Here is a 57,671-nt window from a genome sequence, read left to right on the forward strand (position 1 = left end):
TTCGTCTATCCGGTCTATTTCTGCCTGCTGCCGCTGTCGCGCATCGAGCAATCGGCGAGTGCCCTGTTCGCGGTCAATCGCTGGAACCTCTTCAGCTTCCATTTTGCCGACCACGGTGCACGCGACGGCTCGCATCCGCTGCCCTGGGTGCGCCAGCTGCTGCAGCGCGAAGGAATCGGGGCCGACGGCGAGGTCTGGCTGCAGTGTTTTCCGCGTGTCCTCGGTTTCGTCTTCAATCCGATCAGCCTGTGGTTCTGTCACGACCGTGCAGGCGATCTGCTGGCCGTGCTTGCCGAGGTGAACAATACCTTTGGTGAGCGCCACAACTACCTGCTCGCGCACGCCGACGGCCGACCGATCCGCGACGGCGAGACGCTCGAGCGGCGCAAGGTGTTCCACGTCTCGCCATTCATGGACGTCGCCGGCTACTACCGCTTCCGCTTTCACTGGCGCGGCGGGCGAGACGGTCGCCCGGCATGGCGCCTGGCGCGCATCGATCATGGTGACGCAGCCGGTGATCTGCTGCACACGTCGATTTCCGGCCAGGCCGAAGCACTGGCCAGCGGCCCGCTGCTGAAAGCCTTTGTCCGCTTTCCCCTGATGACCCTGGCGGTCGTCCTGCGCATTCACTGGCAGGCGCTGAAGTTGTGGGTCAAGCGCGTTCCCTTTTTCAGCAAACCCGAACCTCCACTCGAGGAGACCAGCCGATGAACACGATGGAAAATACCCTCAGCCTCCCCGCGGCGTCTGGCCGCAAGACACTGCCGCGCAGCGCCAGGGCTGTGCTGGCCCTGCTCGAAGGGATAGAGCACGGGCGCCTGGAAGTTCGCCTGCCCGACGGCAGCAGTCCGTGTTTTGGTCAGGCCGCCGCCGGCCAGCGCGCCGCCGTTCTCGAGGTCGCCGAGTGGTCGGTCTTCGACCAGGTGCTCGAACGCGGCGACGTCGGCTTCGCCGAGGCGTGGATCGACGGTGACTGGCAAAGCCCCGATCTCACCGCGCTGCTGACCCTGCTGGCGGAAAATCGCCAGGCGCTTTCGCGCGCCGTCTATGGCCATTGGTGGGGCTTGCTCAGCGCTCGCCTGCGCCACCTGCTGAACGCCAACACGCGCAGCGGCGCGCGCCGCAACATCATGGCGCACTACGACCTGGGCAATGATTTCTATGGCCAGTGGCTGGACCCGACGATGAGCTACTCGAGCGCGCTCTACTCGACCGACGCACCGCGGTCGATGGCCGCTGCGCAGCGCGCCAAGTACCGGCGAATCCTGCATCGGCTCGACGCCCGCCCCGGGCAGCGGGTGCTGGAGATCGGTTGTGGCTGGGGCGCTTTCGCAGAAACCGCGGCACGCGAGGCGGGTCTGCAGGTCGTCGGACTGACGCTGTCGCCGGCCCAGTGCGAGTTCGCTCGCCGGCGGATGCTGCTCGCCGGCGTCGGGCAGCAGGTGCAGATCGAGTTGCGCGACTATCGCGATCTGCTTGGCGGGCAGTGCGACCGGCCGTTCGACCATATCGTCTCGATCGAGATGTTCGAAGCGGTCGGCGAACGCTGGTGGCCGACCTACTTCAAGGCCCTGCAGCAGCTGCTGGCGCCGGGCGGGCGGGCGGTGGTGCAGAGCATCACCATCGCCGACGAGTTGTTCGCGCGTTATCGTCGCGGCACCGATTTCATTCAGCAGCACGTGTTTCCCGGCGGCATGCTCCCCAGCCCTTCGGTGTTCGGCCAGCGGGCAGCGCGTGCCGGCCTGGCAGTTGCCGACGCTTTCGCTTTCGGGCGCGATTATTCGCGCACGCTCGCCGAATGGTCGGCGAACTTCGAGCAGAACTGGCCGGCGATCGAGGCGCAGGGTTTCGACGAACGCTTCCGCCGCCTGTGGCGTTTTTATCTGGCCTACTGCCAGGCCGGTTTCAACAGCGGCGCGACCGACGTCATGCAGTTCGAGCTGGCACACGCGCGATGAAGCGACTGCTGATGGCAGCCGTTCTCTTCGCCGCCAGCGCTTTCGCCCACGCCGTTCCCGACGTCCTGCGCCAGAGCGGGGCCGAGTGGACGCGCTGGGGCAGCGGCGAGATGAGCTGGTTCGGCTTCACCCTCTACCGTGCCACCCTGTGGGTCGCGGCGGCACGGCCGGGCGTCGATCTTCCGGCGAACGTGCCGACGGCCCTGCAGCTCGACTACCGACGCGACATCGCGCGTGACCGCCTGGTGCAGGCCAGCCTCGACGAGATGCGTCGGCTTGGCGCCAGCGACACGCAGTTGCAGCGCTGGGAGGGCGACTTGCGGCGCGTCTTTCCCGACGTCAAGGACGGCGAGAGCATCGTCGGCGTTCATTACCCCGGGCGGGGAGCGTCTTTCTTTCACCGTGGTCGCCCGAACGGCGAAATAGCCGACGCCGATTTCGCGCGCCTGTTCTTCGCCATCTGGCTCGACCCGCGCAGCAGCCAGCCGGGGTTGCGCGCTGCGCTCCTCGAGCGTCCCGCACTGTGAGCCTGGGCATGAACGCAGCGCAAGCGCTGTCCTTGCCGCGCCGGCAGCTCCTCGCCTACGGCGCGCTGGGTCTGCCCCTGGCGATGGCTGCACTGCCGGTCTATGTGCATGTGCCCCGCCTCTACGCCGACGCCGCCGGCATGAGTCTGGGCCTGCTCGGCGGGCTGCTGCTGGCGGCGCGGCTGGTCGATGCGGTCATCGATCCGCTGCTCGGCGGCTGGAGCGACCGGACGGCCAATCGTCAGCGGCTGATCCTGCTCGCCCTGCCGTGTCTCGCACTGGGTATGCTGGCCTTGCTCCACCCGCCCGCCAGCGCCGCTCCACTGTGGCTGTTCGGCTCGATGCTGGTCACCTATTTCGGGTTTTCGCTGGCCAGCGTCGCCTATCAGGCGTGGGGAGCGGAACTCGGCCGCGACGCCGGCGAGCGCACGCGACTGACCGCCAGTCGTGAAGGTTTCGGCCTGCTCGGCGTCGTCCTCGCCGCTGCACTCCCCGGTCTTCTCTCCAATGACCTGGCGCAGGGCCTGTCCGGCCTGGCGCAGATTTTCCCGCTGCTGCTCCTGGTGCTGGCGGTGTGGACGTTGTCGGGTTCACCGCAGGCGCTGGCCCGAACGCCGGCCAGCGGCAGTCTGCTCGGCGACCTGCGCGGCGTCCTGGCAGAGCAGCGCTTTCGCCGCCTGCTGGCGGTATTCGTGGTCAACGGCATCGCTGCCGCCTTGCCGGCGACCCTGGTCCTGTTCTATGTCGCCGATGTGCTGCAGGCGGAAGCCTGGAGTGGCGCTTTCCTGGCCCTGTACTTCGTCAGCGGAGTCGCGTTCCTGCCCCTGTGGGTGACGCTCGCCCGGCGCTACGGCCGCGTGCGCAGCTGGATCGCGTCGATGCTGGTGGCGATTGGCTCCTTCGCCTGGGCCTGGGGTCTGGGCGTTGGTGACGTCGGGCCTTTCGCCGTCGTCTGCCTGCTTTCGGGTGCGGCGCTTGGCGCCGACCTGACCCTGCCGGCTGCCTTGCTCGCCGACATCGCGGAGTACCGTGCGCGGGCTGGCGATGCGAAAGACAGGGCGGGAGGTGGGGAGGTCGTTGCGGTCACCGACGCCAGGCCAGCGCAGGCCGGCGCCTACTTCGGCTGGTGGAATCTGGTCGCCAAGCTCAACCTGGCGCTCGCCGCCGGCCTGGCCTTGCCGCTGCTCGAGTCGGTCGGCTACCGGCCGGGAGTCGCCGCGACGGCGACCGGTCTCGCCGCAGTCTATTGCCTGCTTCCCTTGCTCTTCAAGACGGTCGCAGCACTGCTGGCGTGGCGCTGGCGAAACACTTTGGAGGTCTGCTGATGAAAACCCTGTGGCTGGCGTGTCTTGCCTGCGGCGTTCTTGGTCTTGGCGGCTGCTCCGGCGTTCCCGTCGAGCGCTACCGGGGCGAACAGCCGGTGCTCGATCTGGCCCGGTACTTCAACGGAACGATCGACGGCTGGGGAATGTTCCAGGATCGTTCGGGCGCTGTGATCAAGCGTTTTCATGTGCTCATCGACGCCAGTTGGGAAAAACGTGACGGCGTCGACGTCGGTACCCTCGATGAGCACTTCTCCTGGTCCGACGGCACGACCTCCCGTCGCGTGTGGACCATCACCCGGGTCGACGCGTCGCACTACGTTGGCCGCGCGGACGACGTCGTCGGCGAGGCGCAGGGCGAAGCCGCGGGCAACGCGCTGCGCTGGCGTTACGTGCTGGCGCTGCCGGTCGACGGCCGGGTGTGGAACGTGGACTTCGACGACTGGATGTTCCTGATCGACGACAAGGTGATGCTCAACCGTTCAGAAATGCGCAAGTTCGGCTTCCGGCTCGGCGAAGTGACGCTCGGTTTCAGCAAGCGGTGAAGCGATGAATCCACCCATCGAAGACTGGTCCGGCAAGCGCGTCTGGCTGCTCGGCGCCTCGAGCGGCATCGGCGCGGCGCTCGGCAGGCTGTTGCTGGCGCGTGGCGCCCGCGTCGCCTTCTCGGCACGCAATGCGGCCCGCCTCGCCGAAGTGGCTGGCGATGGCGAGCGGGCGCTGGTCCTGCCCTGCGACGCCGCCGACCACGCCAGCCTGCAGGCCGCCTGGGAGAAGCTGCTGCTGGCGTGGGGAGGCGTCGACGTGGCGCTCTACGTCGCCGGCGATTACCTGCCGATGCGCGCCTGGGACCTCGATGTGGAACGGGCGCGGCAGATGATCGACATCAACTTCGCCGGGGCGGTATCGTTCGCTGCCTGCGTGGTGCCGCAACTGCTGCGCCAGGGGGGTGGCCAGATCGGCTTCGTCGCCAGCGTCGCCGGTTACCGAGGACTGCCGAAGTCCCTGATCTACGGCCCGACCAAGGCGGCGCTGATCAATTTCGCCGAAGCGCTCTACCTCGATCTGCAAGCGAAAGGGATCGGCGTACGGGTGATCAACCCGGGCTTCGTCGCCACCCCGCTCACCGCGAAGAACGATTTCGCGATGCCGGCGCTGTTGACCCCCGAGCAGGCAGCGCAGGAGACGATCGACGGTTTCGCCGGCAGCGCGTTCGAAATCCACTTTCCGAAACGCTTCACGCGCGTGGTCAAGTTGCTCGCTCACCTGCCGTACCGGATCTATTTCCCGCTCCTCCGCCGTTTCGTTGACCGATGAGGAGGCGAGCATGAGCCATACGGAGGCCGTCGACGCGCTGAGCGCGTTCTACGAAGGCCTGAGTGCCGAGAGCGTTGCACGCTTTCCGGAGTTCTACGCCGAAGACGCGGCCTTCAAGGATCCGTTCAACGAGGTGCGTGGCGTGGCGGCGATCCAGCGCATCTTCGCGCACCTGTTCCGGCAGGTCGGCGAAGCGCGCTTCGTCGTGCGCGAGCGGGTGGTCGCCGACAACGGCGCGATGCTGGTCTGGGAAATGCACTTCCGGCTGAACGGCATGCCAGCGCGGGGCCAGGCACAGGTGATCCATGGCGCCTCGCACCTCAGCTTTGACGGCGAAGGCAAGGTCGTCTGGCATCGCGATTACTGGGACGCCGCCGAGGAGCTCTACGCGAAGCTGCCGGCAATCGGCTGGCTGATGCGCTTCCTGCAAAGGAAACTGGCCGCCTGAGGAGGTGGATCGGGGGGGCGGGCCGCAGGAGCCCAGGGCATTCGCTTGCGGATCGTCGCCGAGTGCTTCGGCGACGCTTGCTGGTTCGTCGATTCCCCCCCTCCCCCCCCTGACGAGATCGGCAGACATTTCCAAGTGTCGGAGCTTTTTACAGTGGCGGGTTTTTTGGATCGACTATCTTCCGTCAAGGCAATGTTTTAAAAGGAATAAGATTATTAGGCACGTTTTGTGCTTGGAGTGAGTGCAGTTTCGGGATGGCCGCGCTTTTGCGACACAATGGACAATCTGTATATGGAGAGTGAAATGAAGGGTAAGCGAATCAATAAAGCCGTCGTGGCGGCCGCGGCCATCACGCTCGGCCTGGCCAGCGCCGGCGCCAGCGCCGCTCAGATCTACTGGACCGACTGGATCGGCTCCAACCCCGTGACGTCGGGATTTCAGGGTACCGGGACGATCACCACCGGCACGGCAACGATTGGGGTGACCTATACCAATCCGCAGGGAATCGGCTTCTATGAGACGGGTGGGGGTGGCGATTATTGGATCAACCAATTCAACGGAGCAGGCCCCTCGCCGTACACGAGCTCGGCGGTCGACAATCGTCCGACCGGTTCCGACCTCATCGCCTTGAGTCGGGCAGGCACGCAGACCCTGAGCTTCTCGCAGACCGTCGCCAACCCGGTTTTCGCTTTCGTCAGCCTGAATGGCAATGGTTATGCCTTCGACCAGGATTTCGAGCTTCTCAGTCTTGGCGGCGTTGGTGGCAACGCTTGCGGCTACTGGGGTTGCGGTGGTGCCAGCAAGGTCGTCGTCGACCTCGGCGGGGGAAACTTCGAGTACCAGCTCAACAGCAACAACGTCGGGGGACTTGAACCGCACGGCGCACTGCGCTTCCTTGGCGCATTCGACACGGTAAGCTGGAGAAGCAGTTCGGACGAGTACTGGAACGGTTTTACCGTGGGCGTACAGGGAACGGCCGCCGAGGTTTTCCCTCCCAACGGCGTACCCGAGCCCGGATCGCTGGCCCTTCTCGGCCTCGGCCTGCTGGGCGTGATCGCCGCGGGCAAGCGCAAGCAAGGCTAGCTGGTCAGCCAATCCCGCTCACGACCCCGCCTCGGCGGGGTTTTTCGTGGGCGCCTGGCCCGCACGCCAGCGCAGGTCGGCCAGCGGTCGGAATCCGGGCAGTTCTGTGCCAAGCTGCCGGCAATCGGCAGGCTGATGCGCTTCCGGCAAAGGAAACTGGCCGCCTGAGGAGGTGGGTCGGGGGAGGGCGGGCCGCAGGTGGCCCAGGGCTTTCGCGCGCGCTGCCTGGTGGTCGCCTGGTGGCGGCCTTGCCCCGCGGCAGCGTCTGAAGCACAATCTGCCCGCCGCTGGCAGGCGGCCATTCGCCCAAGCAACCACGAGGTCGCCATGCCCGACACCCGCGACGAACACCAGGACATCCGCGACGCCGTGCGCGACCTGTGCCGGCAGTTCCCGGACGCCTATTTCCGCAAGATCGACGAGCAGCGCGGCTATCCCGAGTCTTTCGTCGCTGCGCTGATCGGCGCCGGCTGGCTGGCGGCGATGATTCCCGAGGAATACGGCGGATCGGGGCTGGGGCTGACCGCGGCGAGCGTGATCATGGAGGAAATCAATCGCAGCGGTGGTAACGCTGCCGCCGTGCATGGCCAGATGTACAACATGGGAACGCTGCTGCGCAGCGGCAGCCCGGCACAGAAGGCGAAGTACCTGCCCGACATCGCCGCCGGCAAGCTGCGCATCCAGTCGATGGCAGTCACCGAGCCGGGCGCCGGCACCGACACGACGCGCATCAAGACCAGCGCGGTGAGGAAGGACGGCCGCTACGTGGTCAACGGCCAGAAGGTGTGGATCTCGCGCGTCCAGCACTCGGACCTGATGGTCCTGCTCGCGCGCACGACGCCGCTCGCCGAGGTGCAGAAGAAATCCGAAGGGATGTCGATCTTCATCGTCGATCTGCGGCAGGCGATAGGCAAGGGCCTCCGCGTGCAGCCGATTGCCAACATGGTCAATCACGAGACCAACGAACTCTTCTTCGACAATCTGGAGATTCCGGAAGAGAACCTGATCGGCGAGGAGGGCAAGGGCTTCAAGTACATCCTCGAAGGGCTCAACGCCGAGCGCGCGCTGATCGCCGCCGAGTGCATCGGCGACGGCTACTGGTTCGTCGATCGCGCCAGCCGCTACGCGAAGGAACGCGTCGTCTTCAACCGGCCGATCGGCCAGAACCAGGGCGTGCAGTTTCCGATCGCCGACGCCTTCATCGAGGTCGAGGCGGCCAACCTGATGCGCTTCAGGGCCTGCGCACTGTTCGACGCGCAGTTGCCCTGCGGCGCCGAGGCGAACATGGCCAAGTACCTGGCGGCCAAGGCGTCGTGGGAGGCAGCCAACGTCTGCCTGCAGACGCACGGCGGCTTCGGCTTCGCCAGCGAGTACGACGTCGAGCGCAAGTTCCGCGAGACGCGCCTCTACCAGGTCGCGCCGATCTCGACCAACCTGATCTTTTCCTACGTCGCCGAGCACCTGCTCGGGTTGCCGCGTTCTTTCTAGAAAGCCTGCCATGCGCCCGCTCGACGGCATCACCGTGGTCACCCTCGAACACGCCATCGCCGCGCCCTTCTGCACCCGCCAGCTGGCCGACCTCGGCGCCCGCGTGATCAAGGTCGAACGGCCGCTTACCGGCGACTTTGCACGCGCCTACGACGAGCGCGTACGCGGCCTGGCGTCGCACTTCGTGTGGACCAACCGCTCGAAGGAGAGCCTAACGCTCGACGTCAAGCACGCCGAGGCGCAGGTCATCCTGGCGCGACTGCTCGAACACGCCGACGTGCTGGTCCAGAATCTGGCGCCCGGCGCTGCGGCGCGCCTGGGCCTGGCGTACGCGGCGCTGCGCGAGAAGCACCCGCGGCTGATCGTCTGCGACATCTCGGGCTACGGCAGCGACGGGCCGTATCGCGACAAGAAGGCCTACGACCTGCTCATTCAGAGCGAGTCGGGCTTTCTCTCGGTCACCGGCCTGCCCGACGCGCCGGCCAAAGCCGGCTGCTCGATCGCCGACATCTCGGCCGGCATGTACGCGCAGAGCAACATCCTCGCCGCGCTGCTGCAGCGTGGGAAAAGCGGGCGTGGCTGCCATGTCGAGGTGTCGATGCTCGAAAGCATGGTCGAGTGGATGAGCTACCCGCTGTACTACGCCTTCGCTGGCGCCACGCCGCCGCCGCGTGCCGGCGCCGCGCACGCGACGATCTTTCCCTACGGCCCGTTTACCGCCGGCGACGGCAAGACGGTGATGCTCGGTCTGCAGAACGAGCGCGAGTGGCAGGTCTTCTGCGCACAGGTGCTCGAACGCCCGGATCTGGCCTGCGATGCGCGCTTCTCTTCCAACTCGCGGCGCACGCAGGCGCGCGACGAACTGCGCACGCTGATCGACGAGCGCTTCGCGCGGCTCAGCTCCGAGCAGCTGATCGCCAGGCTCGACGCGGCGCAGATCGCCAACGCGCGCATGAACGACATGCACGAGGTCTGGGAGCATCCGCAGCTCAAGGCGCGCGGGCGGTGGACCGAGGTCGATACGCCGTCCGGCCCGATTCCCGCGCTGCGGCCACCCGGCCAGGTCGATTCCTTCACGCCGCGCATGGACGCCGTGCCGGCGCTCGGGGAGCACACCGACGCCATCCTGAGCGAACTCGGTTGGGATCGGGCGGCGATCGATCGGCTGCGGGACGCGGGGGCGATCTGAGGGAGCGTCGCGACCAAGCCGTCTGCCGGCGTCGGTCGGCGGCTTGCTGCTCACGGCTTTTTAGCGTGGTTGCTCGAGCCGCCGACATTTTTGTCGGCGCCCGCTCGGTGACGGATGGCCTTGCCCCGTCACGCGTGGCGAACAAGGCTCAGACGCTGGCCAACTCGGCAGACGCAGCGCCGCGGCCGCCATTCGAGGTCTGCATTTTTCTTGCCACGCTGTCAAACCCATCGCCCGTTCCACACGAAACGACATCGAGCCGGCAATCAATGACCGTTAGGTACGCGTAATCGATGCTCCGCCGTCGGCCAGCGAGGCGGTGCCAGTCACGAAGGCCGAATCATCCGACGCCAGATACAATACCGAGCGGGCCAGTTCTTCTGGACTGGCTACGCGCTTCAGGGCGTGCAGGCTGGTGACGAAGGCCTGCGACTCAGCCGTGTTGTTCATGCTGCGGTACATGTCAGTGTCGACCGCACCGGGCAGGATCGCATTGACACGCACCCCTTGCGGACCAAACTCGGCAGCCAACACCTGCGTCAGGCCGATCAGCCCCGACTTGCTTGCAGCGTAGGCGGCAACACCTGGGAAGGCAAAGGTGTGGCCGACGAAGGTGGAGGTGAAGATCACCGAGCCGCCGCCGAATTTGAGCATTAGCGGGATCTGGTGCTTGGCACCCAGAAAGGAACCGGTGAGGTTGATGGCGATGGCCTCATTCCAGCCCGCTTCGGAAACGTCGGTGCTCGGAGCGATTTCGCCCAGTGTGCCGGCGTTGTTGAAGCCGATGTCGAGCCGGCCGTAGCGCTCGACCGCCAGGGCGACGAGCGCCCTGGCATAGTCCTCCGAGCGCACATCGCCAGGCAGTGCGCAGGCTTCGCCGCCGGTCGCGCGGATCTGCGCGACCAACTCGTTTAACTCGCCCGTGCGCCGCGCGCTGACGATGACTTTGGCTCCTTCGGCGGCAAACAGCTTGGCGGTGGCGCGGCCGATGCCCGAACTGGCCCCGGTAATAATGGCAACTTTTCCAGACAAGCGTCCCATGGTGATCTCCTGGTTGGTGCTGGACGGACGGCGTCCGCCTCCGGGCACGTTGGTACCGATTGATTGACCTGCAAGCGGTAGCGAGTTGGTCACCCCATGGCACTCCTGGGCTGGCTCACGTTTGCGGGCTGAGTGAAGTGTGGAACCTAATAGTTGTTCGCGGTAGAGTGCAAATCACGGAACAGCCTTTCGGGAAAGGCGAACAATGTTGAAACTAGACGGCATTTCCAGCTTCGTGGCCATCGCGGAATCCGGCTCGATCAGTGAGGCGGCGAGACGCCTGAATCTGTCGAAATCCGTGGTCAGCGAGCGGCTCGCCGAGCTCGAGCGAATGCTGGGCGCAAGCCTCCTCCATCGAACGACCCGCAAGGTGAGCCTGACCGAGGACGGGACGGCGTTCCTTGAGAAAGCCGCACGCATCATGCGCGCGGTCGAAGAGGCCGTTGCCGACATGGCCGAGCGCCGTGGTACCTTGTCGGGACCCTTGCGCGTTTCCGCTCCGGCCACCTTCGGTCGCATGCATTTGGGACCGGCACTTTATCCTTTTCTTGCCCAGCATCCCAAGCTGGAGCTCACGCTGGACCTGAATGACCGACGGGTGGACGCGGCCGCCGACGGCTATGACGCGGTGGTCAGGCACGGAGCACTGGAGGATTCGCGGCTCGTAGCCTGGCAGCTCGCTCCAAGTCGACGCCTCCTGGTTGCGTCACCCGACTATCTGGCGCGGCACGGCATCCCAAGCACGTTGAACGAGTTGGCGAACCATCGTGGCATCTTCTACATCAATCGGGGAGTGGCCGATTGGACGTTCCAGGACGAGGAAGGTGCACGGGTGGTTCGTGCCACAGTCGCCTTGCGTAGCAATAATGGCGACATGATGCGAGACGCAGCGATCGCCGGCTTGGGCATCGCGCTGCTGCCGACCTTCATCGCCAGCGCCGAGATCCGGTCGGGTGCCTTGCGGGTGATCGACATTGGCCACCAGGCGGCAGCCGAGTACATCTATGTGGCGCACCCCGAGGGCCGGCGTGCGTCGGCCAAGCTGCGGGCATTTGCTGAACGCCTGCGAAACGTCTTCGGCGACCCACCATACTGGGACGCATGGAGCCATCCCGGCGACGCGGTTCCTGTGGCAGCGAAAACCGTAAGTCAGCGTGTCACCACCGCGTCACCGCGTAACTGACCCCACAAAGCGAGAACCCGGGCAGCGCGAGAAGGAAAGTTCTTGTGCGGACACCTGCTCGCCGTCACGCAGGCTGAATGGCTACTGCTGGCCGAGTACATAACGGCCGAAAGCAGCGCTCCCCTGAATCTTCCGTAAACAGTCACTGAACTTCAGCTGCCAACGACCACCGGCACAAGCGGGGTCACACAAGCGAGGTCAGGTCTTTACTTTTTCCCGGATACATACCATCAGTCTTTATCACGACGGCAAGAAGAAGCTGACCCCAGGGCAATCGCATGAATCTTATACAAGACCCAGCAGTTCAGCGCGGAAGGTATCGGACGTGGCGGCGATCAGGCGCTGAACCTTGAGGCCGCCCTTGCGCTTGACCGGGGCGAGGCGGATGAGATTCAAGACAAACTGACGCAGGACAGCCAAATTGTGAGCGGCATGATCGGTGCAAGCGCGCATCTGGTCGTCGCCAAAAGCCACATCCATGCACCAGTGCAGAGTGTTCTCGACACGCCAGTGCATGCGAACGCTGTGATTCATGCGCTGGGCGTCAGGCGCCAAGCTGCTGATATAGGTGCGCCGATCGGTGGAGGTCGCTTTCCCCCGGATCGTTCGCTCGGTGGTGATCACCGCAAACGACTGCAGGTCTGGCCAACGCTCGGGGGCGTGCAAGCAGTCGAGCTGATCGAAGACATAGCAGCGACGCACTTCGATCCGGCCATGATCCTTCTCGACGACTTCGTGAAACTGGTGCGGCGTTTTGCCCGGTGCCGCCTCAAAGGCGCTGAAGAAATCGTCGATCGATTCGGCCAGCTTCGGCTGATTGTCCTTGGCGGCGAGGATGTAGTCCGCTCCGCGGTTGCGAATGGCTTGCGCAATGTTCGGCTGCGTGCCCATGGCATCGATAGTGACGATACAACCCTCCAGGGCCAGCGTCGCCAGCAGTTCAGGGATGGCGGTCTTCTCGTTCGACTTCTCGGCCGTCGCGCGCTGCCCGAGCACCAGACCCGCTTGGGCGGCGAAGGCACTGACCAGGTGCAGGGGTGTTGAGCCCACCCTTCCTGAACGACGACTGGTTTTTCCATCGATGGCCACCACTTCGCCATTTGCCAGCGCGGGCAGTACCTGGCCCACCCAACGCACGAAGGCCGCCCCGAATTGGTCGGGATCAATCGCCGCAAAGACCCGGCCAATGGTGTCGTGCGACGGAATGCCCTGCTCGAGCTTCAGATACTGCCGCAGCCGCTCCAGCTTCTCTTTCGCCCAGGCCTCGATCTCGACAAAGGTATCGGCACCTGACAGGACCGCGCTGACCGACACCACCAGCAATTCGATCAGGTCGTGCTCGACTTTGGTGGCCTGTCTCGGATCCCGCACGCCCACCCAAACGTCGACCAGCCGAACCCTGTTTTCTGCGCTCATGGAAAACTCCAAAAAGACAGAAAACTACACAAATCAAGGGGCTGTGAACAGCCCTTTCGTAACTCCTTGAGCGTAAACGATTATTTCAGAGGGTCAACGACGTTGGCATTCATGCGATTGCCCTGAAGCTGACCCCATGCGTGCGTGTTTTCGGTGCAGAAGCCATCACCGCGCTATGGCCGCAATCGACCCAGAGCGGAAGTCGCCCGATTTGGGAAGGTGACATTCCACGTCTGAAAGGAGGAGTTAAACGTCATCATTGGACCACAAACGTTTCAGCAGAGCGTTGTGCTGTCCAAGATTGAGCCTCGGAAATAGTTTCTGGATCGGTGTAATACTGAAAGTCATAACTCCGCCTCGCCATCCTAGATCGGAAATCTGCATCCCGCACCAGAGCGCGGCAAGATACTTGTCCCGAGTACAGAAGGCAGAGTTCGGACCACCCAGCAAATTGACCGCCACCAGTGTCTCCAATGCTCGGAAGTCAGCAATAGCATTGTGCGCCTGCTCTTCGGAATAGATTCGGCTTGGTTTGATGACGCCTCTTCCGATACGCGGTTCAGTGCCGTCACGAGGTTCGTAAAGGCACGAAAGGGCTGTAATCAAAGGGAAAGATCGTAAGGACAAACCGCATGAGACGGCAAGTTCGCATATTTTCCGTTCGACTCGAGGTAGGACGTTATCTCGATGACGTTCCGCAATCATCGGCGCGACGGATACAAGGAAGCGGACCTCAGCCTCGTATCGAAGAGTGAAGCCCTTCACGATTTCATAAGCGGCACGGTAGTGCTTCTCTTCGTAGTCGATGATTCGAGCTTTGGGTAGGCCTTTTTGCAATACCGCCCGTGCTTCCACAAAGGCCGAGCCGAACTCTTCGTATGAGGGTGATGACCGGCTCTTCCCCTCAATTGCGCACAGGACCGGGTTGACGAAGAAGCTTTGGGAATTCAGAAACTCAAGCCACCACTCGTTTGCTTCAATATCACCTCTTACTTCACCCCGATCAATCGCCCTCAACATACCAGTGACGTTGCGGTCCACTAACAGCATCGGTGCAGAGCAAAATGCCAACGGCAGCCAGCCACCCATCTGGAGCGCATATGCGGTAACTCGGTGGTGGAACGCAATATTGAACTTTACGGATAGTGTGTCGACCATGGCAGATTACTTCTAATGCCAAGCTCAGCAGCCCGAGCACGTCTTGGGCTTCTTGGCGTCAGGTCTTTCCCGTGCCTTGGGCAAAAGCCAAGACCCGACCCCGTCAGCGCGTGATCCGGTCAGCGTGACCCCGTCAGCAGAGGTCTGTTGTTGCTTCCACGGCCTCAACGTCAAGTCGCGCGCGCGGCGCGTGCGGAATGAAGTCCCGTTAAACTGCACGTTCGATTGCCGTGGAAGGCCCAGAAACTGCATAAATAAAATCATAGAGCTGAGCACGGAGATCGTCAGGGTTTTCCCATACGATATGATTATATTGGCGAGTATCAAAGTGGACATTTTGGAGGTCATCTTTTCGTACACACCAGTAGACGGGAATTCCCAGCCCGATTGCGTAACCGGCCTCGAAGTAAACCCCTGGACGCTGACGTGTAACGTCGGCGACGACGAGATGAGAGCGCTTTATTTCAGCCATGATTCGCACGTCGATGCGATCGACCGATGGTTGAGCATCCGTTCGAAATGCACTATAGCGAGCTCGCTCAATCGCCGGTTTGATACCGTCTTTCCAAGCAGACGTAAGTTCAGCGTCGAATGACATCGCGACAAAAGCTTGTGTGCTAATTGAACGCGGGCGATTGAGGTCGTCCAAATAAGTCCAACCAGCTGCTGTCAGTATGTATTCCGGTGAGCCTTCAGCAAACGCCGCCTTCTGTTGGTTCCCTGCCTGCACAAGGCCTCTCGTTATGAGGGCTTTCAGGTGAAACTCTAACTCATTTGGGTTCTCGCCCCAAATCAGCGGAAAGTCTAAGCTTGAGTCAAATGGCACGCTAGAACCTGGATATTTACTCCGCCGGCCAAAAATTTCTAATAATAACGCCTGCTTGTCAATTACTGACAGAATGGGGAAGCTAGAGATAATACTTTCAATGCTGGCTCTCGATATCTCCGGAATTGTGCTGACTTTCTCATTGCGATTACGAATCCAGGCACTCAATTTCGTCGCCACTTGACGCTCGCCCAAGGTGCGCAACACTGTCTGCGTAATTGTAAACTTGCCGCAACGAGGGCACTTCAAACGTAAACGCTCGCCAGAGTCAAAAGTCTCAACGCGCGGGGTGCCGAATGCACAAATTGGGCAAGGATTTTCGGTCTCGGTCGTCATCGCAGGTCTTTCGAAATCGAAGGATTAGTGTTGAGCGACGCACTGAAAGCGCCCTCCGCAGCAGGCATTATGCCGGATGTTTTTCTATTCTGGAGAGTACAAAAACCGAGAAAAGCGGCACTTTGCAGGTTAGGGCGATGCATACGCCCAAGCCGTTTCAATGGCTGCTTCCGGCAGACTTTTCCACCGTCCCTTCCTGGCCGACTCCGGCGCCTGTCATCGCCGAGTCGAGGCCAGTGGTCGCTCTCAGGAATTCCCATCGGCGGCAACCGACCCATTTCGGTCGGCCGCTGAGGCGCGTAGCCGACGTTCACGAGAAGGCAATCCATACAGGCTCAACGTTTGAGTTAGCCTTCGTTGCGCTATGAACGCTCATCGTCAAGCACCTGTGAAACCCCCCACGAGGTAAGCCATCGAATTCCTACGCACGAGATTTCGACGCTGCGAATAGTAGTCAACGACCGCTGGAACTGCGGGCGCAAGCGCTCCTGCGAATGCGGCTATCGCGGTGGGAAGACTCAGGCTTGCGAGGTAGGCCAACGAGATGGTTGGCACTTCCCATTTGGTGACGGTCTTTACGAGATCCCCCTGTGCCAATATGACCTGAGACACCTACCCCTGACAAATTAGAGTAGAAAGGTAGGTTCCCATCATGGCAAACGACACGAAGGATCTGATGAACGGACAAGTCGCACTGGCGATGGATGACGCGTTGGAAGGAGCCCGTAGGGCGACTGGAAACGCGTCATCCATCGCGCCGCCGAACCCCGAGGTGGTGGCGACGGCGCGCCGCCGTCATTTCTCCAGCGCAGACAGGCTGCGCATCCTGGCACTCGCCGACGGCTGCACGAAGGTGGGCGAAATTGGCGCCCTGTTACGCCGGGAGGGCATCTATTCCTCCCTGCTCGCCACCTGGCGCAAAAAGCGCGCGGCGATCGAACAGGCCGCACTCGAACCGCAAAAGCGTGGACGCAAGGCCGACCCGGCGCTGGCCGAAGCACGGCGGCTGGATCAGCTCACGCGTGAGAACGACCGCTTGCGTCGCCAGCTCGCCCAGGCTCACACCATCATTGATGTCCAAAAAAAAGTTTGTATGCTGCTGGGGCAGCTGACGGACGACACGCCGGACGGGAGATCCTGATGCACGCGGTCAATGTCCTGGCGCCCGAGGTTGGGCTGGCACCCGCTTGCGCGGCCTTGCGGATCCCTCGCAGTACGGTCTATCGCGACGACGCGCGCCGGCGGCGCTTGAACGTCCCGCCGGTGACCCCGTCGACTCGACCGGCGCCACCGCTGGCCCTCAGCGATACCGAGCGGCAGGCGCTGCGCGACATGCTGTGCAGCGAGCGCTTTGCCGATTGCGCGCCACCGAGCATCTACGCCACCCTGCTCGACGAGGGCATCTACCTGGGCTCGGTGCGCACCATGTACCGCTTGCTGGCCGCCGATGGTCAAGCACGCGAAAGGCGTAATCAGCTGACTCATCCTGCCTACTTCAAACCCGAACTGCTGGCCACCGGACCGAATCAAGTCTGGAGTTGGGACATCACGAAGCTCAAGGGGCCACTCAAATGGACCTGCTTCCAGCTGTACGTGATCCTCGATATCTTCAGCCGCTATGTCGTCGGCTGGTTGATCGCCCCGCGCGAGAGCGCTGAACTGGCCAGGCAGTTGATCGCCGAGACCGTCGCCAAACAGGGCGTGGAGCCATGCACGCTCACGGTCCATGCCGACCGCGGGACCAGCATGCGATCCAAGCTCGTGGCAGAACTGCTGGTGGACCTCGATGTGGCCAAGTCCCACAGCCGTCCCTACGTCTCCGACGACAATCCCTTCTCGGAGGCGCAGTTCAAAACCCTGAAGTACCGCCCGGACTTCCCCGAGCGCTTCGCCAGCATCGAAGAAGCCCGCGCTCACTGCCAGCGCTTCTTCCAGTGGTACAACGAACAGCATCGCCATTCCGGCATCGGCTTCATGACCCCGACTGCGGTCCACCATGGCCAGGCTGCACAGCTGTTCGAGCAACGGGCCGACACCCTGAACGCCGCCTACGCTGCTCACCCGAGCCGATTCAAGGGCAACTGCCCCCAACCTCCCAGGCTGCCCGTCGCCGCCTGGATCAACCCACCCAAGCAGGAGAACACGCCGACGAAAATAGATGACCCGTGCTCACTAAATTAATGTGCATCGGTGTCTCAAAGTCATTGACACGTTCCGCCCGTGGAAGCGGCTGCAGGCACTGATCGCACGGGGTCCGCGGGTAGAGTAGAGGGCAGGCTAAAACCTGCTCTCTACTCTACCAGTTTGTGTGCGTTTGTGTGTGTGCAAATTCGCGAGCAATGTCAGTTAGTCTTGAGCCGCTCTATTCGCAGCTCTTGAACAATTCCAACGGCGCGACGCCCAGCATTCTCTAAGGCTTCGTAGTAGGTAACGTCTGTAGATTCTTCGTCTAGCAAGCCGCAAGGTAGTACACCGAAAGCGTAGGCAGCGGGAACAAACATGGCGGCGGCTTGAAGGTACGCCCGCGCATGCACGTCCTGGGTTTCGCGGTATGTCGGTACCGCAAGGAAAGCGTCCGGGCCCGTACCATACGGTGTGGTAGAAACTGAATCAAGACACATTGGTAGTCCGTATTTTTCGTACTCTTCAAGAACCAAAGAAGAATCGACAAATGGAATAGTGCGCCATGCGTTGAGAACCTTGACCTTGACATGGTATTCCTCTGACCAGCCGGCGAGGGCACACAGCCGTTGCTGGATCTCCGCAACTCCGGTCAGTATGGGAAATAAACAGTTGAGATCGACCACTCTAATCGTACTTATGTTGTATTTGTCAAGTACTTTAATGAATTGGTCAACGTTGTCGTATCCTTCGAGGTCGGTCACAAGTCCTGTGGGAAGGTCCGGCTGATAAAATTGCAGAGGAACAATAACGTCGCTCGTAAGATTGCGAGACATGCGCCAAGTTAAGCCGAGTCGGGAAGGGTCGTTCGAACTGAGCTGCCGCGCAACTAAGCCTTCAGAGGACGTGTAGATGGTGTCAAATGGCATTATACTGAGCATACCGTTTAGTCCGAAAACGGAACGCATTGCGTCATGCTCAGCAGTGATCCAAATATCGCGCTCTTCCCGCTTGTCCGCCACAAGCATGATTCGAGCATATGGTTGCAGCTTTTCTTGCGGAGAAAACTCCGGATCGTGGTCATACCATTCCTTGCTGCGTCTTTTAACATCGTCGGCGCGTCGCCAGAGTTGATCCAACACGAATCGATCATTCTCTGGCGTTGGCTCGGACGAGTCAGACACTCGTCGGTAGATCATGCCGCTCTTGTGCACATGGGGTGTGTTTGTGCTTTTCGGAACCCAAGCGCAGACTATGGCTCGATTTTCTAGCAGCCCGAGTTCGGAGTCTGGGCCCAGCAGGATCTTCGTATCGAAGTGGGGACTGGGATTTAGCAAATCTGCCGCAGATTTCCGCATTAGCTGAAGCGCGGCGTCAATATCTTCCTTCGGGACGCCAGGAAATGCGCCGGCGACAGGGTTTTCCTTTGACGTTTCCTCTACGCCGACAAAAAGCCAGCCACCATAAGTGTTAGCGAACGCCGACAGCGACTTGGCAACGGCTACTGCTTTTGGCATCTGGCGCTTGTACTCAACATACCACCCTTCGGATGTTTGCTTTAGTGCTGACAAGTCCGCAGTCTGAAGGTCGCAAAGTGCCTTGTTAAATGGGGAGTAGTAGTCCATACAGGAAGGCCTAAAGTGGAAACAACAAGAAGGGGCGGATTCGCCGATTCAGTTTAGCCAGAGATGACGACCAAGCACGATAATTACAGCGGGCAGCATGAAGGCAGGCATTAGTGCGATAGCATACACCCAGAGCGTTTCAGTGGCCGCTTTCGGCTGACTTCTCCACCGTCTCTTCGTGGCCGAAAGCGGCCCGCAACGACGTATGGAAAGGGAGTTAAAGAAATTCGGCGGCCGTTGAACGCTTAGTGCCTCACGATGAACCGCCGTTTGCATAATATTGCGCTATGGCAGGAATCTTGGCGAGACAATTCATATAGTTGTTCAGTTTCGGCGCCACGGTTGCGATCAAGTCGCTTGGAATGTGATCCAGTTTCCCGGAACTGAGCCAACGCAGGATAACGAAGGCTTTGAGGTCGGCAATGGTCAGGCGATTGTCCGAAAGAAACTCTCCGCCGTGGCTGTCAAGTTGATGCTGGAGCCACCGCAAATACTTGGGTAATGCGTCGGTTACCAAGGCGTCGCGAGCGCTTTTCAGGTCGTCGCCTGTTTTTCCAAAAGTTGCCCCAAGTTTCACGTTAATATCTTCCAGCGCACCCATGACTTCGTCACACAACAAGGCCTGAAAATTATCTTCGGGATACAGCCCGGAAAGTTTCCCGACATAACGCGTAATCGCGTCACTTTGCGTGATTTGCACATCATTGACGTGAAGGGTCGGAACCTGATTCAGGGGTGTCGTCTTGCGGACTTCAGAAAAATCGCTCGGCGCAAAGCGATAGTCCTCAAACGGAACTCCGCCGATATGCATGGCCAGCCGGGCAGGCTCTGCCCGTCCGCCGGGGAAGTCGAAATAGGTCAGCTTCAGTTTGTTCATTTGTCGCCTTTCTGAGGTGTCGAGTCTTGGGGAAGCACCGAGGATGGTGCCAAAAGCGGTCCCGCGGGGAAGCGTTCGACCGCCGAAAGCGAAACTTTTCTGCACTTCTCGGCAGCTTTCCCTTCGCGTGTGTACGAGATCTTGTTGCGGCGATTGGGGTCCGCTGCGAAATGAAATCGAGAGGCTCTACGACGCTGAAATGACAGCCTCGATTCTATGCTGAAACCGGGAGCGTCGGCTTTCATGCGTGAATTGCCGCGATCTCGTCATCGCCGGCAGCAGCGGTTCCCTGAATCTTCCGTAGGTCGTCGCTGGAATGCATCTGCCAACGCCCAAGGGTCTCTTGTCAGCACCACTTCCATTCACCGCGCCGGCCGACTGCCGGGTGCAAGCACGGTGCGCGAGCTGCCCAATCTACCAGTAACTCATCCCGCCGCGGTAAAGATGGCGCAGGTCGTCCTGAACGATTTCGCGCGGCGCGTTGGTCAGCAGGCGCTGTTGCGCCCAGGCACCCCGGGTCAGCGCCTCGACGTCGGCTTCGCCATAACCCACCCCGCCGATGCCGTTGGGAATGCCGGTAGCCCTCATCATCTTGATCAGCTGGCCGGCGAGGATTTCGGCCGCGTCTTCGTCGGTGGCCCCCTTTACCTCTGCTCCGAGGCAGTGCGCTCCGTGGATATGGCGTTGCGGGCAGGCGCTCGCCGTGAATCGGAACACCGACGGCGCATTGACGATGACGCTCATGCCGTGCGGCACCATCGGCTCGTCCTGCGGATAACCCGCGGCGCGATAGTCGCGAACCAGCCCGGCCACGGAATAGGCCATGCCATGTGGCAGGTGCACGCCGGAGTTGCCGAAGGCGATTCCGGCCAGCGTGGCAGCATACATCATCCTGTCGCGTGCTTCGGTATCGCTGGCGTCATTCACTGCGCGCTGCAGGTACTGACCGGCAAGTTTCAGCGCCGCTTCGCAACCGACGTCGCTCCAGGGATTGGCGCCCTGGCTCATTGGCCGCAGGGAGGCTGTGGCCGACGCGGCGCGCCGCGTGTAGGGTTTCGCCGTGTAGGACTCCAGCGCGTGCGAGAGCACGTCGAAGCCGCTGGCGGCGACGACGTTCCTGGGCAGGGTGTAGGTGGTCGCGGGATCGATCAGCGCCAACGACGGCCGGAGGCGCTTCGACGCGATGCCGGTTTTCACGTGCTGGGCGAGCAGGTCAAAGATGGTGATGCCGGTGCACTCGGAGCCGGTGCCGCAGGTTGTGGGACAGGCGATATGCGGCTTGAGCGGGCCGGGTATCGGCCGCCCCTTGCCGATGGGGGCATTGACGTAGTCGAGAAAATCGGCCGGGTAGGTGGCGTAGAGGTTGGCGGCCTTGCAGGTGTCGATGACCGATCCGCCCCCCAGCGACAGATAGCCGTCGAACTTGCCTTCGGCGGCGAACCGGGTGGCGGCAAGAAAGGACTGGTCGGTCGGTTCGACCTTGACCTCGTCGTAGATCACCGTGTCGAGGCCCGCTGCCCGCAAGGAGTCGGCGACCTCGATCAGGCACGGCAGTGCGCGGATGCGCGGGTCGGTAAATAGCGCGACCCGGCTCATGCCCAGGCCCTTGGCGTGTTCACCGGCTTCCTTGAGCACGCCGTGGCCGAAGCTGATGCTCGAAATGTCGACCGAGAAGACGCTTTCCGTGCCTTTGCCTGGCAGGTAGTAATTGTGACAACAGGACATGTGCCTACCCTCCTGAAATGTCGCGACCGTTGCGCGCCCGGTTTTTCCGTGGCGCAGGACATGATTCCTGTTTTACCAGGCGCCTGCCGCCAGCTTATCACTGCCATCCGCGCAGGCGTTCATCAGGCGGCAGTCCGCTGTGCCGGAAAGCGAAGTCTCTGGCTCCGGCCTTGTCGAGCGCCCGCCCGAGCAACGCCATCCTGCTGGAACTGCCTGGCGCAGACCCGCTTCCGCTGGGCAGCGGGTCAATCGGGATCAGCAAGCCCCCGCCGCAAGCTCGGTGCCGCGAAATCGATGAATGCGCGCACGTTCGGCGAGAGTAGCCGGGCTTGCGGATAGACGATGTGGGCGGGTGTTTGCGCGGCATGTTGGCTGGCCAGCACCTCGATCAGCGTGCCGGCGCGCAGTTCCTCGCGCACGTGGTAGTCGAAGAACTGTCCCCAGCCGAGTCCCAGCACACAGGCCTGCACGGCGGCATCGATCTGGTTGGTCGTCAGCACGCTGTTCACGGCGACCCTCAGCGTCTTGTCGGGGTCGCGGATCTCCCACTCACCGGGTGACACCAGGCCCGTGAAACTGACGCAGGGCTCGCCGGCCAGATCGCCAGGGGTCCTTGGCGTGCCGCGGCGCGCGAGCAGGGCCGGGCTGCCGACGATCAGGCGGCGGGTGTTCCCGATCGGCACGCCGACCATCGACGAATCGGGCAGTGGCGCCAGCCGGACGGCGAGATCGATCCCTTCCTCGAGCAGATCGGTCAGGCGGTCGAGCAACAACAGCTCGACGTGCATCTGCGGGTGTTGGGCGAGGAAGTCGATGACCAGCGGCGCCACGAACTGGCGGCCGAAGGGCACCGACGCGGTGATCCGCAGATTCCCGCGCGGCTCGATCCGGCGTGCGCTCAGACTCGCCTGCGCTTCGTCGACGGCCGCCAGGATGGCGCGGCAACGCGCGCAGTATTCGCGGCCTTCGTCGGTCAGCGCCATGCGTCGCGTTGTGCGGTTCAGAAGCCTCACCCCGACTTCGCGTTCGAGCGCGGCCAGGGTGCGCACCATCGACGGCTGCGAGACCGCGAGCGCCTCCGCCGCCGCGGTCAGGCTGCCGGAATCGACGATCTTCACAAACGCGCGCAGCGCGGAGAGCAGGTCCATGATGTCGAATATTACTGCGCAAAATGCAGCAATCAAATCCCTTTCTCGCCATTTGTCGGTGCCTGCGAAGCGATCAAGATAGCAATCGTCGCCCCTGCGGCGACACCCGAACCCCAAGCCATCGAGAAGGGAGATTCATCATGGCTCGTGCCTTCAGCGAAATCGCTTTCACCCCCGGCGTGCGCGCCTTCCAGACCCGCATGGGCAGCCGGAAAAACTACGCCCGTCTGGACCATGTTGATTTCCGTGGCGACACGCTTGGCCCGGCCGAGGCCGAATTCATCGCCGCGCGCGATGGCTTCTACCAGGCCAGTGTGGGCGAGAACGGTTGGCCCTACGTACAATTCCGCGGCGGGCCGGCCGGCTTCCTGCGCGTGCTCGACCCGCGCACGATCGGCTACGCCGATTTTCGCGGCAACGTGCAATACATCAGCGCGGGCAACATCGAAGCCGCCGGTCGCGTCGCCCTGATTCTGATGGACTATGCGCAGCGGCGCCGTCTGAAGATATGGGGGCGCGCACGGCTGGTGGACGCGGCTGACGATGCGCCGCTGATCGCGCGCCTGGAGGATGGCAACTATCGCGCGCGTAGCGAGCGTGCGGTGCTGATCAGCGTCGAGGCCTTCGACTGGAACTGCCCGCAGCACATCACGCCGCGCTTCACCGAAGCGGAGATCGGCCAGCGCACGCAAGTGCTGCATGCCGAGATCGCGCGACTGCAGCAAGCGCTCGCGCGCGACGCGAAGCCTACGAGATAGCGGTGCTGCGGCTGCACGCGCAGTGAGGGTTTCCGATCGCTACACCCGACGCCATCAGGCAGCCAGGCTGTCATTGCGAGGAGGCGAAGCCGACGCGGCAATCCAGCTCCATCTTCTGATTCTCTTTCCGCCTCCGCATCGACAACGCAAGGAGCCAAACCTCTGGATTGCCGCGTCGGCTCCGCTTCCTCGCAATGACGTGCCGGCGAGCGGCATGGCGATGACCTTGGCTGCGCCTGAACCAGGCCCGGCTTCAGCGACAGCGACGGTTCTCGTCTTGCCGATGACGCGGGCCTGGAGCGTCGATCCTGTAGAAGGCGTAGTCGTGCGCGATGCCGTTCGACTCGACGCTTGCCTCATGTGACAGCTTGCCGCCTATCTTTTCCATTGCCCGCCGTGAACGCCAGTTGTTCGTGCCGACGTGGAACCAGACGACTTTCGCGAACAGGAAGGCGTGGCCGAGCATCAGTTGCTTCATTTCCCGGTTCGCGCTGCCCCCCCAATGGCTGCGGGCGAGGAAGGTATAGCCGATGGCGACCTCCCTCGTGTCGGGATTCCAGTCGTAGTAGCGCGACGAACCGATCACCGTGCCCGAGGGCTTGTCGATGACCACCAGCGCGCCACCAGACGCCAGGGCGCTGGCAAAAAAGCCCGCAAAGACGGCGCGCTGATAGCGCAAGGGCTCCGGATGCTGCTCCCAGATCAGGGGGTCGGAAGCGGCCGCGTAAAGCGGCTCGAAATCGTCGGCATGCACCGGGCGCAGCGCAATCGTTTCGCCGCTGAGCGTCGGCTGGAGATCGAAGTTCGACGCCGCGTGCGTCCCGGATTCCCCTGCCAGTACGTTTCGCTCCGCATTCGTCGCGTCCATCGGGTGAACCTCCTTGTTGCCCACAAATATGCAAGTCCGAGTTCTGCATCGGCTTTCGCCCAGCCACGACGCCACAGGTGCGCGGCGCGGTGTTGTCACGTCACGGGCGCCCTTCGAACTGTTGCATGAACGACAGGCGCAGACGAGGTTGTCACCGCTATTCGCACCATCTCGTTTCGTTGCTATGAGCTGGTCTACCGAAAGTGAATCGCGCCTTCCACAGTAACAGCAAGCCTGCGGGAGCAGCATTTCCAGGCGATCATCGTCAGCCCAGGGGCCGATGCTAGCGTAGTGCTGCCTTCTTGACGAGACTTCAAGAAAGCTTGAAGGCAGCGGGTAATCCGGCGCCCCTCCCGCACCCACCGTCATTGCGAGGAGGCGCAGCCGACGCGGCAATCCAGTGCCATTCTCTCACTGCCTTTGCGCCGCATCGCCAATGCGCAGCGCCACAACTCTGGATTGCCACGTCGGCTGCGCCTCCTCGCAATGACGCGTCGGCTGATGTCTTCATGTTCGGAAGTTTCGCACGACATCGACATCGTCGTCGCCTATCGGCGTGGTGTGCGAACGAGGGGCTTTTATCGCCCGATGAATCGGGCTCCTACAGGGGTGGGGGGGGTCGTTCTTTGGGTGGGAGCGCGGATTTGTCGGGCGCTGTTTTACTGGTGTGTCAGAGCTCGCCGCTGTCGCCAGGCGATGCGCCGAGCAGCAGCGCCACCGCGCTGTCGGCGACTTCATCGAGCGACAGCTTGCCGTCGGCACGATACCAGTGCTTTGACCAGTTGAGCATGCCGAACAGCAGCAGCCGTACCGGCGACGCGGCGGACGGGATCTTGCCGGCTTGCGCCAGTTCGTCGAGCGTCGCTTGCCACGGCGCCTGGTAGCGGTCGAAGGCGGCGGCGATTTCGGCGTGCGCGGCGGCGTCGAGGGCGCGCGTTTCGCCGAGTAGCATCGGCGCCGGGCACTCGCCTTCGAGCAGGGTGCCGAGGTGGGTGCGGACCAGTATGCGCAGCCGCTGCTCGGGTTCGCTGACGCCGTCGATGGCGGCGAGCAGGCGCGTGTAGCCGGCGTCGAGGCCCTCGACCATCGCCGTCTTGAGCAATTCCTGTTTGCTGCGAAAGTGATAGAAGGGGCTGCCCGAGCGCATGCCGACGGCGTCGGCGATGTCGCGCGTGGTGGTGGCGTCGAAGCCCTTTTCGACGAACAGTCGTGCCGCGGCGCGCAGCAACTCGGCGCGGCGATTGGGCTCGAGCCCGGCTTCTGCCTTTCGTCTCGGCATCGGCTCAAGCCGGACCGAGGGCGTACGGCGCGCGCCGCGTGGCGCGCAGGCGGGTGATCGTCACAGCGCTGCCGCGACCCGCGTACCCTGGTCGATGGCGCGTTTGGCGTCGAGTTCGGTGGCGACGTCGGCGCCGCCGATCAGCGTCACCGGGATGCCGGCGGCCTGCAGCGGGGCGAGCAGTTCGCGGCGCGATTCCTGGCCGGCGCAGACGACGACGGTGTCGACCGCCAGCGTCGTGGCCTGGCCATCGACGGTGATGTGCAGGCCGGCGTCGTCGATGCGTTCGTAGTTCACGCCGCCGATCATCTGTACGCCGCGCTTCTTGAGCAGGGTGCGGCGAATCCAGCCGGTGGTCTTGGCCAGGCTCTCACCGACTTTCGACGACTTGCGCTGGAGCAGAAAGACCTGCCGTGGTGCGGGCTCGTCGAGCGGCGGCTTGAGGCCACCACGGTGCGCGTAGCTCGGGTCGATTCCCCACTCGTCGTTGAAGCGTTCGGCCTCGCTCCTGTCGTCATGCGCGTGCGTCAGGAACTCGCCGACGTCGAAGCCGATGCCGCCGGCGCCGATGATCGCCACGCGCTTGCCGGCGACCTTGCGGCCTTCGACGATGTCGACGTAGCTGGCCACCTTGTCGCTGTCGATCCCGGCGATCGCCGGCTGGCGCGGGGTGATGCCGGTGGCCAGCACGACGTGGTCGAAGCCGCCGGCCTTGAGCAGTTCGGCATCGACGCGCTGGTTCAACTCCAGGGTGACGCCGCTGGTTTCGATGCGCCGGCCGAAGTAACGCAGCGTCTCGGCGAAATCCTCCTTGCCGGGGATGCGCCTGGCGAGGTTGAACTGGCCACCAATCCGTTCGGCGGCGTCGAACAGCGTCACGGCGTGGCCGCGTTCGGCGGCGGTGGTGGCGCAGGCCATTCCCGCCGGCCCGGCGCCGACGACGGCAACCTTCCTGCGCGCAGCCGCTTTTTCGATGCTCAGCTCGGTTTCGTGGCAGGCGCGCGGGTTGACCAGGCAGCTGCTCAACTTGCCGTTGAAGATATGATCCAGGCACGCCTGGTTGCAGGCGATGCAGGTGTTGATCTCGTCGCCCCGGTTGGCGGCGGCCTTGTTCACGAAGTCGGCGTCGGCGAGGAAGGGGCGGGCCATCGAGACCATGTCGGCGCAGCCCGAGGCCAGCACCTCCTCGGCGACCTCGGGCGTGTTGATGCGGTTGGTGGTGATCAAGGGAATGTTCACCGCGCCCTTCAAACGCTTGGTTACCCAGGCGAAAGCGGCGCGCGGGACCATCGTCGCGATGGTCGGGATGCGCGCCTCGTGCCAGCCGATGCCGGTATTGATCAGCGTCGCGCCGGCGGCTTCGATGGCCTTGGCGAGCTGCACCACTTCCTCCCAGCTGCTGCCGCCTTCGACCAGGTCGAGCATCGACAGGCGGAAAATGATGATGAAATTCGGGCCGACTTTCTCGCGTGTCGCGCGCACCGTCTCGACCGCGAAGCGGATGCGGTTTTCGAAGGAGCCGCCCCACTGGTCGTCGCGCCGGTTCGTCTGCCGGGCGATGAACTGGTTGATCAGGTAGCCCTCGGAGCCCATGATCTCGACGCCGTCGTAACCGGCTTGCTGCGCCAGCTGCGCGCAGCGCACGTAGTCACCGATCGTCTTGCGGATTCCCCACTCGCTCAGCGCGCGTGGCGTAAAACGGTTGATTGGCGCACGCAGCTTCGACGGCGCGACGTTCAGCGGGTGATAGGCATAGCGCCCGGTATGCAGGATCTGTAGCGCGATCCTGCCACCGGCGGCATGCACGGCCTCGGTGATCAGGCGGTGCTTGCGCACCTGCCAGGAAAAGCTGAGTTGCGAACCGAAGTGGTAGACCCGCCCGGCGAGGTTGGGCGAGAAGCCGCCGGTGACGATCAGCCCGACGCCGCCGCGGGCGCGCTCGGCGTAAAAGGCCGCCATGCGCTCGAAACCGTTCTTCTCCTCTTCGAGCCCGGTGTGCATCGAGCCCATCAGGACGCGGTTGCCGAGCGTCGTGAAGCCCAGATCCAGCGGTGCCAGCAGATGCGGGTACGGGGCGGGTTGTGTCGGGGGCAGCTTTGTGCCGGTGCTCTCGTTCATATGGGGGTGTCCGGAAAAGGGCGATCAATGTTTAAGCAAGCAAGCGCTTGGTTATCTTTACGCAAAAGAGGGCAGTTTGCAAGCAAGGAGCGAAACCGAGGCTCTCGCAGTCCCCGTTTCCGCTGGCATCGCCCGAGTCCGGGTCGTGCGTTGATACGCTCGTCTCGCGCGCAGCGTTTGCTCAGTACCCGCTAAGTCTGGCTGCGTACTTTTTGCATCACGCGACTTTCTGCGTGAATACAAAAGGAGTACGAACATGAACAAGACCACCATACTTGCGATCCTCGCCACGGCGATCGCCACCCTTGGCGGCGCCGCTTACGCCGCGAGATCCACCGAAAACGACGCCCTGGGTATCAACCAGGCAAAAATCACCATCGCTCAGGCAATCAGCATCGCCGAGAAACAGCACAACGGCAAGGCGAGCCAGGCCGAATTCGAGCACACCAAACAGGGCGCGATCTACGAAGTCGAGGTCGTCGCCGGAGCCAAGGTCTTCGACGTCAAGGTCGATGCGGACAAGGGCACAATCCTGTCGTCAGCCGAGGACAAGGCTGACCGCCACGAGGGCCGCGACGACGATCACGACGAAAAGGATTGATCGCCCTGATTTCTGCCGCGCCCGCACCTGCCGGTGCGGTGGCGGCGTTCAGTGCCTGGCCGTGCCGGCGCGAAGCGCACTGGCTGGTAGAGCCGGTTCTTCCGTGGACGGTGATGGCTTGCCGACGCCTTTTCGGCCCACTGATTCGACGTTGCTGGGTTACCGAATGAAGACCCCCTATGCCACGGCCAAGACTACGCGGCCAAACTCCGGCTGTACCTTTTCTACCACTGCCTGCGGGAGGACATCATGAATACCCTGTCACGTGACGATACACAGCGCATGCTCAACAAGGTTCCGGAAGTCACGCTGTTCTTCTGGATCATCAAGATCATGGCCACCACGGTCGGCGAAACAGCCGCTGACTTTCTCAATGTGAATCTCGATTTTGGCCTCACCGGGACCTCACTGGTCATGGGCGGACTGTTGCTCGTGGCGCTGTTGGCGCAGATCAAAGCAAGACGCTACGCTCCCTGGATCTACTGGCTTGCCGTCGTGCTGATCAGTGTTTTCGGTACCCTCGTCACCGACAACCTGGTCGATAATTTCGGCGTCTCCCTGCAGACCACCACCGCCATCTTCAGCATCGTCCTGTTGGCTACCTGCGGGCTTTGGTACGCGAGCGAAAGAACGCTCTCGATCCACACCATTTTCACGACCCGGCGCGAATTGTTCTATTGGGCCGCCATCCTGTTCACCTTCGCGCTGGGCACCGCCGCCGGTGATCTTGCCGCGGAAGGCCTGCAACTGGGTTACGCCTACTCGGGTCTGATGTTTGGCGCAATGATTGGCGCGGTGACCATCGCCTATTACCTATTCAACCTGAACGCGGTGCTGGCGTTCTGGATCGCCTATGTGCTGACCCGTCCGTTCGGCGCCTCCTGCGGCGACCTGCTCTCACAACCGGTCGCCAACGGCGGACTCGGCCTGGGAACCGTGGTCACCAGTGCCATTTTCCTGCTGACGATCCTGGGCCTGGTTGCCTACCTGACGGCGACTGATCGTCGTCTGGCCGAGCAGATCTGATCAACACGCACGACAGTCGCCGCGATGCTGGCCATCTGGCATGATGGCCATTGCCCGGCGACCGGGTGCGCGCTGAAGCGTTTCAAGCAGAGGGTTCAATGCGAGTTCTACTTGTCGAAGACGACCGGATGATCGGCGAAGCCGTGCAGGCGGCGTTGCTGGACGCTGCCTATGCCGTCGATTGGGTGCGCGACGGACAGATGGCCATTGACGCCTGCGAAATCCATCACTACGACATCGTACTGCTCGATCTTGGGCTGCCGAAGAAGGATGGCCTGCAGGTGTTGCACATCGTTCGCGCTCGCAACGATGCGGTGCCGGTGCTCGTCATCACGGCGCGCGACGCTGTTGAGAGCCGTATTCAGGGCCTCGATCTCGGTGCCGACGACTACGTATTGAAGCCTTTCGAAATGGCCGAGTTGTTGGCGCGCATGCGCGCGGTGGTCCGTCGCAAAGGGGGTGTTGCCGGCCCTCTGCTGTGCAACGGCACGCTATCACTGGATGTGGCGGCAAAAGCGGTGTCTGTCGACGGCAGGACGGTGCCCTTGTCGGGGCGCGAATTCGCCCTTCTGCACGCCCTGATGATCCGGCCCGGGGCGATCCTGTCGCGAAGCGAATTGGAGGATCGCATGTATGGCTGGGGAAGCGAGGTGGAAAGCAACGCCGTCGAGTTCATCATCCACTCGCTGCGCAAGAAACTCGGCAACGATGCCATCAAGAACGTGCGAGGCCTGGGATGGCTGGTCCCCAAGCACCATTGAGGCAATCGCTGGAGTTCAGGCTTTCGGCGTCGGTCAGTGCGCTGTTGCTGGGGGTGGCGATGGTCGCTGGGCTGTTCTCGTTCGTCACTGCGTTCGAAGAAGCGAACGAACTGCAGGACGACACGCTGCGGCAGATCGGCGCCCTCATCGACCGCAACCACCTTCCGGTTGGCAACGCGGCCACAGGTTTGCCCGACCTTGACTCGGATCCGGAGTCGCGTGTGGTGGTGCAGATGCTGCCCAACGCGGGCGGGGAAGCGGCGCGCTCGTCAGCAACGCCACTGTTGCTCTCCGCCGATTTGCCAGACGGTCTCCAGACCGTGATCGTTGGGAGTGAATCCTGGCGGCTTTTTGTCACCACACTGGCCGCCGACACACGCTTCGTCGTCGGGCAACAAACGGCGGTGCGCGACGAAATTGCCCGCGACGGCGCTTTACGCAGTTTGATGCCGTTCATCATTCTCATTCCCATCCTGTTATTGGTCCTGCGCGACGTCATCCGCCGAATGCTGAAACCACTGAACCGCCTCGCCACCGATCTCGACGGAAGGCGCGAACAGGATCTCGGTACGCTCAGCGCCACTGGTCTGCCGACCGAAATCCGCCCCTTCGTGGCAGCAATCAACCGCTTGTTCTCGCGAGTCGAGCAGTCAGTCAGTCAACAGCGCCGCTTTGTCGCCGACGCCTCACATGAATTGCGCTCACCGCTCACCGCACTGTCGCTACAAGCCGAGCGACTGGCCGACACGGAAATGTCCAGCGTCGCAGGTGATCGCGTGGCATCGCTGCGGCAGGGGATTCGCCGCGCGCGCCTGTTGCTCGATCAACTGTTGACCTTGACCCGGGTCCAGGAGCCGTCGGCCATGGCGGCCTCGCCAGTGTCGCTCCAGCAGATCTTTCGCCAGGTACTCGAAGATCTGCATCCGCAGGCTGCGGCAAAATCGATCGACATTGGGGTCACCAGCGAACAGGATGCAAACATCCTCCTCGCGGAGACCGATCTGATGACCGTGGTGCGGAATCTCGTGGACAACGCAATCAAGTACACGCCGGCGGGTGGCCGGATAGACCTTTCGGTCGGCGTCGAAGACGACACGGTTGTCGTACAGGTCAGCGACAATGGGCCCGGAATCGCTCCGAGCGAGCGGGCGCTGGTGTTCGAGCCATTCCACCGCGTGTTGGGAAATGACGAAGCCGGCTCGGGACTCGGACTCGCCATCGTCAAGGCGATCACCGATCGCTGCGCTGCTTCGGTGGCGCTGGACTACACGGACGTCGCCGAGTCGCGTGGATTGCGCGTTGCGGTCACCTTCAGCGGGTCGCGGCGAAATGCCGGCACGATTGCTCAGCGTTAAGCGAGGCCGAGGTCGGACGGCGTGGCCGGCCATTGCGATCCTGGCCTTGGCGGGAAAGACATGACCGCCGAACCGTCGTCACGGCGAATTCCGCGCGGCATATGGGTGCTCGGCTTCGTCAGCATGTTGATGGATATTTCTTCGGAAATGATCCACAGCCTGCTGCCGCTATTCATGGTCACAAGCCTGGGGGCGAGCGCCTTCGTGGTCGGCCTGATTGAAGGTTTGGCCGAGGCTACGGCGCTGATCATCAGGATTTTCTCGGGCGCACTGAGCGACTATCTTGGCCAACGCAAGGGCCTGGCAGTCTTCGGCTACGCGCTCGGGGCGCTGACCAAGCCGCTGTTCGCCGTCGCTTCGTCGACCGGCCTCGTGCTCACAGCGCGTTTGCTCGATCGCGCTGGCAAGGGCATCCGAGGGGCGCCGCGCGATGCCCTTGTGGCAGATATCGCGCCAGCGCATTTGCGCGGCGCGGCGTTCGGCCTGCGTCAGTCGCTCGACACCGTGGGCGCATTTCTTGGCCCCCTGCTGGCGGTGGGCCTGATGCTGATCTGGGCCAACGATTTTCGTGCGGTGTTCTGGGTGGCCATGATTCCGGGGTTGATGGCGGTCGCACTATTGCTCTTCGGCCTGCGCGAACCTGAACACCAGCAGACGGCGAAGCGCAGCAATCCGATCCGGCGCGAGAACCTGAAACGCCTGGGTGCCTCGTATTGGTGGGTCGTGAGCATCGGCGCCGTGTTCACCCTGGCTCGTTTCAGCGAGGCCTTCCTCGTTCTGCGTGCGCAGCAAGGCGGCATACCGCTGGCCCTGGTGCCGTTGCTCATGGTGGCGATGAATGTGGTCTATGCGGCGTCCGCCTACCCGTTTGGCAGGCTCGCCGATCGGGTGAGCCACAAGAAACTGCTGGCACTTGGCCTGGTCGTCCTGATCGCCGCCGATCTGGTCCTGGCCAGCGGTGTCCACTGGGGTGTCGTGCTTGCCGGCGTCGCCCTCTGGGGCATCCACATGGGCATCACTCAAGGCTTGCTGGCGACGATGGTGGCCGACACCGCCCCGGCCGACCTGCGCGGCACTGCGTTCGGGTTCTTCAGTCTGGTGAGCGGACTGGCGATGCTGCTGGCCAGTGTGCTGGCGGGGCTGCTGTGGGATCGGTTCGGCGCGTCATTAACTTTCTATTCCGGCGCGATTTTCTCCGCCCTTGCACTCCTGGGCCTGGCCTGGCAGCCAGTCATGCGCATGCGCAAGGCTTAGCGTGCTTCAATGATCGAGAGACTCTTCGCTTCTATCCTGCCGTCCATTGAGCACTTCCATCTGCTCGGCTACTGGCTGGCCTTCTTTACCGCCTTGCTCGAAACGGCGTTCGTGGTGGGTCTGCTCCTGCCGGGTTCGACTCTCCTGCTCATGCTTGGCGCCCTGTCGGCCAGCGGCCATCTCGATTTCGTCGACCTGCTGTGGTTTGCGGTCGCCGGCGCCGTCCTTGGCGATAATTTCAATTACTGGTTGGGCCAACGCTACGGCAACAGGTGGGTGCGTGACGGCGTGTGGTTCCTGACGCCAGATCATTTCGGTAAGGCACGCAGCTTCTTCGATCGGCATGGCGCAAAGAGCGTCTTTCTGGCGCGCTTCATCCCGAGCGTCAAGGAAGTCGCACCCTTCGTGGCCGGCACTGTCGGCATGCAGCGCCATACGTTCATGCTCTGGAATGTCCTGGGTGCCATCGGCTGGGGCCTGCAGTGGGTCGGTGGCGGCTACCTGTTCGGGCAGTCGCTCAATCTGGCGCAGGCGTGGATGTCACGTGCGGGGATGGCGCTGGTCGTTGTCTTGCTGGTCTGGATGCTGCTGTGGCTCTTGCAGCGCTTCGTCGTGCGCCATGGGGGCGCGGTGCTGCAGGTGGCGGTTTCGCTCGCACGCTCGATCAAGGCTGGCCTGGGTCGTAATCGCTATCTGCGCCGACTGGCGCGCCGCCATCCGGACGGCGTCCGCTTTCTCGCCGAGCGTGTCGATCGCGCCCATTTCAAAGGCCTGCCACTGACGCTTCTGATGCTGGCATTCGCCTTTGCCCTGGCCTTGTTCGCGGGCGTTGTCGAGGATGTCGTCACCTCCGACCCGATCGTTGCGCTCGACCATGCCGCCGCCCAGCTGATCGCCGCGTTTCGCACGCCAGCAGTCGTTTCCCCGGCGCTGTGGATTACCAGCCTCGGCGAGCCAGCGGTCGTCGGAGCACTACTCGCGGTCGCGTGCCTGGTGCTCTGGCTGGCGAACCTGAACTACGCGATTGCGGCCTTGCTGCTCTCCAGCCTTGGCGCAAGCGCGTTCAGCGCGCTGGCCAAAATGGCCTTTCGGCGGCCTCGGCCGGTCGAGGCCCTGTTGCTCGAATCGTCCTGGTCGTTCCCGAGCGGGCACGCCACCGCAGCCGTTGCGTTCTACGGTTTCCTGGGCTATCTCTTGATCCGTTCGAGCGCCACATGGAAGACGCAGGTCAAGCTATTCTTTGCCACCGGCGTCCTGGTCGTCCTGATCGGCCTGAGTCGCATCGTGCTCGGCGTGCATTATCTGAGCGATGTCTGGGCGGGCTACCTGATCGGAACCCTTTGGCTGATTGTCGGCATCAGCCTGAGCGAATTCCTGGCGGCCGGCGGCCGAATCAACTGGCATGCGCCGAGCGAGCCGTGGCGAAGGACAGCGGCTCGCGGCCTGGCCGTTGTCGCCGCTGTCGGATGCGTCACCTATGCATCTGCCCGCAGGCTGCCGGCGCCTGCGCACCCGACCGCGTTGAGCGTCGACCTCGATCGTCCTGTGGATGAGCTGTTGCGCAGCGCGACGCTTTCGCGCACGCTCACCCTGCTTGGCCGGCCCGAGCAACCGCTGAGCTTCGCCATCGTCGAAGCGAACGCCGACGCCTTGGCGGCCCGCCTGCGCCGGGCGGGATGGCTGGCCGCCGACAAGGCCGATGCGCAGAACATGCTGCGCCTTGTCCGGCAAGGCCTGGATTACGTCACGGCACCGCTCGCACCGGCTTTCTGGAACGACCAGATGAACGACCTGGCGTTCGAACGACCGCTTCAAGAGGCCGAGAAAAAAGTGGTGGCGACGGTTCGCATCTGGACGACGCCCTATCGGGTTGGCCAGGATCGTCTATTCGTCGGGGTGGTGCGCGAGTACGATGGCACCCGCTGGGGCGTGTTGCACACGATTTCTCCTGACGTGGATGCGGCGGCTGAAGGCTTCGTCGAGTCGCTCAAGCGCCCGGGGCAGCCATTCGACGCGTGCCTGCGACCATTGCTCCCGCCGATGATCGGCAGCTACCTGATGGGTGGCCATTTCTTCACCCGCGGGCAGTTGTGGCTGCTTGACCCGGGCGACCGCGGCGACCTTTCACTGCTGTGTGGCCAGCAAGGGCCAAGTCAATGAAAAACCAGTCCTTCACGAAGAAACTGCGCAATGCTTTCGCCGGCATCGGCTTCGCGTGGACCGAGGAACGAAATTTCCGCGTTCACTTGGCGCTCGGCCTCGTCACCCTGCTCGCCTTCGCTGTGCTTCAACCCACCGCCCTGTGGTGGGCGCTCATCGTGCTGTGCATCGCGCTCGTTCTCGCCGCGGAACTGCTGAACTCGGCCGTAGAGGCGCTCGCCGACCACCTCCATCCCGAATTGCACCCGGTCGTCGGCAAGGTGAAGGACATGCTCGCCGGCATGGTCCTGGTGATCAGTTTCGCTGCGGCAGTCGTGGCGATGCTCGCCCTCTACGCCACCGTGGCTGCGTGATCCCGGTGGTGCGCGTGTGGGTGGGCTGGCCGCGTTCGCTTCCCGGTGGCGGCTGAAATTCGCCGGGCCCATGCCCGAGCGTCCGTCGTCGCCACCCGCGGCGCTCATGCCCCACCCACCGTCATTGCGAGGAGGCGAAGCCGACGCGGCAATCCAGAGGTTTTGCTCTTCGCGCGGTCGCTGCGGCGGAAGATAGCAAGAGGATGGAACTGGATTGCCGCGTCGGCTGCGCCTCCTCGCAATGACGAGCGGGCTGGCGTGTTGCCGCCTTCCCGACGAGGCTCTCAGCCAGCCCGACCGCCGCGCGCAACCCCCGTGCTGGCCGGGATGTCTATGTTCCACTCTGCGTGCAACGCTACTAATGTGGCGGCTGTTCCAGATAGTAGACGCTGTAATCGCCGTCGCGGAAGTAGCCCCGGTAAGCCGGCGTCGGCCATTCCGCTCGTTCGTCGCCGCTGCTCGGGCTGGCTAGCGCGCGGCGGCCCCTGTCGCTGATCAACAGATAAAGCGGATAGTGCAGGGCGGCCAGTGGCTCTCCCTGATTGACGAATTGTGGTCGAAAGTCGCCAGCGACATTGACGTGATAGACGATCGCCAGGCTGTCCTTGCTGATGCCGTACAGCACCAGCGGCGCGGGTTTGTCGCGCCGCAGCGTCTCGACGGCTTCGACAAAGGGGCGCGCCGAGTGGAGCTGCAGTTCTGCAGGTTCGCGCAGAGTGACATTGGTCAGCCAGAAAGCAAGAGCGGCGACGGCGACGATGATCTGGTCGCGTCGAGCCGGCGTCTGCGTCTGGCGCAGGGCAAGCAAAGACACGAGCTGAGCGCCGGCCAGCAGACTCAGCAGCAGGCCGGCGTTGATGTCTACGCTCAGCTGCTGCTTGCGCGCATAGTGCTGCGCAAAAAGAAGCAGCGCGATCAGCAGTGTTGGCAGCACCAGCAGCAGTTTCTGCAGCAACTGGTAGGTGACCAACAGCAGCCTGTTGCCCTGATCGATGAACACGTAAGCCGCCAGTGCGGCCATTGCCGGAACGGCCGGCAACAGGTAGCGCGCCTTCTTGGTTTCCGGAATCGACAAGCCGATCAATATCAAGAGCAGCCATGCAGCCATCAATGCGGCCATGCGCAAGGCGGGATCCCACGCCGCAGTGGACGCTTTTCGCAGCCAGGGGAATGGCAGATACGGGCGTGAAGTGGTGAGCACGCTCACCGTGACCAGCAACGCCACCGGGAAGCTGAGCGCGAAGTTGGCCAGGCTGTTGACCAGGTAGTAGTAGCGCGGCAAGGCGTCGTCGTTGCCGCTCAGGCGTCCGCTCACTTGCATTCGGATGACATCATTGACGAAGCTTTCGCCGCCTTCGATTCTGGCGAGAGCGAGCAGTGCGAACCAGCATGCGATCAACAGCGCCAATGCTGGCAGGCCGACTTTGAATACGGCACGCCATTGATTGGTCAGCGCGTAATAGCTGCAAACGACCCCGACCGGAATGACGATGCCCATCGGGCCGCGAAGCGAAAATCCGACCAGCAGCAGGGCCAGAATCCAGGCCGTGCGGCGCGCCGACCCGCCCCCCTGATGGTCGTCGCGATAGACCACCACGAAGCATGCCAGGGTGACTGTCGCCAGCATCTGGTCCAGCGAAATCGAGCGTGCTTCGGCCAGAAAGGTGGCGGTCAGGAGAGAAAAGCACACGCCCATGAAAGCCCACTGGCGCGAGACGTGGCTCAGCAGGCGATAGGTCAGCGCCAGATTCAGTGCGCTGGCGATCGCCGTCGGAAGGACCGCGGTGAATTTGTTCACTTCGCCGAAGGGCAAGGAGCCCAGCCAGATCAGCAGTGTCGAGGTGGCCGGGTAGTCGGGATAAGGCTCGCCGTAGGTTCTGGGAAAGATCGACACGCCCAGGCGCAGCATTTCCTTGGCGAAAACGGCGAAGCGCGTTTCGAAGCCGACGAACTCCTGACCCCACAAGCCAAAGGTGAACAGCAGCAAGCCAATGGCGGCAACGACCAGGGTTTCCCGTCGTCGAGCGTCGTTCGTCCGCTTCAGTTCGGGCGACGCGGGCGCCGGTGCTGACGGCCCAGGTCGAGGTGCTGCTGCGGGTGTGCTCATGGGGTGTCTCGGCGGGCCTGTCGGGCCAGGCTCGACTTGCTCAGGTTTCTCAGGAGGTTTGGCGGGGTGGTTGCGCCGGTCGTCGGTGGTGGTCTGCGGTCACTGACCGTCCCGGATCTTATACGCCTTCGATCGCCGGCTGTGGCCTTGGTGGGGAGCCCCCGCGGCGCTGGATGAAGGTCCGACCTGCGGGTCGCCGAGACCGCTGCGGCTCGTCGATTACATCGCGCCCTAAGTTCCATCTAAGTCGCGCTCGATAGGCTGAGCATTTCGTGGCACGCGCTGGATCGCAGCGCAGGTCTTCGTTGCCATTTTTCCGTCTGGCCATACTGCAGGAAACCCCGATGCCGATTATCAGAGAAATCCGGATTCGCCTGGCGCTGCTTGTCGGCGTCGTTTTTCTTGGAGCGCTGGCCACTCTTGCCTATCTGCTGTTCGCTGCGCCAACGCGGGTGCAACTCGTCGAACCCGCTGCCGACGCCTCCCGCATTTCCTTTTTCGCGCTTGGCGACCAGGGCTCGGGCGGGCTCAAGCAGTGGGAGATCGCTCGCGGCATGGAAAGGGTCGCGGAGCGTGCCGGCGCCCCCGACTTCGTGGCCTTGCTGGGAGACAATTTCTACAGTCATGGCGTCCGTTCAACGCGAGACAAGCGGTGGAACTGGAAGTTTGAAAACGTCTATATCGGGAACAAGCTGGTCAACATCCCGTTCTACGCCGTTCTCGGAAATCACGATGTCGAGGGAAACGCCGAAGCACAAATACAGTACTCCAGAAAGCACGCCGGGTCTGGCCGCTGGCAGATGCCGGGCCACTCCTACAGCAAGGATTTCGGCATGGACAGCGGGCATCCCTTGCTGCGCGTCGTCTTTATCGATACCAACGACCTGACACGGGAAAAGATGGCGAAGCAGGCGCGTTTCATGGAGGAGGCCTTTTCGCCCTCGGCGCAGCAGCCGACATGGCGGATCGTCGTAGGGCATCACCCGTTTCGCAACTTCGGCAAACACGGCGAAGCACCGGAGCTGGTGTCTGCGTTGTTGCCCGTGCTGCAGAAACTGCAGGTCGACCTGTACCTGGCGGGCCATGATCACGACCAGCAGCTCATCGTGCGCGATGGCGAACCGGTCTATGTCATTTCTGGAGGCGGGGGCCAGAGCCTCTATGGGGTCGCAAAGGAACAACCGGGCCTGCTCTTCAGTCGGTCGCAACATGGTTTCGCGAAAATCGTCGTCGATTCCTCGAGGATGCTGGTCGACTTCTACGACGGCCATGCGCGGATGGCCGCCGAGTATGCTGTCGAGCGAAGCTGTACGAAGTCCGCCTCCGCCTGTTTGCAACCGACGGTGGCGTCCAGAAGCAACGGCCGCTGAGAACGCGCGAGACGCTGCCCATTGCCCTGGTGGCAAGGCAGCGCAGCTTGCCCGACCGGCGCCTGCCAATCCGGGTGGCCAGGCTGGGCGCTTTCTACGGCCGGCACATCGTCGGCGCCATGGCGGGCAGTGCGTTCGGCTCAGGGCTTGTGGCCCATCGCCGCTTCGACGCCGGCGGTATTGTCGAGCAGGCTCCGGGTGGCCATTTGCAGAAAGGCTTCCAGCTTTGCCTTCAACTCCGGGGCCAGATCCAGCGGGATGCGTTCGGCTTTCGGATCGGCCCCCAGCTGGTAGCTGTAAAGGCGCGGCTCGAAGCCCTTGGGCTCGATCAGAATGCGTTCGGGGGTGACCAGGGCGACGGTCTGATCGCCGCCCGAGGGCTTGATCACGCCGATTCCGAGGTCGCCCTCGGGCAGATTGAGCAGGTCGCGTCCCCAGCACTGGTGCCGTACCGTGCCGCCGAGGCGGCCCATGATGGTCGGCACGACGTCGACCTGCGTGCCAACATGGTGATTGCGGCTGCCGAAGCGGTCCTGGATTCCCGGAGCAAGCAGCAAGAGCGGCACATTGAAGCGGAAGAGGTCCATTTCGGTCAGTTGCTGGTCGCTGCCGAAGCCATGGTCGCCGACCACGACGAACAGGGTGTGCTTGTAATACGCCGACTTGCGCGCTTTCGCGAAGAACTCGCCGAGGGCCCAGTCGGCATAGCGCATGGCGGTCAGGTGTTCGCCGAAAATGCCGCGATCGGTCACCCGCTCGATCGGAAGGACCTTTGGCAGCGCGTACGGGGTGTGGTTGGACAGCGTCTGCAGCAGGGCATAGAAGGGCTTGTCGGCAGGCAGCTTGTCGAGTTCGGCGGCGGCGCGGTCGAACATGTCCTGATCGGAGACACCCCAGGTCGGATCCATGTACACCGGGTCAACGAAATCCTCGCGGCCGATGAAGCGGGTCATTCCCTGGTTGCTGAAGAAGCCCGACTGGTTGTCCCACTGGAAGTTGCCGTTGTACACGTAGAGGTTGTCGTAGCCGCGCGCACTGAGCAGCTGCGGCAGGCCGGAGAACTTGTGCGCGCCTTCGGGGGTGCGCATCAGGTACTCGAAAGCGGGCAGGTTCGGGAAGCAGGCCATCGTCGCGAACATGCCCTGGTGGGTGTGCGTGCCATTGGAGAAGAAGCGGTCGAAGAGCAGGCCCTCCCTGGCCAGTGCGTCGAAGTGCGGGGTGATGTCGCCCGTGCCGCCCAGCGCGCCGACGAAATGCCCGGCGAAGCTTTCCATCAGGATGACCACGACGTTGCGAATCGGCAGGGTACGGTCGGCGGGCGGAGTGAAGTCACGGCGGATCGCCGCATTGTCGGCGTCGACCAGGCGGTCGTGCGGCGTGAGCAGCAGCTGGCGTACGATGTCCAGCGCCTGTTCGTCGGGCATGGTCGATTGCCAGCTATTGCTCCGCTGCGAGGACATGCTGGCCTCGGCCGCCGAGAGCAGCGTCAGCGAACCGTTGAGGCCCAGCTGATTGGCGAACATCGAATTGGTGGTGTAGGCGTCTCCCCAGCGCAGTGGCGGTCCCTGCCGCAAGTGGCCGCGGGCGGCGAGCACGGCAAGCAGGGCGCAGAGGAGGAACAGGCCGCTCCGCCCGTACCAGGTCGGCGCCGCGTATGCCGGTTGTGGCGGCGATTCTTCGTGCAGCGCCGGGATCGCCGGTCGGCTGATCCGGTCTAGGCCCTTGAACAGTGTGGCCAGCAGCCAGGTGGCGATCGCCCAGGCCAGCAGATAGCGGCCAACCGGGAAGCCGTTCCACAACATGCTCCCCACCGTGGCCAGGTCTTCCTCGAAATACTGGAACACCAGGCCGTTCAGGCGCTGGTGGAATTCGCGGTAGAAATCGAGCTCGGTGATGCCGAGCAGAAGGGTGAAGCTGGCGAAGGCGGTCAGCCACCAGCGCAGCAGACCGCGGGCGGCCATGGCGCGGACGCTGAGCAGTGCCAGGAGCAGCGGCGTCAGCGCATAGACCACCAGGCGCACATCGAAACGCAGGCCATTGTAGAAGGCCTCGATGAACGTCGCGCCTGGAGTGTCGCCAATCAATTCGCGGTTGTAGACGAGCAAGGCGATGCGCAACAGGGTGTACAGCGCGAGCAGCGCGGCGCCGCCGAGAAGGGTGAAGGCCAGGTGACTCTTCAGTGTCGGCTGGGCGATGCGGCGGGAAAGCGGTGCGTTGCGCGGTGCGAGGGTGGCGGTCATGTCTGCTCGGAATGTTGGACTGTCGGAATCAGGTGGGGCGCCGTTCGAGTTTCAGGATGCGCTTGCGGCCCTGTTCGGCGAGCAGGTAACTGCCGGCAGCGAGCGGGATGAGGGTTTGCGCGGAACGCAGGTGGGTAAGGATGACCTGCAGCTTGCCGCCCGTGTCGAGCAGCAGCACGCGCGCCAGGTGCGTGGCGTCCTCGGTGATCCACAGGCCATCGCTCGTGCATTGTACAAAGCCGGGTGCGTTGAGGCCATCGGCGACGATGATGTCCGGGCCCTTGGCCTGCCATTGCTTGACCCAGCCCTTGCGCTTCTCGGTATAGAACAGCCGGCCGTCGGCGCACAGGCTGACGCCCTCGCCGTCGTCCAGCCCTTCACGGAGCACGGTCAGTTCGCCACTGTCGGGGTTGAAGCGCAACAGGCGGCCCGGCCGCGCATCCTCAATGGCGTAGAGCACCCGGCCATCGGTGGCGATGCCCTCGACGCTGTTGCCTTCGAAGAGGGTTTCGGTCTGGCCGTTGCGCAGCCAGAGCACCGGCAGCTTGCCGCCTTCCTGGCCAGTCACCAGACCACCACGGAAGATCACCTGGCCGTCCGGTTTGGAGAGGCCGGCGAGAATTTCGGTCAGCCTGCCGTCGGCGGTCAGCTTGAGAATCTTGCCCTTGCCGCTGGACAGCTCCTGGCTGATGTAGAGGTCGCCCCTGCCGTCGAGTGCCAGCGCGCTGACCATGGGGATCTGGTCGCGATAGACCTCCACCTCCCAGCCGGTCGCGGCCGTCGCCGGGTAGAACTGGCGCCACTCGGAGTAGCTCAGGTAGAGCGTCAGGGCGGCGCCGATGACGACGAGGGCGCTGCGCCAGTAGGGTTTCAATGACCAGGACATGATTTCTGTTTTCCTTGTATTCAGCATCGGGCGCCGCGTCGGCGATCGCCAGGCCAGCGGTGCCGGCAGACTTTCCGACGCAGCCCGCGCCAATGGCGGGGAGCAGCAAGGGCGGCCGCTGCTTCCCGATTGAAATTTGTTCTTCTGGCCGTCGCACGTTCAAAGCACGCAGGATTTCGCGCAGGCGTGAAGATAGCGACCGAGGATTAGGCGAAACTTAGGGGCGAGGTCCTTGCTGTCGACCCGGCGTGGACAGGATTCGTGCGCAAAACCTGGACTGCGGATAAGATCTGCATTCACTGCCACCCGAGGTTCCCAATGCCCGTTATCCTCCGCGTTCGATCCGACATCCCGGCCGGAGCGGCGCGCCGCGCTTTCGCTCCTGGCGCGGGAAGATCAGCCGGTCAGTGCCGCTCGCGCGAGTGGCGCATTGATCCAGGTTCGTGATCCGCACATGTCCCAGCCGCCACTCCTCGACCCTGCACCAGCGCCAGGCGCCAGCCTGAAAACGGCCAAAGCGGTGTTTTTCGATCCGGCCAACAAGCGCTGGCCGCGTCTCCGCCTGGGCATGGCGCTGATCGGCGTCGCGCTTACGCTGCTGATGGGCGGACTCGTACTCAGTATTCTGGCCGCACCGGTGCTGCCGGCGCTGCATCTGCCGAATGTCAGTTTCCTGCCGCACGGCGCGCACGCCGTTCCCGACGTCCCGGATCTGGCGCCCGAAAGGCCGGCGACCCGTCGCGAACGGGTCCTGCGCAACGACCAGCTCAAACTCGCCCGCGAGCGTGAGCGCAGTCTGCGCCACCTGCTGCAGCCGCCGCGGGCGAGTGGCGCCGGCCTGGACAGCCAACCGCTGGCCATTGCCTTCTTTGTCAACTGGGACGATGCCAGCATGAGCTCGCTGAAGGAGAACCTCGGCAGCCTGGATACGGTGATCGCCGAGTGGCTGCACCTGGCGAGCGAAGACGGTACGCTGCGCGAGAACGATCCGCTGCGCACCGCGCACGTCACCGAATACATTCGCGCGCGCCGACCCGACCTGTCGCTGGTGCCGCTGGTCAACAACTGGAACGGCCACCAGTGGGAAGGCGAAAAACTGGGACGCATGCTCGCCGATCCGGCTGCGCGCAAGCGGACGATCGAGCAGATTCTTGCCTTCGTCGAAGCTCATCGCTATGCCGGCATCAGCATCGACTTCGAGAACATCGCCGCCAGGGCGCAACCCGACTTCCAGCGTTTCATGGCCGAGCTGTATGCGGTGATGCATCCGAGGAAGCTGCTGGTGTCGGTCAACGTACCGGCTGCCGACGCCGCTTTCGATTACCGCAGGCTGGTGCGCAACGCCGACTATCTGATCGTGATGGCCTACGACGAGCACTGGGCTGACGGCAGGCACGGCCCGATCGCCAGCCTGCCGTGGTTCGCGCGCGTCCTGCACGCCAGGCAGCGTGACATTCCGGCCGACAAGATGATCGTCGCCATCGGCAACTACGCCTACGATTGGGGTCCCCCCGGGCAGCCGGCCGAGGAACGTACTTTCGAGGAAGCGGTACTCATCGCCAAGGAGTCGGAGGCCAAGCTGCAGCTCGACCCCGTCTCGCTCAACCCGACCTTCGCCTACGCTGACGACGACGACCGCCGCCATCATGTCTGGCTGCTCGATGCCGTGACGGCATTCAACCAGCTGGTCACCCTGCGCTCGCTGCACCCGCGTGGCGTGGCCTTGTGGCGACTGGGCAGCGAAGATCCGGCGCTGTGGCAGATCTTCGGCAGGAAAGGCCCGCTCGACGCCGCGCGCGCAGAGCAACTTGGCGAAATTCGTTTTGCCTACGGCGTCGACTACGAAGGCAAGGGCGAGGTTCTCGACGTCACGGCGCAGCCGCAGGTCGGCCGGCGGAGCATCAGCTTCGACGCGCAGCGCGGCCTGATTTCCGGCGAGCGCTTCACCGCTTTCCCGTCGCCGTACGTCATCACCCGCCACGGCAGCGCCGAGCGCAAGGTCGTGCTCACCTTCGACGACGGACCCGACCCGAGATTCACGCCGCTGATCCTGGACGCGTTGCGTGACGCCGGAGTGCCGGCGACCTTCTTCATCATTGGCGCCAACGGCCAGAACCATCCGGAATTGCTGCGCCGCGCGGTCAATGAAGGGCACGAGATCGGCAACCACACCTTCACCCATCCCAACATTTCAAGCATCTCGCCAAAGCAGCTGGAGCTCGAACTCTCGGCGACGCAACACCTGCTGGCCAGCGAGGTCGGCCGTCACTCGTTGCTCTTCCGCTCGCCCTACGCCGTCGACGCCGAACCGGAAACCATCGACCAGGTGCGCCCGGTCGAACTCGCCGCGCGGCAGGGCTACGTCAACGTCGGCATGCAGATCGACCCGGACGACTGGAAGCGTCCCGGTACCGCCGAGATCGTCAAGCGCGTCGTCGAGGCGGCGGAGCGCGGTGACGGCAACGTCGTGCTGCTGCACGACTCGGGCGGTGACCGCACGCAGACCGTGGCGGCGATTCCGGGAATTGTCGACGCGCTGCACAGGCGCGGTTTCGAATTCGTCACCATTGCGCAACTCCTCGGCCGCAGCCGCGACGCCATCATGCCGCCAGTGCTCCCCGAAGATCAGTTGCGCAGCCGCTTCGACGGAGCCGCGTTCGCGGTCATCAACTGGGCTGGCGCGGCAATCGACTGGCTGTTCGTTCTCGGCATCGCGCTCGGCATCGCGCGCCTGCTGTTCGTTGGCGGGCTGGCCATCTACCAGCGCTGGAGCGAGCGTCATCGCGCCTTTGATCCGGCCTACGCGCCATCGGTCGCGGTCGTCGTGCCGGCGTTCAACGAAGAGAAGGTAATCGTCCAGACGATCGTCTCGCTGCTCGCCTGCGACTCGCCGGGCCCCCTCGAGATCATTGTCGTCGACGATGGCTCGAGTGACGCGACCTATCGTGTGGCCAGCGAAGCCTTCGCCAACGACCCGCGCGTGCGCGTTTTCAGCCAGGCGAACGCGGGCAAGCCGGCAGCACTCAACTTCGGCTTCGCGCAAACGCGCGCCGAAATCGTTGTCGCCCTCGACGCCGACACGGTGTTCACCAGGGAGACGATCAGCAAGCTCGTTCGCCACTTCATCGACCCGCAGGTCGGTGCCGTTGCCGGCAACACCAAGGTCGGCAATCGCGTCAATTTGCTCACTCGCTGGCAGGCGCTCGAGTACATCACGAGCCAGAATCTTGATCGCCGCGCCTTCGCCGTCCTCAACTGCATCACCGTCGTTCCCGGCGCCGTCGGCGCCTGGCGTCGCGAACTCGTCGACCGTGCCGGCGGCTTCAGGCACGACACCCTGGCCGAAGACGCCGACCTCACCCTGGCCATTCGCAAGCTCGGCAAGCGCATCGCCTATGACGAAGAAGCGATTGCCCTGACCGAAGCGCCGGACACCGTGCGCGGTTTCATCGGCCAGCGCTACCGCTGGATGTACGGCACCATGCAGGCCGCCTGGAAACATCGCGATGTCGTCTTCCGTCCGCGTTACGGTGCGCTGGGTTTTGTCGCCCTGCCCAACGTGATCATTTTCCAGGTGCTCTTCCCGCTCATCTCGCCGATCATGGACCTGCTCCTGATCGGCTCGCTGGGGTCGGCGGCCTTCAATCACTGGCATCACCCGGAGGCGTATTCCCCCGACAACCTGTGGCGCGTCCTTTTCTACTACGCGCTCTTCGTCAGCGTGGACTACCTGGCCGCCATCCTCGCCTTCGTCCTCGAACGCAAGGAAAGCTGGGGCTTGTTGATCTGGCTGTTCTGGCAGCGCTTCTTCTATCGCCAGCTGATGTACTACGTGGCCATCAAGAGCACCCTGACCTCGCTGAAAGGCGTCCTCGTCGGCTGGGGCAAGCTGGAGCGCAAGGCAACCGTGCACGCGGAGGCTTGACGGACGCGTGGGGGCGCCGCACCGTACGCGATGCCTGAGTCCGCGGGCTCCACGCGCCATGGCGCTGGCAGGTGTGGCCCCGACAGGTGCGGTCCTGGCAGGTGCAGGTGCGGTCGGGCGCGCAGCCTAACCCAGGCGTGCCAGCAGGCCGAGGAATTCGTCGGCGCTCATGAAGCCGACGACGCGTACGCCGTCGATCTCCCGACCCTGGGCGTCAAAGAAGATGATCCCTGGCGGGCCATAGAGATTGAAGCGCTGCAGAAGAGCCTTGTCCTCGTCCGAATTGGCGGTCACGTCGGCCTGCAGCAGTGTCCAGCCGGCGAGCTTGGCGCGCACGCGCGCATCGGCAAAGGTGAAACGTTCCATCTCCTTGCACGACACGCACCAGTCGGCGTAGAAGTCGATCATCACCGGCTGGCCGGCACTCTTGATGCGTCGTTCGAGTTCGGCGAGCGTGCGCACGCGGGTGAAGGGCAGTTGTTTGACTTCGACCTCTGCCGCGCTGCTGCGCAGCGCCGACAGCGGCTGCAGTGGGTCGCGCGAGCCGGCCAGCGCGCCGAGGAGCATCGCTGCACCGCCGATGAGCATGAAAATTCCGATGCCTTTCCAGAAGCGCTGCCAGCCCCGCGCGTGCGGCGGCAGCGGGTCGAGCGCGTGCATGTAGATCGCCGGGACGATCAGCAGCAGGGCCCAGGCGATCATTTGCGCAACCACCGGGACGACCGGCGACAGCAGCCACACGGCGGTGGCCAGCAGGAGGACGCCAAAGGATTTCTTGACCGCTTCCATCCACGGGCCGGAGCGCGGCAGCAGGGTGCCAGCGGACAGCCCGACGGCGAGCAGTGGTGCGCCCATGCCGAGGCCCATGGCAAACAGCGCCGCGCCGCCGAGAACGGCGTCGCCGCTGCGCCCGATGTAGAGCAGGGCGCCGGCGAGCGGGGCGGCGACGCAGGGGCCGACGATGATCGCCGAGAGAACGCCCATGGCGGCGACACCGGGGAGCGAGCCGCCGCGCAGGTGGCTGGCCTCCTCCGAGACCTTGCTTTGCAGGAACGTCGGTAGCTGCAGTTCGTAGAAGCCGAACATCGATAGGGAGAGGGCGACGAAGACCAGCGCGAAGGCACCGAGGACCCAGGCGTTCTGCAAGGCGGCGGTGAGCAGCGTGCCGGTCAGCCCGGCGGCGACTCCCGCCGCGGCGTAGGTGATCGCCATGCCCAGGACGTAGGCCAGCGACAGCGAGAAGCCGCGCGCGTGCGATACGCCATGCCCGTCGCGGCCGGAGCCGACGATGATGCTCGAGAGGATCGGGATCATCGGGAAGCAGCACGGTGTCAGGGAGAGCAGCAGGCCGAAGCCGAAGAAGCTGGCGACCAGCAACCAGAAGCTGGCGTTCCCGAACAGCTGCGCAATGCGTCCCGATTCGTCGTCGCCGAAGTCCTTGCCTGGCGTCGTTGCGCCTGCAGAGGGCGTCGTCGCCGGGTCCGGCAGTTCAAGCGCGAGTGTTTGCCTTTGCGGCGGATAGCAGATGCCGGCGTCGGCACAACCCTGCGAGGTGATTTTCAGGGTCAGCGGCAGTGGCCCGGAGCTGTTGCGCTCGACCGGAATGCGGATCAGCGCCTGCTTGTAATAGACCTCGACCTTGCCGAAATTGGGGTCCTCCTTGACCTTGCCCGGCGACAGGATTGGCGTGCCAAGCTGCACGCTCGCCGGCTCGGCAGTAAAGCGGAACTTGTCGCGGTAGAGGTAATAGCCCTTGGCGATCTCGAAGCGCACTTCGATGGTTTGCCCGTCGACGGCATGCGCCGTCGGCTTGAAGGCGACCGCGGGGTCGAGAAACTCTTCGCCCTGCGCTGGCCAGGTGAGCAGCATGAGCACCGGGAGCAGGAACGGCAGCAGCGAGGAGCGCTGGAAAAAGCGCCGCACAGAGTGCGGGAGGACGAACAACCAGGTCATTGCGGGGCGTCTTCAAGGTCGTCGGGGTCGCGCGTTTCGGTGGCGACCCAGGCGAGATAGGCGGGCAGCCCGGCGGTCACCGGCAGGGCGATGATTTCCGGAAGCTCGTAGGGGTGGCGTTTGCGGATGGCGGTTTCGAGCGCCGCGTAGCGTTCGCTGCGGGTCTTGATCAGCAGCGGTACTTCGCTGGTGGTCTCGAGGGCTCCCCGCCAGCGGTAGGTCGACTGGCAAGGCGCCAGCACGTTGACGCAGGCCGCCAGACGCGCTGCGACGAGTTCGCTGGCCAGCGCTTCGGCAGACGGTCGGTCGGGGAGGTTGGTCAGGACGAGCAGAGTGGCCACAGGGCGGATTGTACTCCTCTGCCCCTCCACTCCTCTACTCCACGGGCTCCACTGGCTCCCTCGGCTCCTGCAGCGTCGCCGGCAGCGCTCAGTGCCGCCAGGCGCGTGTGACGATTTCGCGGATCACGTGCAGGCGGCGGTGGAAGAAGTGATCGGCACCGGGGACGACGATTACCGGCAGCTCGAGCGGCTTCGCCCATTCGATGACGTTGGCCAGCGGCACGGTGGTGTCTTCCGAACCGTGGATGACGATGGTGTCACCAGGAACGGCCTTGGTCCGGTACTGGCGCAAGCCTTCGACGAAACCCGAGGCCGTGCCGACCAGCACCAGGCGCTGCGCCGGATGACCGGCTTCGCGCAGGGCATCGGCGACGCGCGTCTGCACATAGGCGCCAAAGGAGAAACCGGCCAGCGCGACCGGCAGATTGCCGTAGCGGCACTTCGCTTCGGCGAGCACGGCGAGCAGATCCTCGGTTTCGCCACGGCCGTCGTCATGCGTGCCCTCGGTCTGGCCGATGCCGCGAAAGTTGGGACGCAGCGCGACGTAGTCGAGATGATTGAAGGTGCGTGCCAGCGTCTGCACGACCTTGTTGGTGTTGCCGCCGCCGAACAAGGGATGCGGGTGGCCGATCATGGCGATGCCGCGCGGCGCGCCGGGATTCTCGACGATCACTTCGATCTTGCCGACCGGTCCGTCGAACAACAGGTGTTCGGGCTGTACTTTCATGGCCTGGGCTTCCTTTCGCGAACGTCTCTCAGATGCGCAGTCGTTCGACGACGCGCCCGTGCACCAGGTGCTCCTGGATGATCTCTTCGATGTCCTCGTTATCGACGTAGCTGTACCAGACTCCCTCCGGATAGACGACCAGCACCGGTCCGTTGTCGCAGCGGTCGAGGCAGCCGGCGCGGTTGATGCGCACCTTGCCGGCCCCCTTCATCTTCAGCTCGCCGATGCGATCCTTGGCGTAGGCCTGGGCGGCGCTTGCACCCGCGTCATTGCAGCAGGTCTCACCCTCGCCGCGCTGGTTGCAGCAGAAAAAGACGTGATGCTTGAAGTAACTCATGCGAACGGGCTCCTGGCGGCAGTTTGCTGATGGCGACGTCCGATTCTAACGCCGATTAGAGGGCCGCAGGCGCAGCGCTGAGCGACGCTGGACGACGGCTTGGCGCCGCAGCGGGAACGATGATCGCTGATCGCGTAAAATGCGCCTTCTGCCGTGGCCCCAGGGTGTCCTCCTGTCCCCTGCTTGCGGCAGGTTCTCGAGGCACCGGTACTGCGCAAGCGATGACTATCTGTGAAGACCCCTTTGCCGTCCTCGGCGTCAGCTCCGAGGCTTCGCCGGCCGACATCAAGCGCGCCTATCGCCGGCTGGCCATGCACTGGCACCCGGATCGCAACCACTCGGCGGCGGCCGAGGCCGAGTTCAAGCGCGTGCACGCGGCCTACGAGCTGTTTCTCGACCCGCAGCGGCTCGCCGAGTGGCGGCAGGCGCAGGCGGCCAGCAAGGCGGCGGCAAGCGGGCGCCGCGACAGCAAAGGCAGTGCAAGCGCTCCCCGTGAAAGCAGTTACGGCGCCAGCAAGGCTGCGGGCCAGCGCAGCACGGGGGAGGACCTGACACAGGACTTGACGCTGACTCTCGAGGAGGCCGCCCTCGGTTGCCGGAAAACGATCGCCCTGGTGCAGGGTGTTCGCTGCGTCAGTTGTCGCAGCAGTGGCCGCGTTCAACACCGCACCTCGGTGCCCTGCAAGCGTTGCAGCGGTTGCGGTCGGACCAGCCGGCGCGGGGGCGGGACCAGCGTTTGCGAGGGCTGCGCCGGGCGCGGCTTTCTGCGCGAGACCGACTGTCCCGACTGCTGCGGCAGTGGCTGGCTGCACCAGCCACGAACCCTGGCGGTGACCGTGCCGCCGGGCCTGCTCGCCGGCGAGCGCCTGCGCCTGGTCGGCCAGGCGACGCCCCGGGCAGGGAGTGGAGGCGAAGGGGGCAAAGCCGGCGATCTCTACCTGGAAATCCGCCTGGCGGAGCATCCGCTCTTCGTCCTGCACGGGCGCGACATCCATTGCCGGGTGCCGGTGAGCGTCTATCGCCTGCTCTGCGGGGGGCGGATCGAGGTACCGAGCCTGACCGGTACGACGACGCTCGACCTCTCTGCGGATCCTCAGCCTCCGGAAGAGTATCGTCTGCCCGGGCTGGGCTTCCCCGCAAAAGGCCGACGTGCGGCTGGCGACCTGGTGTTGCAGGTGCAGCGCATTCACCCGCAAAGCCTCGCGGCCGAGGACCTGGATTTGCTCGAGCGCCTGGAAGTGCGACTGGCCGGCGATCTCGAGCGCCGCGCGCCGCCGCTCGCCGCCTGGGAGCAACAGCTCCAGGCGCGCCGCAAGTCCGCCGGATCGTGATCAGAGGCGGCGACCGAGCGCGGTCAGATAGGGTAGGGCGAGGAAAGGCCAGAGACTCGCGATCCAGCGCGTGAGGCCGTTGAAATTGAGGAAGTGGCCCTGGCGCCAGGTGGCCAGCGCCGCTTCCGAGTAGGGGTTGGGCGGCGTCAGATTGACCAGCGCCGTTCCGGCCATCAGAGCGACGCCGGCGAACCCGATGCGCAGTGCTGCCGGCAGCAGCAGCAGCAGCGAGAGCAGCACGCCGCCGATGGGCAGCCCGAGCCGGGCGCCCGGGGTCAGCCAGGCGAGGGCGTCGTGCGGGGCGACGAGTACCGCCGCAGCGAGCGTCCTGATCGCCAGCGCCAGCATGAAAAAGCTGAACAGCACCAGGTGCGGCGCGTTGCGGTCGGCTAGAAGGGTGCGTGTGAACAGGCCGATGACGATCGTGTTGCAGACGATAACGCCGGTTTCGAGCATGAAAAACGCCGGCGCCGCATAGGGGACCGCCGGCGTCAGCCCGAGCACCTGGCGCAGGTCGCCGACGCCAAAGAGCAGCGTTTCGGGTGACAGCTGGGTGAGCAGCCACATGGCGATCAGAACCAGGCCCAGTTCGGCGTGCGGTATCGGTGCCAGCAGCGCCTGTTGCAGCTGGGCGACGCGGCGAAAGATCGGCTTGCCCTTCCAGACGGCAAGTACAGCACCGATGGCGCTTCCCGAAATGTTGCACGCCAGGTCGATATTCGAGGGCACGCGCGCCGGCAGCCAGTTCTGCAGGCACTCGACGGTGAAGCTGAGCAGGCTGCCGACGAGCAGTGCGGCGACGGCCGCCGACCAACGGCCGGGCAAGTGCCGCAGGGTGAGCGCCAGCAGGAAACCCAGCGGCACGTAAACGGCGATGTTGACCGCGAGGTCGAAAGCCGTCCAGTAACGTGGCCAGGCGGCACCGAGAAAGGCCAATGGCGACAGGCCGAGGTCACGCCAGTTGGCGAACGGGTAGAGGCTGGCGTAGCTGATCAGCACCAGGTAGGCGAGCGCCAGATAGAGCGGCAGGCGTGTCGGCCGCGGCAGCGGCTGCCGGGCCGGCGTCTGGTCGTCGGCGGGGGAAGTCAGTGGTGGCTGGTCCTGTTCCATGGGAATGCCGCCGAGCGTTATGAAGTCGCCATTCTAGCGCCTTGGCCGAGACAGGCTATCGCCTTCCATTCTCTGCCAAGGCAACATCGGGCGCCGCGAGCAAGCCGATTTGTGCGACACTGCCCGCTTTTTACTTCGTCGAGCCGCGCCGCGGCTATTGGGGGACTCGCCTTGGCAAAACCAAATTATCAGTTCGAGAAGCGCCAGAGAGAACTAGAGAAGAAACGCAAGAAGGACGAGAAGCGCCAGCTCGCCCTCGCCGCCAAAGATAGCGCTGCCGGTAGCGATACGGATTCCGAGCAGGAGCCGGCGGTGGTGGACAGCGATGTCCCGGGGACGACCAGCGGCAGCTGAGCAAGGCGATTGCGGGGGTGTCGTCGCAGGCGATTGACTTGGAGTGGAGTCAGGGCGACGGCCTGGCGCGGGCGTCACACGCCTGGCCCGGACCGTCGCCGACACGCAGCGTCAGGTCGGGCGGCGGATCGTGGATGGCGATGAAGGGGCGTGCCCCGGGCACAATGTCCACCGCTTCGATGCGCGCCGGCGGAACGCTCACCAGCCCGGGCACCCAGTGGTAGCGGAGGATCAGCGGTGAGCCGGCGGCATCGGCCAGGGTGACCCGGTTGATGCAGCGCTCGACCACCCGCGCACTCCCGTGGACGACGAAACCGGGGCTCGCTGCGCGCACGAAGGCGGTCACCGGCCCCAGGTCGGCGAGCTTGTCGACTCCGGGCAGGGCCGCCATGGCTGCCCGGCAGGCGGTGCTGTGGCACAGCATCCAGCGGATGTTGTAGGCGTCAAGGAAAGCGTTCAGCTGCTCCGGCGAATGCTCGGCGTAGGGTTTGCCGAAGGCGAAGTCGTCCCAGGCGCTGGCAAAGTCGGTAAAGGGGTAGGGGCCGCCGATGAATTCACGATTGCTGGCCAGGGCGTAAAGGCCCGCCATGTGGCCCCCGTCGTGAACCCGCGCCAGTGAGAGCTCGAAGAAAACCCGCGCCGAGGCGTCAGTCTGTGTGCCGAGAAAGTCGAGCAGCGGCCGGGAAAGTCCACCTTCGCCCTTGACTTCCGGTGCGGCAACGGCATAGCGGCCGGTCTCGGCCGGCGCCAGGATCTCGCGCTCCGCTTCGCGGACGAAAAAGGCCAGAAAACCGGCAACGATGAGCAGCGCGGCGCCCCGGAGCCAGCGTCCGAACCCGTGCGCCGCAGGAATCTGCTGCGCTGCCGCGACCACGCCGGCTGCCGCCGGGACGACCAGACACAGCCAGGCCAGTGCGCTGAAGCGGTTGGGTTGCAGGGATGCGAGCGCCGGGATGACGGCTCCGAACGAGGCCCAGATCATGAGCAGCACGGCAGCGGCGATCAGCGCCAGCAGCGCGCGTCGCGCGCTGCCGCGCCAGCAGCCGATACACAGCAGAGCGCCGATCCACAGGACGTTGTACAGTCGCGACCCGCCGGCCGCCGTCGGCGCCAGGCCGAGCAGTTCCTGCAGCGCCAGTGTTGGATCGACCGCACGCTGATAGGGGTGGACAATCGTCGCGAAGCTGGGCGTGGTCAGCGACGGCCACAGCCAGATACCGTTCAGGAGCAGCATGCCGGCGAGCAGGACGGCCACCACCGCGACGACGTTGGCGATGCGCAGGCCGGCACGCAGTTCGTCCACCAGCAAGGGCAAGCCGATCAGCGCGGCGGCGACGACAAACAGGGGGTGCACGAGCAGGCCGATTGCCGCCACCACGGTCAGCAGCGCCAGGCGCCACAGGGTCGGCCGGCGGCAAACGCGCAGCGCGGCAACCGCGAAAGGAACGCTGGCGAAGGCGACGATCACGTATGACACGAGGCCCGCGGCGTGGTACCAGCGAATGGCGCCCGTCCACCAGAGCAGCACGCTGAAAAGCGCGACCACAGCCGCAACGCTGACCGGCAGACGTAGCAGCACGCAGGTGGCGACGAGCATCGCCGGGGCGAGAACCCCGGACCAGAAACTGAACTGCTTGTAGATCACGGGAATGTTGGCGGAGGCCGTATCCAGGCAGGCCAGCAGGGCCGGTAGTTTGGCGCTGGCGTTGAAGCTGACCCCGCCGAGGTGGCCGGCAGCGAAGAAGATGTCGTAGCCGGTCAGGCGCTGCTCGGCGCACAGTTGGCGGGCAACTTCCATCTGGTACTGGTGGAAAGGGGCGTCGATGTGCACCAGGCGCGCGGCATCCCACAAGGCCGACAGCGGAAAGAAATACGCCTGCAGGACGAGTTGCACGAGCAGCGTGACCCCGACGACGGCAAGCAGCGGCATGCCGCCGCTGGGCTCGGCGGCGCGATCGGCGTGGGCAGCTCTCACGACACAGGGTCAGTGTCGGAGCGAACCAGGCGGTCGACGAAAAAGAGCGGCCGGCGTTTGGTCTCCAGGAAGATTTTCGCCAGGTACTCGCCGATGACGCCCAGCGAGAGCAGCTGGACGCCCGAGATCAGAAACAGCGGAATGACGATCGACGCCCAGCCGGGTAGCGCGGCGTCGGTGAATAAACGCACGCCGAAAGCCCAGAGCCCCATGCCCAGGCTGAGCACAGACACCAGCATCCCGAGTGCGGTAATCATGCGCAGCGGCGCTGCCGAGAACGAAGTCATTCCCTGCCAGGCGAGCGCGAGCATCTTACCCAGCGGGTATTTGGACTCGCCGGCAAAGCGTTCGGCGCGCTCGTAGGCGACCGTTGTCGACGGAAAGCCGAGTTGCGGGATCAGGCCGCGCAGGAAGAGATTGGACTCCGGGTATTCGCGCAGGGCTTCCACCGCGCGGCGGCTCATCAGCCGGTAGTCGGCGTGGTTGAAGACGATCTCCACCCCCAGCCGGTCGAGCACCCGGTAATAGCCTTCGGCGGTGAGCCGCTTGAAGGCGCTGTCGGTGCCGCGAGCGCTGCGGACGCCATAGACGATGTCGTGACCGCCGGCAAAAGCCTCGAGCATTTGCGAAATTGCCCCCAGGTCGTCCTGCAGATCGGCGTCCACGCTGATCAGGACGTCGCCTTTGGCGGTGAGTATGCCGGCCAGGAGGGCGACCTGGTGCCCTCGATTGCGCGACAGCTTGATGCCGCAGACGCGCATCGCCGGCTGCTCCGCGGCGGCCTCGATGAGGCTCCAGGTTTGATCGCGGCTGCCGTCATCGACGAACCAGGTACGGCTCGCGGGATCGATGCGGCCAGCGTCGATCAGGCCCTGCAGCAGCGCCGCCAGACGCCGCGCCGTCTCGGGAAAGACCTCCTGCTCGTTGTAGCAGGGCACGACGACGCCGAGTACGGGCGCTTGCCGCGCGACGGCTGTCGCGGCAACGGTATCAGCAGCTGCGGTGCTTGAAGATGGCATAGCGGTTTACCAGATAGAAGGACACGGTATAGGCGGCAACGCCGCAAGCTTGGGCGAGCGCGCCAGGAAGTTTCAGCCAGCTCAACGCCAGATGCAGGACGGCTGCATTGAGGGCGTAGCAGGCCATCGCCGCGGCGGCATAGGCAGGAAGTCCCTCGCGGTGCGAGCGCTGGCTGCGGAAGGTGTAGCTCCGGTTGAGCAGGTAGCTGGCCGCCCAGCCCACCAGGTAGCCACCGGCGTTGGCCGCCAGGGGAGGCAGCCCGGCACCGTACTGCAGGAGCACGATCAGGCCGTAGCCAATGACCGTATTGACCACCCCGACGATCAGATAACGAATGGTCGTGCCGTCGATCATCGTCTGGCGTGGACGAAATACTGCGCCCCCAGAGGCAGCCAGCGCATGCGATCCTCGAAACGTCGCCAGGCCTTGAGCGTTGCTGGAAAGAACACCCGATAGTCCACGCTCGTCGAGCTGAAGCCGGCCTGCGCACAGCGCCGCGCCATCTCGCCGGCGCGGATCAGGATCGCGTTGACGTCCAGCGGGCAGGTGTTGACTGCGCGCACCGTCAGTGGATTCAGCGGGTTGTGTTCGTAGATCATCAACGGCGCGTCCGCCTTGAGAACCCGCCGCAGTTCGGACAAGGCAGCCAGGTGCTGAGCAGGCGGGATGTGGTGAAAGACGCAGCAGGCAAATCCGCCGTCCACACTGGCGTCGGGAAGGTCCAGGCTGGCACCGTTGATGAGCAGGTAGTCGGGGCCGTCACCGTGGGCGATGCGGGAGGCAGCCAGGCTTTCTGCCGACACGTCGGCACAGAGCAGTTGTGCCTGTGGCAGATGGCGGCGGAACGGCGCGACGGACGCCCCGACACCACTGCCGAAATCCAGGTAACGGCCGTCGGCCGGCCCGCCTGTCTGGCGTACCAGTTGGGCGAAGTCGCGCATCTTGTACTCGGCGAAATACTCCGGCTCTTCGCCCGTGATGGCCACGTTCTGCGCATGCAGGCTGCGGTAATCCTTGGCAAACTCATCAAATTCGGCTCGGCTCACGGGCGGCGGTTCCTCTCTTCTTCGACTTGCTACGCTAGTGTAGTGCTGCATTCTTGATGACACTTTCAGCGACCCTGACAGCAGCGTAAAAGCGCAGGGTGGCGGAAGTTCGCCCGGTCCATACCGCTGCCCGCCTCGCCAAACCCGGGCCACCATTTCCCAGCCACCGTCATTGCGAGGAGGCGTAGCCGACGCGGCAATCCAGTTCCATTCTCTGACTGCAGGTGTGCCATATCAGCCGCGCGAAAAACAGAACCTCTGGATTGCCACGTCGGCTACGCCTCCTCGCAATGACGTGCAGGCTGTTGTGACGCTGTATTTCCGGCGCGACTTTCAGCACGCCGGACAGCCGCTTGAAACCATGTCGCCGCTGGCGTTCTTATGTTCGCTGTTGCGTGAAACACTACGCTAGGGCATCTTCAGCGGCCCCCGGACCAGGAAGCTTGCTTTGGCGAAGGAAATCATAGCAAGGTTTAACAGGCTTGTAGGCGGAGAAGGCCGGCCAAAAGGAGCCGTGGTGTGACCGAGTTGTCATTACGGCCAATGTTGTGCCGGCAGGCGCGACGCCGGTACCTTGCGCGGCGGTCGTTGCAAAGCCTGTCACGAACAATGTGAGTGAATCGGGTAACATTCGTCCGCATCCAAGCGGCACCCGTTCTGGCTCGCGGTCTGCGGGTTGTCCGGACAAGCCCTGGTTCTGCTGCGCGCCCGTTTACTTGCAGCCCTTGCCTGGAGTGATTTCTTGTCATGTCGTCCGTCTCCGTGGTCATCCCCACTTACAACTGCTCGCGCTACATCAGCGAAACCCTCAACAGCATTCTTCGCCAGGGCGCTGCGGATCTCGAGATCATCGTCATCGACGATGGCTCGACCGACGACACCTGTGCCATTGCCCGCCGTTTCGGCGATCCGGTTCGGGTCATTGAGCAAAGCAACGCCGGCGTCTGCGCCGCCCGCAACCACGGCATAAGGGAAGCGCACGGCGAGTTCATCGCCCTGGTCGACCATGACGACTACTGGCAGCCGAACAAGCTGGCCAACCAGCTGGCGGCTTTCGCCGACAATCCCCAAGTCGATGTCGTGTTCACCGACTTCGTCTGGTGGCGGCAGGACGACGCGGGAGCGTTCCCGGCGCCGGCAGACTACCTCCCGCGAGCGGCTGCGCAAGGGGTCGACGACGACTTTTCGGGCTGGATCTATCACCAGATGCTGCTCGACAGCTGGGTATTGACCAGCACCGCCCTGGCACGAACCGCGGTCGTCGTCGCTCAGGCGGGTTTCGACGAAGCGCTTCCCTACAGTGAGGATTGGGATTTCTGGTTGCGAGTGTCGAGAAGCTCGCAGTTCCTGAAGCTCCGCGAAGCGACGACGCTCTATCGGCAGCACTCGGCGCAGGGGTCGCGGGTCATCAGGCCAATCGACTACCGCACGCGCCTGCTCGAGACGGCGGCAGAACGCTGGGGACTGTGCAGCCAGGACGGTCGCTGCGTTGCGGCGGAACGTTTCCGGCGCCAACTGGCCATCTACTGCGCCGAATTCGGCCTCGGGCACCTGAAAGGGGGCGTTGGCGCAAGCCGCGCGATCGCTGCCAGGGCGTTTCTCAAGGCCTGGTCGATCGATCGCAGCTA

47 protein-coding genes and 2 pseudogenes (2 of these 49 only partly in view) are annotated in these 57,671 nt (G+C 63.9%); 25 read left to right on the forward strand and 24 right to left on the reverse strand.

Annotated features, from left to right (window positions below):
* The 10 genes from QZ613_RS13110 to QZ613_RS13155 all read left to right on the forward strand — a co-directional run.
* Positions 1-711, forward strand: the 3' portion of a protein-coding gene (locus QZ613_RS13110) for a DUF1365 domain-containing protein (protein ID WP_291982784.1). The gene continues 72 nt to the left of window position 1, outside the view; 711 of the gene's 783 nt are visible here — the last part of the coding sequence; its start codon lies off the left edge, out of view; it ends in the stop codon at positions 709-711.
* The gene (locus QZ613_RS13115; RefSeq protein ID WP_043566524.1) at positions 708-1,958 is read left to right on the forward strand and encodes a cyclopropane-fatty-acyl-phospholipid synthase family protein; all 1,251 of its coding nucleotides are present in this window, start codon (positions 708-710) and stop codon (positions 1,956-1,958) included. The genes QZ613_RS13110 and QZ613_RS13115 overlap by 4 nt, the downstream gene beginning before the upstream one ends.
* Positions 1,955-2,485, forward strand: a complete 531-nt coding sequence (locus tag QZ613_RS13120; protein ID WP_043566526.1) for a chalcone isomerase family protein — start codon at positions 1,955-1,957, stop codon at positions 2,483-2,485. Before QZ613_RS13115 ends, QZ613_RS13120 begins: the two co-directional genes overlap by 4 nt.
* Before the next feature lie 8 nt (positions 2,486-2,493).
* On the forward strand, positions 2,494-3,810 hold the full coding sequence (locus tag QZ613_RS13125; protein ID WP_043566713.1) for an MFS transporter: 1,317 nt from the start codon (positions 2,494-2,496) through the stop codon (positions 3,808-3,810).
* On the forward strand, positions 3,810-4,352 hold the full coding sequence (locus QZ613_RS13130) for a DUF3833 domain-containing protein (protein ID WP_043566527.1): 543 nt from the start codon (positions 3,810-3,812) through the stop codon (positions 4,350-4,352). The genes QZ613_RS13125 and QZ613_RS13130 overlap by 1 nt, the downstream gene beginning before the upstream one ends.
* A gap of 4 nt (positions 4,353-4,356) precedes the next feature.
* Positions 4,357-5,124 (forward strand): SDR family NAD(P)-dependent oxidoreductase, encoded by a 768-nt coding sequence (locus QZ613_RS13135; RefSeq protein ID WP_043566529.1) that lies wholly within the window; start codon positions 4,357-4,359, stop codon positions 5,122-5,124.
* 10 nt (positions 5,125-5,134) lie between these two features.
* Positions 5,135-5,572 (forward strand): nuclear transport factor 2 family protein, encoded by a 438-nt coding sequence (locus QZ613_RS13140; protein WP_291982787.1) that lies wholly within the window; start codon positions 5,135-5,137, stop codon positions 5,570-5,572.
* A 303-nt stretch (positions 5,573-5,875) separates the two neighbouring features.
* On the forward strand, positions 5,876-6,655 hold the full coding sequence (locus tag QZ613_RS13145) for a PEP-CTERM sorting domain-containing protein (RefSeq protein WP_291982789.1): 780 nt from the start codon (positions 5,876-5,878) through the stop codon (positions 6,653-6,655).
* A gap of 327 nt (positions 6,656-6,982) precedes the next feature.
* Complete coding sequence (locus QZ613_RS13150) at positions 6,983-8,143, forward strand: acyl-CoA dehydrogenase family protein (protein ID WP_291982791.1); 1,161 nt, start codon at positions 6,983-6,985, stop codon at positions 8,141-8,143.
* Positions 8,144-8,153: 10 nt separating this feature from the next.
* On the forward strand, positions 8,154-9,332 hold the full coding sequence (locus tag QZ613_RS13155; protein WP_291982793.1) for a CaiB/BaiF CoA-transferase family protein: 1,179 nt from the start codon (positions 8,154-8,156) through the stop codon (positions 9,330-9,332).
* Between the two features lie 276 nt (positions 9,333-9,608).
* On the opposite strand, the gene QZ613_RS13160 is transcribed toward QZ613_RS13155, so the two are convergent.
* Positions 9,609-10,373 carry an SDR family oxidoreductase gene (locus tag QZ613_RS13160; RefSeq protein WP_291982874.1) on the reverse strand — a complete coding sequence of 255 codons (765 nt, stop codon included), beginning with the start codon at positions 10,371-10,373 and terminating at the stop codon, positions 9,609-9,611.
* A gap of 205 nt (positions 10,374-10,578) precedes the next feature.
* On the opposite strand from QZ613_RS13160, the gene QZ613_RS13165 reads away from it, so the two are divergent.
* Positions 10,579-11,556: a LysR family transcriptional regulator gene (locus QZ613_RS13165; protein ID WP_291982795.1), complete on the forward strand. Its 978-nt coding sequence runs from the start codon at positions 10,579-10,581 to the stop codon at positions 11,554-11,556.
* A gap of 285 nt (positions 11,557-11,841) precedes the next feature.
* Here QZ613_RS13165 and QZ613_RS13170 read toward each other — a convergent pair whose 3' ends face one another.
* The 3 genes from QZ613_RS13170 to QZ613_RS13180 form a co-directional block, all read right to left on the reverse strand.
* A complete protein-coding gene (locus tag QZ613_RS13170) occupies positions 11,842-12,972 on the reverse strand; it encodes an ISAs1 family transposase (RefSeq protein WP_291982797.1) in 1,131 nt (376 codons plus the stop codon).
* A gap of 246 nt (positions 12,973-13,218) precedes the next feature.
* Complete coding sequence (locus tag QZ613_RS13175; RefSeq protein ID WP_291982799.1) at positions 13,219-14,130, reverse strand: hypothetical protein; 912 nt, start codon at positions 14,128-14,130, stop codon at positions 13,219-13,221.
* Between the two features lie 208 nt (positions 14,131-14,338).
* Positions 14,339-15,292 carry a hypothetical protein gene (locus QZ613_RS13180; protein ID WP_291982800.1) on the reverse strand — a complete coding sequence of 318 codons (954 nt, stop codon included), beginning with the start codon at positions 15,290-15,292 and terminating at the stop codon, positions 14,339-14,341.
* A 700-nt stretch (positions 15,293-15,992) separates the two neighbouring features.
* Here QZ613_RS13180 and QZ613_RS13185 point away from each other — a divergent pair.
* Positions 15,993-17,473: pseudogene (locus QZ613_RS13185) on the forward strand (IS3 family transposase).
* 161 nt (positions 17,474-17,634) lie between these two features.
* Here QZ613_RS13185 and QZ613_RS13190 read toward each other — a convergent pair.
* The 4 genes from QZ613_RS13190 to QZ613_RS13205 form a co-directional block, all read right to left on the reverse strand.
* Complete coding sequence (locus QZ613_RS13190; protein WP_291982803.1) at positions 17,635-19,038, reverse strand: ATP-binding protein; 1,404 nt, start codon at positions 19,036-19,038, stop codon at positions 17,635-17,637.
* A gap of 253 nt (positions 19,039-19,291) precedes the next feature.
* Positions 19,292-19,915: a glutathione S-transferase family protein gene (locus QZ613_RS13195; protein WP_291982805.1), complete on the reverse strand. Its 624-nt coding sequence runs from the start codon at positions 19,913-19,915 to the stop codon at positions 19,292-19,294.
* 414 nt (positions 19,916-20,329) lie between these two features.
* Positions 20,330-21,640: a hydroxyacid-oxoacid transhydrogenase gene (locus QZ613_RS13200; protein ID WP_291982807.1), complete on the reverse strand. Its 1,311-nt coding sequence runs from the start codon at positions 21,638-21,640 to the stop codon at positions 20,330-20,332.
* 245 nt (positions 21,641-21,885) lie between these two features.
* Positions 21,886-22,788 carry a LysR family transcriptional regulator gene (locus QZ613_RS13205; protein ID WP_291982809.1) on the reverse strand — a complete coding sequence of 301 codons (903 nt, stop codon included), beginning with the start codon at positions 22,786-22,788 and terminating at the stop codon, positions 21,886-21,888.
* A gap of 140 nt (positions 22,789-22,928) precedes the next feature.
* On the opposite strand from QZ613_RS13205, the gene QZ613_RS13210 reads away from it, so the two are divergent.
* Positions 22,929-23,546, forward strand: coding sequence for a pyridoxamine 5'-phosphate oxidase family protein (locus QZ613_RS13210; RefSeq protein WP_291982811.1), 618 nt, complete (start codon positions 22,929-22,931; stop codon positions 23,544-23,546).
* 253 nt (positions 23,547-23,799) lie between these two features.
* Here the strand turns inward: QZ613_RS13210 and QZ613_RS13215 are convergent, their stop codons facing one another.
* The 4 genes and pseudogenes from QZ613_RS13215 to QZ613_RS13225 all read right to left on the reverse strand — a co-directional run bounded on the left by QZ613_RS13215 (position 23,800) and on the right by QZ613_RS13225 (position 27,811).
* Complete coding sequence (locus tag QZ613_RS13215; RefSeq protein WP_291982813.1) at positions 23,800-24,414, reverse strand: GNAT family N-acetyltransferase; 615 nt, start codon at positions 24,412-24,414, stop codon at positions 23,800-23,802.
* Positions 24,415-24,528: 114 nt separating this feature from the next.
* Positions 24,529-24,783, reverse strand: a pseudogene (locus tag QZ613_RS21185) (HNH endonuclease); the annotation flags it as partial.
* 301 nt (positions 24,784-25,084) lie between these two features.
* Positions 25,085-25,693: a TetR/AcrR family transcriptional regulator gene (locus QZ613_RS13220; protein WP_291982815.1), complete on the reverse strand. Its 609-nt coding sequence runs from the start codon at positions 25,691-25,693 to the stop codon at positions 25,085-25,087.
* A gap of 60 nt (positions 25,694-25,753) precedes the next feature.
* Positions 25,754-27,811: an NADPH-dependent 2,4-dienoyl-CoA reductase gene (locus QZ613_RS13225; protein ID WP_291982817.1), complete on the reverse strand. Its 2,058-nt coding sequence runs from the start codon at positions 27,809-27,811 to the stop codon at positions 25,754-25,756.
* 256 nt (positions 27,812-28,067) lie between these two features.
* On the opposite strand from QZ613_RS13225, the gene QZ613_RS13230 reads away from it, so the two are divergent.
* The 7 genes from QZ613_RS13230 to QZ613_RS13260 all read left to right on the forward strand — a co-directional run bounded on the left by QZ613_RS13230 (position 28,068) and on the right by QZ613_RS13260 (position 35,321).
* Positions 28,068-28,412: a PepSY domain-containing protein gene (locus QZ613_RS13230; RefSeq protein WP_291982819.1), complete on the forward strand. Its 345-nt coding sequence runs from the start codon at positions 28,068-28,070 to the stop codon at positions 28,410-28,412.
* 249 nt (positions 28,413-28,661) lie between these two features.
* Complete coding sequence (locus tag QZ613_RS13235) at positions 28,662-29,438, forward strand: hypothetical protein (protein ID WP_291982821.1); 777 nt, start codon at positions 28,662-28,664, stop codon at positions 29,436-29,438.
* Positions 29,439-29,536: 98 nt separating this feature from the next.
* A complete protein-coding gene (locus tag QZ613_RS13240; RefSeq protein ID WP_043566579.1) occupies positions 29,537-30,199 on the forward strand; it encodes a response regulator transcription factor in 663 nt (220 codons plus the stop codon).
* Complete coding sequence (locus QZ613_RS13245) at positions 30,175-31,554, forward strand: ATP-binding protein (RefSeq protein WP_291982823.1); 1,380 nt, start codon at positions 30,175-30,177, stop codon at positions 31,552-31,554. Before QZ613_RS13240 ends, QZ613_RS13245 begins: the two co-directional genes overlap by 25 nt.
* A 60-nt stretch (positions 31,555-31,614) precedes the next feature.
* Positions 31,615-32,808, forward strand: a complete 1,194-nt coding sequence (locus QZ613_RS13250) for an MFS transporter (protein ID WP_291902918.1) — start codon at positions 31,615-31,617, stop codon at positions 32,806-32,808.
* Between the two features lie 9 nt (positions 32,809-32,817).
* Positions 32,818-34,968: a bifunctional DedA family/phosphatase PAP2 family protein gene (locus QZ613_RS13255; protein ID WP_291982825.1), complete on the forward strand. Its 2,151-nt coding sequence runs from the start codon at positions 32,818-32,820 to the stop codon at positions 34,966-34,968.
* Complete coding sequence (locus QZ613_RS13260; RefSeq protein ID WP_043566586.1) at positions 34,965-35,321, forward strand: diacylglycerol kinase; 357 nt, start codon at positions 34,965-34,967, stop codon at positions 35,319-35,321. Before QZ613_RS13255 ends, QZ613_RS13260 begins: the two co-directional genes overlap by 4 nt.
* Before the next feature lie 358 nt (positions 35,322-35,679).
* On the opposite strand, the gene QZ613_RS13265 is transcribed toward QZ613_RS13260, so the two are convergent.
* A complete protein-coding gene (locus QZ613_RS13265; RefSeq protein WP_291982827.1) occupies positions 35,680-37,428 on the reverse strand; it encodes a phospholipid carrier-dependent glycosyltransferase in 1,749 nt (582 codons plus the stop codon).
* A gap of 452 nt (positions 37,429-37,880) precedes the next feature.
* Between QZ613_RS13265 and QZ613_RS13270 the strand changes: the two genes are divergently transcribed.
* Positions 37,881-38,798 carry a metallophosphoesterase gene (locus QZ613_RS13270; RefSeq protein ID WP_291982829.1) on the forward strand — a complete coding sequence of 306 codons (918 nt, stop codon included), beginning with the start codon at positions 37,881-37,883 and terminating at the stop codon, positions 38,796-38,798.
* A 140-nt stretch (positions 38,799-38,938) separates the two neighbouring features.
* On the opposite strand, the gene QZ613_RS13275 is transcribed toward QZ613_RS13270, so the two are convergent.
* Together QZ613_RS13275 and QZ613_RS13280 are read right to left on the reverse strand one after the other, a co-directional pair.
* On the reverse strand, positions 38,939-41,038 hold the full coding sequence (locus QZ613_RS13275; protein ID WP_291982831.1) for an LTA synthase family protein: 2,100 nt from the start codon (positions 41,036-41,038) through the stop codon (positions 38,939-38,941).
* Between the two features lie 28 nt (positions 41,039-41,066).
* Positions 41,067-41,924, reverse strand: a complete 858-nt coding sequence (locus tag QZ613_RS13280) for a hypothetical protein (protein WP_291982833.1) — start codon at positions 41,922-41,924, stop codon at positions 41,067-41,069.
* A gap of 454 nt (positions 41,925-42,378) precedes the next feature.
* Here QZ613_RS13280 and QZ613_RS13285 point away from each other — a divergent pair, with 454 nt between their 5' ends.
* Positions 42,379-45,849, forward strand: coding sequence for a glycosyltransferase (locus QZ613_RS13285; protein WP_291982835.1), 3,471 nt, complete (start codon positions 42,379-42,381; stop codon positions 45,847-45,849).
* Positions 45,850-45,975: 126 nt separating this feature from the next.
* Here the strand turns inward: QZ613_RS13285 and dsbD are convergent, their stop codons facing one another.
* From dsbD to QZ613_RS13305, 4 genes are all read right to left on the reverse strand, one after another.
* The gene (gene dsbD / locus QZ613_RS13290; protein WP_291865410.1) at positions 45,976-47,718 is read right to left on the reverse strand and encodes a protein-disulfide reductase DsbD; all 1,743 of its coding nucleotides are present in this window, start codon (positions 47,716-47,718) and stop codon (positions 45,976-45,978) included.
* Between the two features lie 80 nt (positions 47,719-47,798).
* Complete coding sequence (cutA, locus tag QZ613_RS13295) at positions 47,799-48,152, reverse strand: divalent-cation tolerance protein CutA (RefSeq protein WP_291982876.1); 354 nt, start codon at positions 48,150-48,152, stop codon at positions 47,799-47,801.
* Between the two features lie 79 nt (positions 48,153-48,231).
* Positions 48,232-48,870: an alpha/beta hydrolase gene (locus QZ613_RS13300; RefSeq protein WP_043566601.1), complete on the reverse strand. Its 639-nt coding sequence runs from the start codon at positions 48,868-48,870 to the stop codon at positions 48,232-48,234.
* A 28-nt stretch (positions 48,871-48,898) separates the two neighbouring features.
* Positions 48,899-49,207: an NAD(P)H-dependent oxidoreductase subunit E gene (locus QZ613_RS13305; protein WP_043566603.1), complete on the reverse strand. Its 309-nt coding sequence runs from the start codon at positions 49,205-49,207 to the stop codon at positions 48,899-48,901.
* 221 nt (positions 49,208-49,428) lie between these two features.
* Between QZ613_RS13305 and QZ613_RS13310 the strand changes: the two genes are divergently transcribed.
* Positions 49,429-50,538, forward strand: a complete 1,110-nt coding sequence (locus tag QZ613_RS13310) for a DnaJ C-terminal domain-containing protein (protein WP_043566605.1) — start codon at positions 49,429-49,431, stop codon at positions 50,536-50,538.
* Here QZ613_RS13310 and QZ613_RS13315 read toward each other — a convergent pair whose 3' ends face one another.
* Positions 50,539-51,648, reverse strand: a complete 1,110-nt coding sequence (locus tag QZ613_RS13315) for a VanZ family protein (RefSeq protein WP_291982838.1) — start codon at positions 51,646-51,648, stop codon at positions 50,539-50,541.
* A 171-nt stretch (positions 51,649-51,819) separates the two neighbouring features.
* Here QZ613_RS13315 and QZ613_RS13320 point away from each other — a divergent pair, with 171 nt between their 5' ends.
* A complete protein-coding gene (locus QZ613_RS13320) occupies positions 51,820-52,002 on the forward strand; it encodes a hypothetical protein (RefSeq protein ID WP_043566744.1) in 183 nt (60 codons plus the stop codon).
* Positions 52,003-52,051: 49 nt separating this feature from the next.
* Here the strand turns inward: QZ613_RS13320 and QZ613_RS13325 are convergent, their stop codons facing one another.
* Genes QZ613_RS13325 through QZ613_RS13340 form a run of 4 tightly spaced genes read right to left on the reverse strand, consistent with a single transcriptional unit; the run spans position 52,052 to position 56,043 of the window.
* Positions 52,052-53,977, reverse strand: a complete 1,926-nt coding sequence (locus tag QZ613_RS13325) for a hypothetical protein (protein WP_043566606.1) — start codon at positions 53,975-53,977, stop codon at positions 52,052-52,054.
* Positions 53,974-54,915 carry a glycosyltransferase family 2 protein gene (locus tag QZ613_RS13330; protein WP_043566608.1) on the reverse strand — a complete coding sequence of 314 codons (942 nt, stop codon included), beginning with the start codon at positions 54,913-54,915 and terminating at the stop codon, positions 53,974-53,976. The genes QZ613_RS13325 and QZ613_RS13330 overlap by 4 nt, the downstream gene beginning before the upstream one ends.
* Before the next feature lie 52 nt (positions 54,916-54,967).
* Complete coding sequence (locus QZ613_RS13335; RefSeq protein ID WP_291867609.1) at positions 54,968-55,351, reverse strand: GtrA family protein; 384 nt, start codon at positions 55,349-55,351, stop codon at positions 54,968-54,970.
* Complete coding sequence (locus QZ613_RS13340; protein ID WP_043566610.1) at positions 55,348-56,043, reverse strand: class I SAM-dependent methyltransferase; 696 nt, start codon at positions 56,041-56,043, stop codon at positions 55,348-55,350. The genes QZ613_RS13335 and QZ613_RS13340 overlap by 4 nt, the downstream gene beginning before the upstream one ends.
* 747 nt (positions 56,044-56,790) lie before the next feature.
* Here QZ613_RS13340 and QZ613_RS13345 point away from each other — a divergent pair.
* A protein-coding gene (locus QZ613_RS13345; protein ID WP_043566612.1) for a glycosyltransferase family 2 protein crosses the window boundary here: on the forward strand, positions 56,791-57,671 show its 5' portion. It continues 58 nt past the right edge of the window; only the first 881 of its 939 coding nucleotides appear in the window; its start codon is at positions 56,791-56,793; its stop codon lies off the right edge, out of view.

Origin of the sequence: Candidatus Accumulibacter sp. ACC005 (assembly GCF_907163215.1) — a bacterium.
Lineage (GTDB): Bacteria > Pseudomonadota > Gammaproteobacteria > Burkholderiales > Rhodocyclaceae > Accumulibacter > Accumulibacter regalis.

Bases quoted from the DNA above. Each gene is read 5' to 3' on its own strand.
- QZ613_RS13115 (WP_043566524.1), top strand. From the start codon at position 708: ATGAACACGATGGAAAATACCCTCAGCCTCCCCGCGGCGTCTGGCCGC.
- QZ613_RS13120 (WP_043566526.1), top strand. From the start codon at position 1,955: ATGAAGCGACTGCTGATGGCAGCCGTTCTCTTCGCCGCCAGCGCTTTC.
- QZ613_RS13125 (WP_043566713.1), top strand. From the start codon at position 2,494: ATGAACGCAGCGCAAGCGCTGTCCTTGCCGCGCCGGCAGCTCCTCGCC.
- QZ613_RS13130 (WP_043566527.1), top strand. From the start codon at position 3,810: ATGAAAACCCTGTGGCTGGCGTGTCTTGCCTGCGGCGTTCTTGGTCTT.
- QZ613_RS13135 (WP_043566529.1), top strand. From the start codon at position 4,357: ATGAATCCACCCATCGAAGACTGGTCCGGCAAGCGCGTCTGGCTGCTC.
- QZ613_RS13140 (WP_291982787.1), top strand. From the start codon at position 5,135: ATGAGCCATACGGAGGCCGTCGACGCGCTGAGCGCGTTCTACGAAGGC.
- QZ613_RS13145 (WP_291982789.1), top strand. From the start codon at position 5,876: ATGAAGGGTAAGCGAATCAATAAAGCCGTCGTGGCGGCCGCGGCCATC.
- QZ613_RS13150 (WP_291982791.1), top strand. From the start codon at position 6,983: ATGCCCGACACCCGCGACGAACACCAGGACATCCGCGACGCCGTGCGC.
- QZ613_RS13155 (WP_291982793.1), top strand. From the start codon at position 8,154: ATGCGCCCGCTCGACGGCATCACCGTGGTCACCCTCGAACACGCCATC.
- QZ613_RS13160 (WP_291982874.1), bottom strand. From the start codon at position 10,373: ATGGGACGCTTGTCTGGAAAAGTTGCCATTATTACCGGGGCCAGTTCG.
- QZ613_RS13165 (WP_291982795.1), top strand. From the start codon at position 10,579: ATGTTGAAACTAGACGGCATTTCCAGCTTCGTGGCCATCGCGGAATCC.
- QZ613_RS13170 (WP_291982797.1), bottom strand. From the start codon at position 12,972: ATGAGCGCAGAAAACAGGGTTCGGCTGGTCGACGTTTGGGTGGGCGTG.
- QZ613_RS13175 (WP_291982799.1), bottom strand. From the start codon at position 14,130: ATGGTCGACACACTATCCGTAAAGTTCAATATTGCGTTCCACCACCGA.
- QZ613_RS13180 (WP_291982800.1), bottom strand. From the start codon at position 15,292: ATGACGACCGAGACCGAAAATCCTTGCCCAATTTGTGCATTCGGCACC.
- QZ613_RS13190 (WP_291982803.1), bottom strand. From the start codon at position 19,038: ATGGACTACTACTCCCCATTTAACAAGGCACTTTGCGACCTTCAGACT.
- QZ613_RS13195 (WP_291982805.1), bottom strand. From the start codon at position 19,915: ATGAACAAACTGAAGCTGACCTATTTCGACTTCCCCGGCGGACGGGCA.
- QZ613_RS13200 (WP_291982807.1), bottom strand. From the start codon at position 21,640: ATGTCCTGTTGTCACAATTACTACCTGCCAGGCAAAGGCACGGAAAGC.
- QZ613_RS13205 (WP_291982809.1), bottom strand. From the start codon at position 22,788: ATGGACCTGCTCTCCGCGCTGCGCGCGTTTGTGAAGATCGTCGATTCC.
- QZ613_RS13210 (WP_291982811.1), top strand. From the start codon at position 22,929: ATGGCTCGTGCCTTCAGCGAAATCGCTTTCACCCCCGGCGTGCGCGCC.
- QZ613_RS13215 (WP_291982813.1), bottom strand. From the start codon at position 24,414: ATGGACGCGACGAATGCGGAGCGAAACGTACTGGCAGGGGAATCCGGG.
- QZ613_RS13220 (WP_291982815.1), bottom strand. From the start codon at position 25,693: ATGCCGAGACGAAAGGCAGAAGCCGGGCTCGAGCCCAATCGCCGCGCC.
- QZ613_RS13225 (WP_291982817.1), bottom strand. From the start codon at position 27,811: ATGAACGAGAGCACCGGCACAAAGCTGCCCCCGACACAACCCGCCCCG.
- QZ613_RS13230 (WP_291982819.1), top strand. From the start codon at position 28,068: ATGAACAAGACCACCATACTTGCGATCCTCGCCACGGCGATCGCCACC.
- QZ613_RS13235 (WP_291982821.1), top strand. From the start codon at position 28,662: ATGAATACCCTGTCACGTGACGATACACAGCGCATGCTCAACAAGGTT.
- QZ613_RS13240 (WP_043566579.1), top strand. From the start codon at position 29,537: ATGCGAGTTCTACTTGTCGAAGACGACCGGATGATCGGCGAAGCCGTG.
- QZ613_RS13245 (WP_291982823.1), top strand. From the start codon at position 30,175: ATGGCTGGTCCCCAAGCACCATTGAGGCAATCGCTGGAGTTCAGGCTT.
- QZ613_RS13250 (WP_291902918.1), top strand. From the start codon at position 31,615: ATGACCGCCGAACCGTCGTCACGGCGAATTCCGCGCGGCATATGGGTG.
- QZ613_RS13255 (WP_291982825.1), top strand. From the start codon at position 32,818: ATGATCGAGAGACTCTTCGCTTCTATCCTGCCGTCCATTGAGCACTTC.
- QZ613_RS13260 (WP_043566586.1), top strand. From the start codon at position 34,965: ATGAAAAACCAGTCCTTCACGAAGAAACTGCGCAATGCTTTCGCCGGC.
- QZ613_RS13265 (WP_291982827.1), bottom strand. From the start codon at position 37,428: ATGAGCACACCCGCAGCAGCACCTCGACCTGGGCCGTCAGCACCGGCG.
- QZ613_RS13275 (WP_291982831.1), bottom strand. From the start codon at position 41,038: ATGACCGCCACCCTCGCACCGCGCAACGCACCGCTTTCCCGCCGCATC.
- QZ613_RS13280 (WP_291982833.1), bottom strand. From the start codon at position 41,924: ATGTCCTGGTCATTGAAACCCTACTGGCGCAGCGCCCTCGTCGTCATC.
- QZ613_RS13285 (WP_291982835.1), top strand. From the start codon at position 42,379: ATGTCCCAGCCGCCACTCCTCGACCCTGCACCAGCGCCAGGCGCCAGC.
- dsbD (WP_291865410.1), bottom strand. From the start codon at position 47,718: ATGCTGCTCACCTGGCCAGCGCAGGGCGAAGAGTTTCTCGACCCCGCG.
- QZ613_RS13300 (WP_043566601.1), bottom strand. From the start codon at position 48,870: ATGAAAGTACAGCCCGAACACCTGTTGTTCGACGGACCGGTCGGCAAG.
- QZ613_RS13305 (WP_043566603.1), bottom strand. From the start codon at position 49,207: ATGAGTTACTTCAAGCATCACGTCTTTTTCTGCTGCAACCAGCGCGGC.
- QZ613_RS13310 (WP_043566605.1), top strand. From the start codon at position 49,429: ATGACTATCTGTGAAGACCCCTTTGCCGTCCTCGGCGTCAGCTCCGAG.
- QZ613_RS13315 (WP_291982838.1), bottom strand. From the start codon at position 51,648: ATGGAACAGGACCAGCCACCACTGACTTCCCCCGCCGACGACCAGACG.
- QZ613_RS13335 (WP_291867609.1), bottom strand. From the start codon at position 55,351: ATGATCGACGGCACGACCATTCGTTATCTGATCGTCGGGGTGGTCAAT.